Origin of the sequence: Methylovulum psychrotolerans (assembly GCF_002209385.1) — a bacterium.
Lineage (GTDB): Bacteria > Pseudomonadota > Gammaproteobacteria > Methylococcales > Methylomonadaceae > Methylovulum > Methylovulum psychrotolerans.
Map to the genome: position 1 here is coordinate 344,687 of NZ_CP022129.1, position 57,671 is coordinate 402,357.

General features: G+C 50.2%; 36 protein-coding genes (1 of these 36 cut by a window edge). 22 read left to right on the forward strand and 14 right to left on the reverse strand.

Annotated elements, in window-relative coordinates:
* The first annotated feature begins 33 nt into the window (after positions 1–33).
* From CEK71_RS01435 to CEK71_RS01445, 3 genes are all read left to right on the forward strand, one after another.
* The gene (locus tag CEK71_RS01435) at positions 34–1,695 is read left to right on the forward strand and encodes a hypothetical protein (RefSeq protein ID WP_088617714.1); all 1,662 of its coding nucleotides are present in this window, start codon (positions 34–36) and stop codon (positions 1,693–1,695) included.
* A gap of 733 nt (positions 1,696–2,428) precedes the next feature.
* The gene (locus CEK71_RS01440) at positions 2,429–2,656 is read left to right on the forward strand and encodes an AbrB/MazE/SpoVT family DNA-binding domain-containing protein (protein WP_088617715.1); all 228 of its coding nucleotides are present in this window, start codon (positions 2,429–2,431) and stop codon (positions 2,654–2,656) included.
* Between the two features lie 39 nt (positions 2,657–2,695).
* Positions 2,696–5,659 (forward strand): NACHT domain-containing protein, encoded by a 2,964-nt coding sequence (locus CEK71_RS01445; RefSeq protein ID WP_157678917.1) that lies wholly within the window; start codon positions 2,696–2,698, stop codon positions 5,657–5,659.
* A 117-nt stretch (positions 5,660–5,776) separates the two neighbouring features.
* Here the strand turns inward: CEK71_RS01445 and CEK71_RS01450 are convergent, their stop codons facing one another.
* The 4 genes from CEK71_RS01450 to CEK71_RS01465 form a co-directional block, all read right to left on the reverse strand.
* Positions 5,777–6,466 (reverse strand): phytanoyl-CoA dioxygenase family protein, encoded by a 690-nt coding sequence (locus CEK71_RS01450; RefSeq protein ID WP_088617717.1) that lies wholly within the window; start codon positions 6,464–6,466, stop codon positions 5,777–5,779.
* Entirely contained in the window at positions 6,466–7,002 is a 537-nt protein-coding gene (locus tag CEK71_RS01455) for a DinB family protein (RefSeq protein WP_088617718.1), read from the reverse strand. The genes CEK71_RS01450 and CEK71_RS01455 overlap by 1 nt, the downstream gene beginning before the upstream one ends.
* A 204-nt stretch (positions 7,003–7,206) precedes the next feature.
* Entirely contained in the window at positions 7,207–9,219 is a 2,013-nt protein-coding gene (locus CEK71_RS01460) for an Ig domain-containing protein (RefSeq protein WP_088617719.1), read from the reverse strand.
* A gap of 182 nt (positions 9,220–9,401) precedes the next feature.
* Complete coding sequence (locus tag CEK71_RS01465) at positions 9,402–12,083, reverse strand: bifunctional acetate--CoA ligase family protein/GNAT family N-acetyltransferase (protein WP_088617720.1); 2,682 nt, start codon at positions 12,081–12,083, stop codon at positions 9,402–9,404.
* A 610-nt stretch (positions 12,084–12,693) separates the two neighbouring features.
* Here CEK71_RS01465 and CEK71_RS01470 point away from each other — a divergent pair.
* From CEK71_RS01470 to CEK71_RS01500, 7 genes are all read left to right on the forward strand, one after another.
* Entirely contained in the window at positions 12,694–13,689 is a 996-nt protein-coding gene (locus tag CEK71_RS01470; protein ID WP_088617721.1) for a zinc-dependent alcohol dehydrogenase family protein, read from the forward strand.
* Positions 13,690–13,834: 145 nt separating this feature from the next.
* A complete protein-coding gene (locus tag CEK71_RS01475) occupies positions 13,835–17,227 on the forward strand; it encodes a bacteriohemerythrin (RefSeq protein ID WP_198328418.1) in 3,393 nt (1,130 codons plus the stop codon).
* A gap of 208 nt (positions 17,228–17,435) precedes the next feature.
* Positions 17,436–19,916, forward strand: coding sequence for a CHASE domain-containing protein (locus tag CEK71_RS01480; protein ID WP_198328420.1), 2,481 nt, complete (start codon positions 17,436–17,438; stop codon positions 19,914–19,916).
* A gap of 44 nt (positions 19,917–19,960) precedes the next feature.
* The gene (locus CEK71_RS01485) at positions 19,961–20,629 is read left to right on the forward strand and encodes a response regulator (protein ID WP_088617724.1); all 669 of its coding nucleotides are present in this window, start codon (positions 19,961–19,963) and stop codon (positions 20,627–20,629) included.
* Entirely contained in the window at positions 20,571–22,862 is a 2,292-nt protein-coding gene (locus CEK71_RS01490) for a sensor domain-containing protein (RefSeq protein WP_088617725.1), read from the forward strand. The genes CEK71_RS01485 and CEK71_RS01490 overlap by 59 nt, the downstream gene beginning before the upstream one ends.
* 340 nt (positions 22,863–23,202) lie before the next feature.
* Positions 23,203–24,828: a sulfatase family protein gene (locus CEK71_RS01495; protein ID WP_088617726.1), complete on the forward strand. Its 1,626-nt coding sequence runs from the start codon at positions 23,203–23,205 to the stop codon at positions 24,826–24,828.
* Positions 24,829–24,863: 35 nt separating this feature from the next.
* Positions 24,864–27,428: a response regulator gene (locus CEK71_RS01500; RefSeq protein ID WP_088617727.1), complete on the forward strand. Its 2,565-nt coding sequence runs from the start codon at positions 24,864–24,866 to the stop codon at positions 27,426–27,428.
* Between the two features lie 232 nt (positions 27,429–27,660).
* On the opposite strand, the gene CEK71_RS01505 is transcribed toward CEK71_RS01500, so the two are convergent.
* The gene (locus CEK71_RS01505) at positions 27,661–28,128 is read right to left on the reverse strand and encodes a BLUF domain-containing protein (RefSeq protein WP_157678919.1); all 468 of its coding nucleotides are present in this window, start codon (positions 28,126–28,128) and stop codon (positions 27,661–27,663) included.
* A 146-nt stretch (positions 28,129–28,274) separates the two neighbouring features.
* On the reverse strand, positions 28,275–31,079 hold the full coding sequence (gene ppc / locus CEK71_RS01510) for a phosphoenolpyruvate carboxylase (protein ID WP_088621460.1): 2,805 nt from the start codon (positions 31,077–31,079) through the stop codon (positions 28,275–28,277).
* Positions 31,080–31,269: 190 nt separating this feature from the next.
* Between ppc and nhaR the strand changes: the two genes are divergently transcribed.
* Positions 31,270–32,208: a transcriptional activator NhaR gene (nhaR, locus tag CEK71_RS01515; RefSeq protein WP_088617729.1), complete on the forward strand. Its 939-nt coding sequence runs from the start codon at positions 31,270–31,272 to the stop codon at positions 32,206–32,208.
* 1 nt (position 32,209) lies between these two features.
* On the opposite strand, the gene CEK71_RS01520 is transcribed toward nhaR, so the two are convergent.
* From CEK71_RS01520 to CEK71_RS01540, 5 genes are all read right to left on the reverse strand, one after another.
* On the reverse strand, positions 32,210–32,587 hold the full coding sequence (locus tag CEK71_RS01520; RefSeq protein ID WP_088617730.1) for a hypothetical protein: 378 nt from the start codon (positions 32,585–32,587) through the stop codon (positions 32,210–32,212).
* A 306-nt stretch (positions 32,588–32,893) separates the two neighbouring features.
* Entirely contained in the window at positions 32,894–36,478 is a 3,585-nt protein-coding gene (locus CEK71_RS01525) for a PAS domain-containing protein (protein WP_232463734.1), read from the reverse strand.
* Between the two features lie 98 nt (positions 36,479–36,576).
* Positions 36,577–38,847: a PAS domain S-box protein gene (locus CEK71_RS01530; RefSeq protein WP_088617731.1), complete on the reverse strand. Its 2,271-nt coding sequence runs from the start codon at positions 38,845–38,847 to the stop codon at positions 36,577–36,579.
* Positions 38,844–41,018 (reverse strand): PAS domain S-box protein, encoded by a 2,175-nt coding sequence (locus CEK71_RS01535; RefSeq protein WP_088617732.1) that lies wholly within the window; start codon positions 41,016–41,018, stop codon positions 38,844–38,846. Before CEK71_RS01535 ends, CEK71_RS01530 begins: the two co-directional genes overlap by 4 nt.
* Before the next feature lie 350 nt (positions 41,019–41,368).
* Positions 41,369–42,475 (reverse strand): HD-GYP domain-containing protein, encoded by a 1,107-nt coding sequence (locus CEK71_RS01540; RefSeq protein ID WP_088617733.1) that lies wholly within the window; start codon positions 42,473–42,475, stop codon positions 41,369–41,371.
* A gap of 768 nt (positions 42,476–43,243) precedes the next feature.
* On the opposite strand from CEK71_RS01540, the gene CEK71_RS01550 reads away from it, so the two are divergent.
* The 11 genes from CEK71_RS01550 (at position 43,244) to CEK71_RS01605 (ending at position 53,032) form a co-directional block, all read left to right on the forward strand.
* Entirely contained in the window at positions 43,244–43,837 is a 594-nt protein-coding gene (locus tag CEK71_RS01550; RefSeq protein ID WP_088617734.1) for a TerD family protein, read from the forward strand.
* 6 nt (positions 43,838–43,843) lie between these two features.
* The gene (locus CEK71_RS01555; RefSeq protein ID WP_088617735.1) at positions 43,844–44,866 is read left to right on the forward strand and encodes an ATP-grasp domain-containing protein; all 1,023 of its coding nucleotides are present in this window, start codon (positions 43,844–43,846) and stop codon (positions 44,864–44,866) included.
* Positions 44,867–44,991: 125 nt separating this feature from the next.
* Positions 44,992–46,179 carry an AAA family ATPase gene (locus CEK71_RS01560; protein ID WP_232463735.1) on the forward strand — a complete coding sequence of 396 codons (1,188 nt, stop codon included), beginning with the start codon at positions 44,992–44,994 and terminating at the stop codon, positions 46,177–46,179.
* A gap of 3 nt (positions 46,180–46,182) precedes the next feature.
* The gene (locus tag CEK71_RS01565; protein WP_088617737.1) at positions 46,183–46,839 is read left to right on the forward strand and encodes a DUF4276 family protein; all 657 of its coding nucleotides are present in this window, start codon (positions 46,183–46,185) and stop codon (positions 46,837–46,839) included.
* 9 nt (positions 46,840–46,848) lie between these two features.
* Positions 46,849–47,844, forward strand: a complete 996-nt coding sequence (locus CEK71_RS01570; RefSeq protein WP_088617738.1) for an AAA family ATPase — start codon at positions 46,849–46,851, stop codon at positions 47,842–47,844.
* A 63-nt stretch (positions 47,845–47,907) separates the two neighbouring features.
* Complete coding sequence (locus CEK71_RS01575) at positions 47,908–49,098, forward strand: phosphoribosyltransferase domain-containing protein (protein WP_088617739.1); 1,191 nt, start codon at positions 47,908–47,910, stop codon at positions 49,096–49,098.
* Positions 49,070–49,828: an HAD family hydrolase gene (locus CEK71_RS01580; RefSeq protein WP_088617740.1), complete on the forward strand. Its 759-nt coding sequence runs from the start codon at positions 49,070–49,072 to the stop codon at positions 49,826–49,828. The genes CEK71_RS01575 and CEK71_RS01580 overlap by 29 nt, the downstream gene beginning before the upstream one ends.
* A 38-nt stretch (positions 49,829–49,866) precedes the next feature.
* Positions 49,867–50,214 carry a hypothetical protein gene (locus CEK71_RS01585; RefSeq protein ID WP_088617741.1) on the forward strand — a complete coding sequence of 116 codons (348 nt, stop codon included), beginning with the start codon at positions 49,867–49,869 and terminating at the stop codon, positions 50,212–50,214.
* A 93-nt stretch (positions 50,215–50,307) separates the two neighbouring features.
* Positions 50,308–51,393 carry a cysteine protease StiP domain-containing protein gene (locus CEK71_RS01590; protein WP_088617742.1) on the forward strand — a complete coding sequence of 362 codons (1,086 nt, stop codon included), beginning with the start codon at positions 50,308–50,310 and terminating at the stop codon, positions 51,391–51,393.
* Positions 51,390–52,337 carry an HpcH/HpaI aldolase/citrate lyase family protein gene (locus CEK71_RS01595; protein ID WP_088617743.1) on the forward strand — a complete coding sequence of 316 codons (948 nt, stop codon included), beginning with the start codon at positions 51,390–51,392 and terminating at the stop codon, positions 52,335–52,337. The genes CEK71_RS01590 and CEK71_RS01595 overlap by 4 nt, the downstream gene beginning before the upstream one ends.
* Before the next feature lie 242 nt (positions 52,338–52,579).
* Positions 52,580–53,032 carry a tellurite resistance TerB family protein gene (locus tag CEK71_RS01605; protein ID WP_088617745.1) on the forward strand — a complete coding sequence of 151 codons (453 nt, stop codon included), beginning with the start codon at positions 52,580–52,582 and terminating at the stop codon, positions 53,030–53,032.
* A gap of 135 nt (positions 53,033–53,167) precedes the next feature.
* Here the strand turns inward: CEK71_RS01605 and CEK71_RS01610 are convergent, their stop codons facing one another.
* From CEK71_RS01610 to CEK71_RS01620, 3 genes are all read right to left on the reverse strand, one after another.
* The gene (locus tag CEK71_RS01610) at positions 53,168–53,989 is read right to left on the reverse strand and encodes a cupredoxin domain-containing protein (RefSeq protein WP_088617746.1); all 822 of its coding nucleotides are present in this window, start codon (positions 53,987–53,989) and stop codon (positions 53,168–53,170) included.
* A 146-nt stretch (positions 53,990–54,135) separates the two neighbouring features.
* Complete coding sequence (locus tag CEK71_RS01615) at positions 54,136–56,415, reverse strand: TIGR03032 family protein (protein WP_088617747.1); 2,280 nt, start codon at positions 56,413–56,415, stop codon at positions 54,136–54,138.
* 77 nt (positions 56,416–56,492) lie between these two features.
* On the reverse strand, positions 56,493–57,671 hold the 3' portion of the coding sequence (locus CEK71_RS01620; protein ID WP_088617748.1) for a right-handed parallel beta-helix repeat-containing protein. The gene runs 315 nt beyond the window's last position; the window shows 1,179 of its 1,494 coding nt (coding positions 316–1,494); its start codon lies off the right edge, out of view; it ends in the stop codon at positions 56,493–56,495.

Sequence of the window (57,671 nt, forward strand, 5' to 3'; positions counted from 1 at the left end):
TCCGCAGGCAATCCCATCATAAGGAAAGGCAATATGCTAGGTAAAACATCACGCATCACCGTAGGCTTGTGTCTGGCTTTAGCCGCCCACTCCCTTAACGCCGCCACTAATGTCGTGCTGGCCCGTTATACGTTTGACGATAGCCTGATCGAAACCGGCCCCGATACTTTTTTCGTCGTCGAAAAAGCGCGGGGCAGGGTTGCCCTCAGCAACCAATTCGCCTACAGCGGCGACCGTTCGGTACAACTGCAAGATTTCGCCAACGACCACGACTTTCCTGAGCTGCAAGGTGCTTTGCCCGTGCAAAAAAGCGGCAAGCTGCATTTTCATTTTGCCTTCATGATTGCCGACCCTAGCCAAGCTTTAAACATAGCCCTAGCCGGCCCGCAACATTTTGGCCTCAGACGTGATGGCATCAGTTTTTGGCTCCTGACAGAAAACGGTCACTTAGCGCATATCAGCGCCAACACCACCCAACCCCTCTTCACACCCCAGCCCTTTGTGTGGTATGTCACCGACATGATTTATGACATTCCGCGCGGGCGTTACAACTTGCGCATCACAGACGGCACTAAGGTGCTGACCGACTTGAAAGAGGTCGCCAATGCCGCCGATATACCCGGCTCGGCAGTCAGTAAATACTCCTTCATCGGCGACCTCTGGGAAGACGTTTCCAATGTCAATTACTTTATCGACGATGTTACCCTAATCTCCAGCGTTAGCGACACCCCGCCGCCGTTTGTCGCCCCAGGCCGCCGGAAATTGTTTATTGACCGCTGGCAAGAGCAGCAACGCCACCTACAGCGCAAACCCGCTTGCCTGCCCGTCGCCGCCCCCGAAGACTTCGGCCTGTCCTTAAGTTGGCTGAAAAGCAACCTCAGCACCGACGAGTTACGGACATTCAAACAAGTCTTATCCGGGCAACAGCCCCCTGTCACCTTACCCGCTTCGGTTGAAGCATGGCGTAGCGGTATCGGGGCATGGTATCAAGGCTGCCATGCCCTAGACGATGGCCAAGCCCAACAAGCGGCGGCGGCGTTTGCCACGGCGCGGCAACAATTACCCGGCGGGGTGTTGGTCGATTTGGCGCATATCCAAACCTTAGCCGCCCTGCGCCAGTGGAAGGACTTGGACGGCGAACTGGCCAAAGCATCAGGTTTATGGGGTGAGGATGTCAGATACAGCGTGGTGGTCGGGCAAATCGGTTTTCTGCGCGGCGACCTGCAAGTGTTTGACCAATGGTCTGGAGTGGATGCGGAAACCCTACCCGAAGCGGATTTTATCGCCTGGGCAAACGCTTATTTCGGTGCGCCGTTAAGCACCGAAAGGCTCGGTGTAATGCTAGCCGACCCGCGCCAAAGCCCGTGCCTGCAACGCTATGTCATCGCCGAACAATATTTTTTCAGCCTATTATGGCGTAACTTAAACGACCAAGCCCTAGCTTACGCGCAACGCCTAGCCACGCACCTTGCCGCCGTACCGAAAGCCCGCGCCTTATGGCTAGAGCGTAGCGGCGATGCCGCCTTTTTAGACGGACACAGAAAAGCCGCCGCCAACGCCTATCTGGCGGCAGTCGCTTTGGTCAGTTATAGCCCAGGGGCTTTAGGCAAACTATCGGACTTAGCGCACTTGTCCGGCGACGCCACACAGGAGCGCAACTACCGCGAAGCGGTTTATGGGTCTTTACGGCAGTAAACGGAGTGCGATGGTCTTTAGCCATTGCACGATGGCCTAACCGCGTGTACTAACGTTTAGCCTATCGTTTGCTTAACGCCGGATCCTATAATCCGTTCAATTCCATACAAGGAAGGTCTGGAGACAGACGAACACAATTAAGCTGTCTATTATCCCACGCTATCAACTAGCTAAAGCTGGCCTGATAAGCCGTCTTAATCGGTATATAAACCCAGTCACAGGTTTTCTCTTGTAATGGTTCATAATACCGTCAATCTTATTATGCACTTGATCGTGCATGTGGACTTTACGCGGCATGGCGACTCTCCTTAAGTGTATGGGGTTAGGCCGTGCAACGGTTACAGCCCGATACCCTTACCGGCCCCCACCCTGCTGATACTGCCTAAATGATGGATAAATAATACCACGTCAGCATAAGTTTAAGCTGTAACTTTTTCACTTGAGGTGTTGTGATATATTACCCAAGCCTCTGCACCTAAAAGGAGCAGTGTGCTTCAACAGAGTAACTCTGCCATTTCACCTACTCAACGGCGGGCTTGCAAATGGCGTGTTGGCAATAAATAGCCTTGACACTTTAGTGTTCTACTCTTATCGTAGAATAGTTTTCTGACAAAACGCCGCCACAGCCCGATTCAATAAAACACCGTTAACAAAATTATCATACTATGGGTTACCCTATCAACGGAATAAAGGCGTTAAACAGGCAGGTTTTTCGGTAATTTCTGGGGTCGATATGCAAACAGTCACCGTTTCTGAACAAGGTCAAGTTATTATCCATTTAGAGATAAAACGGCTGGGAATTAACCCGGGCAGCCAGCTTAATTTTATTCTGGAAGGTTCGGATTTAAGGATTGAAGTTATGCCCGATATTCAGCCAACCCATCCTGATGATGGCTACGGACTCCTTGTCTGCAAGCAACCGGGCGAAAGGCATTTGGCAGATTTTGATGCTGCATTTTAGTTAAGAATAAACTGTTATTTCTTGGAGAAATTAAGCGCAGTGACTGAAGAAGATATAAAAGTTAAATATGTTCTTCCTTGGCTAGAACAAGCGGGGATAGCACTACACGAGATACAGCTTGAACGTACGTTTTCTTTGAATATTGGCCGCCAGTCCGTTATTGTCGGTGTCGGGCAAACTAAAACAAGGAAGAGAGATACTATCTGCTGCCGTTTGGATATCCTTGTCAAGCGGAATGGCCGAAATCTTTTGATCTTCGAAACCAAAGCTGATGGCCTTCAACTGACCGATGATGACAGAGATCAAGCCATATCGTACGCCCGTCTTGTGCATCCCATAGCACCCTATACTGTTGTAACTAACGGTAGTGACTATCGGCTTTACGACTCTGTTACGAAGGCTCGGATTGATCCAAAGGACATTAATATCCGTGGATACGGCATAGTATTGCCAGATGAGGATATTTTAGATGCTCAATTGCTTTTCTTTGCCCTGAATCCTGACAACCTAGTTACTTTTTGCCGTTCGCAAGTTGCTGACGAATTACGGATTGTCAAAGGAGCGCTAATAGATGGAAGAAAGTATGTTCCTGAGCTGCATGTTCCGAGAAGCGCAATCCAGAAAGACGTTGAAGAATTCTTCTACCGTTCATCATTACCCGGACTACTTTTGATTGGACAATCCGGGTTTGGTAAAACATGCGAGATGTGTTGGCTTGCTGAGAGTCTTCTCGATGCTGGAAATCCAGTATTATTCTTTAACGGCAGTGCGCTTGAAGCCGGAATTACCGAAGCAATAGCAGAAGTATTTTCATGGACATTCAATGGCCCTGACCTGCCTATTCAAGTCGTACGGCACATCGCGAAACTGGCAGGAAGAAGTAAAACGCTGACAATCATTGTAGACGCTATTGATGAGTGGATATATACATACCGCGTAAACCATTTGAGTTCGCTATTGAGTGCCGCCGAAAACAATAACATCAAAATAATTGCCAGTTGTAAGACATCTGCGGTCGAGCAGTTTACTTCGGTACGAGGCAATCCCACAAAAATAGAAATATTGACAAAAAAAGCAGAAACTGGAGCGTTTTCAGATAGGGAGTTTTTTTCTGCTATTGATAAATATCGGCAGGCGTATCAATTTTCTGGTAATTTCGAGGACGCAGTGCTTAAAGAGGCAAGCAGCAATCCGTTCTTACTGAGAGTCTTCTTTGACGTTGCTCAGAACTCAAGCCTCAAGCATTTAACTTTCAGCTCAGCTGAATTTTTCGATGCCTACTTTCGAAGATCTATCAGCCGGACAGCAGATGAGCGGCAAGCGGAATATACCTTAAAAGCAATCGCCGGACTTCTGTATCAACGCAATACCGATCAAATATTAGAAGATGATATTCGAACCTCATTGGGCTTAAGAGTTAACGAGTCTATTATGGAGGAATTGTTTGAGTACGGTATCCTTTTGCGTAGCGAAACTGAGACTAGGACATCGGTAGTCAGTTTCTATTTTCAGCAACTTAGGGATTACATAGTTGCGTTTAAAGTGCAGCGGTTCAATGCAATGTCCCAACAGCAACTAGCGGACGAGTTCGAGCAAGTAACCGAACTGTGCGTTAAGGCAGATATTTTCACGCTCTACTATCGATTGGCTTCTTCTAAACACAAAATTGTTTTCGATAAATACGTTCGGGAAAACGCCACTCGCTATCTACACTTCTATACGTCTTTTGTTCAACAACATTTCCCAGCATTGCGAGAAGTATTCACCCCCCAGACAGAAGGTCGGATTGGGTTTATCGGTGAATTACTCCTGGTTAAACGATGCCTTGGAGGCTACGGTTTTCGATCGCTAGGAGAAACTGACAATGAAGTTCACTTTATGCCAGCACAGCAAGTGCTAGGAAAGTCAAACCTTGCTTATCTGGATGGAGCTGATCAGCTCCACTGGACAGGAAGTGCCTGCGGCTTTCGAGATGGGATAAACATAAAATCCGAAGTAATTAACTACGAACTGTTACCGCAGCTAGAACAGCTTATAAAAGAGGGGCTACTTAACGAATCGCATTGCCCAGAGATGCTTGTGGAATTTATTGTCGAGACTGTTTTACGAAACAAGGTAATCTTTAAGGAGTTACTTAGTGTTGACGGCCTCTCTATTCGATATCCTCTTAAGTACGATGAAGTCCTAAAAAAACTATTGCGCGAAAGGTTGATTAGGCACTACCGAGAAGAGCTAATTTCGACAAAGAAAAGAAGCGGTGAAATCAAGGAAATATGGGATGGTAGCATTGTTAGTTATTTCTCGAACTTAACAGCAGAGGAGGAGAAACAAATATTAGATGCAGCTGAGGACTCGCTAAATTCTGGTCATCTGCCAAAGTTTCACGCTCGCTATGGTGATCTTGATAAATTGGAAAGCTCGCTCGTAAGAGTGATAAATTCGCTTAATACAACCAATATCGAGATTAACAGCCCATTATTTGATGGGGAAAGCAAGGTAAAAACTGATGTGACTAGAGGTCATACAATCTCGGATGATGACGTTAAAAGCTATCTGGTGTGGCTGTATTCGGTTTTTCTTGAAAATTACAAAAGCATTATTGAAACAAATTTTCCTACACTAAAGCAGCACTTTCAAATATACTCAGAAATGCCTATCTCGATTCATTTAGTATTAGGCAGTACAGAAAAAAACCACTTTGGCCGCAACACTTTTACTCCGTTAGATAAATATTTTTCTGAATCTCAAAACAATATTAATGAAGTGAAAGTCGTTGATGACTTAGTGTGGAATACGGACGATTGTTGGCATTTTAGTTCGGGCGGAATAAAATTCCAAAATTTTCGAGTAACGCAGACATCCTTGGAGTTTTTGTTTTTTAGCCGTTCTGGCTTGATAAATGATGCCTTTAAAGAAATGACATTGAGAAAACTTGTATATGGGACAATCGCGAATGAATTTAAAGTTTTTAAAAAAGTATTATTAACCCAGTTTAAAGATTAAAATAACATATAGGCAATAACATACAGATTAGTAATCTGTATCAAACGCATCATTTTAAACGGTAATAATCGACTGTTATCCAATTATTTTTGCGTATGCCTCCCCAGGTCCATCAAATTAAATCCCCCACTCCGCCCAAACCAACGGCTCCGGCAACGGCGTAGCCGAGAACTCCAAATGAATAACCCGCCGCTGGCAGTCCGACACGGCTTTTTTCGAGGCATGTAAAAGCAGCGGCCTGAACAACATCACATCACCCGCTTGCACGGCGCATAACTGTTTGCCCCTAGCCTTTGCCACGCTCGCCGCCTGTTGGGCGGGCAAGCGGCCTAGGGTATGCGAGCCGGGGACGACCCATAACGCGCCATTGCTGTCGTCGGCGGCATCTAAATGGATTCTGACGGTGAGCAGGGTTTGTAAAATGGCGACGGGCGGTTGCATATAGGGGATTGTTTCTTTACAAGACCAGCCGCTAAAGCCAGCGACTTCGTGCTGTGCCTTTACGGCAATCGCCAAATCCTGATGCCAAGCGACTTGCCAATTAGTGGTGGGGCTTTTGTTGAAGAACACCGAGCGGATGATGGCGGCATCCGGCCCTAAGATAGGTTCGACCAGCTCCCGAATAGCCGGAGAGTTGGCTAATTGCCGCAAGAGCGGATATTTGTCTAATAGCCCGCGTATTCCGGGTACAGGTTTATGGTCGGGCGGTTGTGTCAGTAGCTGGCGCAGGGTGGCGATTTGTCCGCTGTCTAGCCTGTTCGGGACAATGGCAAAACCCTGTTCGGTTAACTGTTGTTGCAAGGCCATTACAGCGCGTTGGGTATTAACGCCACTAAGTCAGTAACCCCCACATCCACGCCCGCTTGGCATAATAAGGTGGTGGCTTGGCCCCGGTGATGGGTTTGGTGGTTGAAAAAGTGCATGATCAGGCTAAAAAAGTCTTTGTCTCCGGGTACGCCTTTGGTACTGACATAATGCAGGATATGCGTTAAGTCCGGTTCGGTGATGGCTTCTGCCCATTCGACAATCACTGTGTCCAACCATTGCCGATGCTCGTAGAGGCCTTGTAGATCGGTGAAGAGCTGTTGGTCTAGCGCGGTCGGGGTGGGCAAGCGGGCAACTGGCCCTAAGGCGGTGTACAGGGCAGGGTGTCCGGCGAAGCGTTTCAGCCACAGCGTATCGGCAACCAGCAAATGGTTTAAAGTGCCTATTATCGAACCGAAAAAGGCTTTTTTATCGGCGACCAGTTCCGTTTCCGGCAAGGTTAGTGCTGCTGTAAACACCTTAATGTTCATCCATGCGTTGTACTCGGCCATTAGGCGGATATGTTGGGTACATCCCATGCTGGTTTTCCTCAATAGGGTTGAAAATGAAGCGGCAAGGCGAGCCTGTTGATTTTGGAATTTACAGGGTTTGGGCTTGATGTTCAACTTTTTAATATCGGGTAGCTGAACTATTTATCCGAATGTTAAAAACGTGATGATCGGGCAAAAAAAAGCCCGGCAAGCTATGTCAATAGCTTGCCGGGCTTTTAAGGTCGAAGGGTGTTAATTGATGGTCAATTTAGTCGCTAACACCGTATTGCTGGCGGTGTCGAGTTTACCGCGCCAAACGGCTTTCATACCGACTTGGATTGCTGGGGCATTCAGCAGATAAGCGGTTTTGCTGTTCCAAATGATTTTCTTGGCGCCTACCATAATGTAATTGCTGCCAAAAGCACTGATTTTGGCGTGTCCGGCATCTGCCACACTGTAATTAGGCTTAGGCTTCACCACCATTGTTGTGGCATGGCAAGCGCCGATACCGTCCAGCGTACCCGAAAACGTCACCAGTTCTCCGGTCAGGAAAGTTGTCGTACCACCAGTAAAGGTTGTTCCGGCAGGGGTCGGCGTATACCAAACATGGTCTGAGGCCAGTAAACCGCTATTGATGACCAGAAACTTGCGTCCTATCGATTTGATGGGCGCATCGGTTTGGCTACAGGCAGGATTACCCACCGAAGAAATGGTTAAGGTGAGGGATTTGCTGTCTGTTTTGGCGGCTTGATCGGTCACGGTGTAAGTGGCGATATTGGCCCCTGCCGACCCTACGGCTGGCGTACCCGACAATAAACCGGAAGCCGAGAGCTGTAAGCCAGCAGGCAGCGCGGTCGCGGTCCAAGTATACGGCGGCAAACCGCCTGTTGCTGTTAACTGGCTGCTATAAGCAGCCCCTTCGGTAGCGGCGGGTAAAACGGTGGTGCTGATCACTGGCAGCAAAGCCAAGGGGTTAATAATGCTAATCGTATAGTTTTTGCTGATGACGGCATTATCGGCATCGGTGGCGTTAACGGTGAAGGTAAACACGCCTGCTTCGGTAGGCTTACCCGATAAGACCCCTGTACCCGAATCGATAGCTAAGCCTTGTGGCAAGGTGCCGCCGCTGACGGTCGTGACGTAAGGCGTATTACCGCCAGCCACCACAGTCCGTTTGGTATAGGCCACATTGATTTTGCCGTCTTCGATATGTTCGATCAAACCCAGCGGGGCGGCGACATCAAAGCCGACCATTTGCGCCCCGGTATAATCGCCGACCACCACATCGGTGCTACAGGTGTAGGTATAACTGTTGCCGCTGGCATCGGTAACATCTACTTTGCCTATGCCATGCAGGCCGTCTTTAGCGACCACGTCGCACATCGCTTCGCCCGTTTCGCCATCTAAAGATAAAGGCTCTCCGGCGTATTTATAAAACTCATAACGGCGGGTGATTTGTTCGTCGCCGTTATTCAATGGCTCGGCTGCACCGGGTAACTGTAATTTTGCTTTATTGAGGCCGTTAGTTTGCGCTTGCAGCAAATACCATTCGGTTTCCACTTGGGCGGGTTCGCCGTTCGTCCAATCCGCTTTGCCGTCGCCATTTTTATCGGCGCTGCTCAAATCATCCAAAGGCAGTTTGATGTTGCTATGCAGTTGGGTCTTAATCACTTTTACCCAAGACGGTACGCCAAATTCTTTAACGGGCGGTACAGGAGGGGCAGGGATGACCGCTACCACTTTTGCCGGTTGGGCGGCAACAGGCGGCTGATAAGTCCAAGACGGCGCCGACATCAGCACTTCTGGCCCTAAGACCAAATTGCCGGGGGCACTGGGGTTGTCAATCAGCCAATGGTATTTAATGATGCCTGGGGCAGAATAAGACACGCCGAAATGCTCACAGCCGATATTCACAGCCGGATTGGTGCACTGATGGCCTTGGGTGGGCGGGAATGGCCCGGCGGGCATGGCCGTATAGCTTAAATAATTGCCTGCCGCATCTTTTTTGCTTTCATAACGGACAAACGTTTTCGGGTGCGCCGGGTCGCTGTTATCTTCGGTAATGGTCGGATGGCCGTAATGGTTCCAATCGTAAGTGTATTGGATTTGGGTGCTGTGGACATCGTCGATTTCGATTTCAAAGCCGTGGGTATCTTCCCCGGTATCGTTAACCGCATCAAAATTGCTCAAGGAACCATAAGCCGTACTGGCTTGCGCCATAGGGCTTAAGGCATAAAGGCACAGTAGCGGCAGTAATTTTTTCATTAGGAGGCTTCCTATTTATGTTGTGGATATAACGCTCCTTAAAGCACAGCCTATGCCATTTTAATATTATTATTATAAACAATTAGTTATATTGTATTTATAGAACATAACCCTACAATTTTTGCAGGTATTGCGCAAAAATCGTAGGGGTTTTTCCGTAGTTTGCAGCCTAAGCGTTAAGCCTATAGCCGCAGATCTTTCTCGACCTGCACCACCGCGTCATTGCCCGCTATGGTCAGGATGCTAAAGCCCAATTTTTTCAGCAACGATAACATAGCGGTATTTTCAGCCAGGACTTCGGCGGCAAATAAGGTATTGCCTTGGCTTTTTGCGGTTTGCATCAGGCTGTTCATCAGCTTGGAGCCTATACCTAAGCATTGACAATCGTCGGCGACCACTAAGGCAAATTCCACCGAATGGCCGTCAGGGTTTCTGATATAGCGCCCCACACCTAACTCACGCGGCATACCTTCCGCTTCGGTGACGGCGACAAAAGCCATTTCCCGGTCATAGTCGATTTGGGTAAAACGCACAATCATATCGGGGGTCAGTTCTTGCGAGGCTTGCCGGAAGCGGAAGTATTTGGTTTTGGCCGACAAGCGGCTGACAAAATGCTTTTCCATCACCGCATCTTCGGGGCGAATCGGGCGGATGCTGATATTCAGGCCATTGGCTAACTGATAATGGCTGATCAGCTCATGCGGGTAAGGGTGTATCGCCATGTGCGCATAACGGCTCATTTGGTGCGCGACTTCGGCTTTAATCCGCGCATCGACGGCAACGGCCCCGTGGGCATCGACAATCAAGGGATTGATGTCCAGTTCCAAAATTTCCGGCAACTCGCTGACCATTGTTGAGACATTCAGCAACACTTCCACTAGGGCTTGGATATTGGCGGGCGGCAAGTTTCGGAACGCCTGCAAATACTTGGCGGCTTTGGTTTTTGCCAGCATTTGTCCGACCATGTAGGCGTTCAGCGGCGGCAGGGCGACGGCGCTGTCTTTTAAAATCTCCACCATCGTGCCGCCTAAGCCGACGCTGATGGCCGGTCCGAAGACCGGATCCCTGACCACGCCGATCATAATTTCCCGGCCACTGGGCGAGCGGAACATCGGCTCGACCGTCATGCCGACACTCGTTATTTCTGGATATTTTTCCCGGATGGCTGCGGTCATCTCACCAAAGTGTCCGGCCAGTTCTTGGGCGCTGGTGATATTCAGGCGTACCCCGCCAATATCGGACTTATGGCTAAATTCCGCCATATTGACTTTTAGCACCACCGGAAAGCCCATGGTTTCGGCGGCGATCATCGCCTCTTTGGCATTGCTGACGTTAATGGTCTGCGTCACCCGAATATGGAAAGCCGCCAAAATGGCTTTGGCTTCTTGGGCGGTCAGAACTTGGCGGCCTTCCGCCAACACCCGCTCGATAATCAGCCGCGCCCCCGCCACATCAGGAACCGCCAGATCATCGGTGGGCGAGGGGATTTGTTTTAACAGGATTTGGTTTTCGGTGTAATGCGCCAAAAACGCAAACGCATCCACCGCCACTTCCGGGGTGTTAAAGTGGGCGACATTACTGTTGGCAAACAGATTACGGCCCTCCTGTACCCGCGCCCCGCCTGTCCACGTCGCCAAAACGGGTTTGTTACTGGCTTTGGCACCAGCAATAATGCTCTGGGCGACTTGGGTCGGATGGGTCATGGCTTGCGGAGTCAGAATCACCAAAATGCCGTCGATATTGTCATCCGCCAAGCATATATCCAAGGCTTTTTGGTAGCGTTCCGAGGTGGCATCGCCCAATATATCAATCGGATTGGCATGGGACCAATGCGGCGGCAATACTTGGTCCAAGGCCTGAAGGCTGGCTGTGCTCAGTTCCGCCATTTTCACGCCGACATCTTCGGCGCGGTCGGTGCTCATCACGCCGGGCCCGCCAGCATTGGTGATAATCGCCAAGCGTTTGTCGTTAACGCTATAATTGTTTGCCAAAATCCGCGCCGCCGAAAATAATTCGGTGATGCTATAAGCGCGGACAACACCCGCTCTGGCAATCGCGGCATCAAAGACATTATCACCGCCAACCATCGCCCCGGTATGTGACATGGCCGCCTTACAGCCCGCTTCATGGCGGCCCGATTTGATTAAAATAACGGGTTTAAGACGCGCGGCGGCTTTTAGGCCGCTTAAGAAGCGGCGGGCATCGCGTATGCCTTCGACATACATCAAAATGCCTGTGGTGTGGGTGTCGGTCGCCAGATAATCCAAGACTTCGCCAAAATCAATGTCCGCCGCCCCGCCCATCGACACCACGGTGGAAAAGCCGATGTCTTGGGCTTTTGCCCAATCTAAAATGGCCGTACAGACCGCCCCCGATTGCGATAGTAAGGCCAATGTGCCGTCTTTAACGACCCCATCGCCAAAGGTGGCGTTCAATTGGCCGCTAGGGCGGATAACTCCTAAGCAATTCGGGCCGATAAGGCGTATCCCATAACGGTGGGCAATCGCCAGCACTTCTTGCTGCAAGCGTTTGCCTTCTTCGCCTAGCTCGCCGAACCCGGCGGTAATGATAATCACGGCCCCCACGCCCTTTTCGCCGCATTGCCGGACAATGCCGGGCACGCTGGCGGCTGGGGTGGCGATCACCACCAAATCGAGGTCTTCGGGGATTGACAACACATCCGCGTAGGCAGGTAAACCCAGCAAGGTGTCATGCTTATGGTTGACCGGATATAAACCGCCGCTAAAACCCGCTTCCTGCATATTGAGCAACAAGCGATAACCTACGCTGTCTTCGCGCTCAGACGCGCCGACAATAGCGACACTGTTGGGGGTGAAAAAACGGCTTAAATAATGCAAATCCATCGTGGCTCCAAAGTGTGGTAAGGATAGGCCTAAAAGGGTAGCATTTTTTAGGGTTATTGATGATGACTATTTTAAACTTTGTAAATTCAAACCAAAGGCGATGGTATCGTTTGTTGCTTTAGAGCATAAGCTATAGGTTTTTTGAAAAACCGCTAAAGAACGTTACGTCACAGGTTTTACACAATGTCCGGCTTTTTAAGTGGACTTAAAATTGAATGGGGTGTTGGTAATTTAGGCAACAATCCCGAACTATACTTCAAACGGTCAAGTTTTCGGTTTTTTTGGTAGGGTACGCTGTGCGTACCTTTAAAAACCCTCATAAAATCAGTGCAAAAGGTACGCACAGCGTACCCTACAGTAAATTGTAAAAGCCGAAAACTTGACCGTTCAGAGTATATCTCTACAGCAAAGCGGGGGGGCTTAGGATACCCTTAGAATGCTTCATGCCCATTTTTAGCTAGATTACAAAAGTATCCTTCTGACATTAATGATTTGCCAATCTTATCTGGTGGGCGTAAATTTCTTTAGCCGGAAGGTCAATGCCCCGATAGGTTTTAGTTAAGGGATATTATAAGTTTTTTTCCATATCACGTTAATTTAGGATATTTTAATGAAAGCCATAGTTATGACAGCAGTTGGTGACAGCGGCGTGTTGGCCTTGCAAGAGATTGCCGAGCCGCAAATAAGCCACGCTACCGATATTAAAGTACGTCTATATGCTGCCGGGGTTAACCCGGTCGATACCAAAATCCGCCGGAACGGCCTGTTATACCCTAACGCCCTATTGCCCGCCGTATTGGGTTTTGATGGGGCGGGCGAGGTGGTGGCGGTCGGCCCGAATGCCGACCAGTTTAAGGTGGGCGATAAAGTGTGGTTTTGTCATGGCGGTTTAGGGCGGGAGCAGGGCAATTACGCCGAATATACCGTACTTGACCAGCGTTGGGCTTGCCGGATGCCAGCGGACTTAAGTTATGTCGAGGCCGCCGCTGCCCCCTTGGTGCTGATCACGGCATTTGGGGCTTTGTTTGCGCGGGGTGGCTTGCAAGCCGGGCAAACGGTGTTGGTGCAAGCGGGGGCAGGCGGTGTCGGCCATGTAGCCGTGCAGTTAGCCAAGCTTGCTGGGGCGCGGGTCATTACGACGGTCAGTTCCGCTGAAAAGGCCGAATTTGTCAAATCTCTGGGTGCGGATGAAGCCATTATCTATAGCCAGACCGATGTCGCCGATGCCGTCAGCCAGTTGACCTCTCAGCAGGGTGCGGATTTGGTGTTCGATACCATTGGCGGCGATACGTTTAAGGCCAGTATTCCACTAACGGCTTATTATGGTCGCCTAGTCACTTTACTGGAGCCTAAAGCCGTTGATTTGGGCGAAGCGCGGGTGCGCAATTTATTGTTGGGTTTTGAGCTGATGTTAACGCCTATGCTGCGTGATTTGCCCGCCGCTCGCGACCGATATGTTGCGATACTTAAACAATGTGCGAAGTTTATTGATGCAGGGAAATTAAGTATCCATGTCAGCCACGTTTTGCCATTAGCGCAAGCCAGCACCGCGCATGATTTGCTTGAGGCAGGACATACCACTGGTAAGGTGGTGTTGTCTATTTAAACTTCATTTTTCGATTTCCGCGTATCACAGCATTTTTTTATACGGTGGTAGGGAGAAAAATGTGCGCAGTTTGCCAGCGTTGAGCCTTTCTGTCCATATCACCAAAAAATGCGATAGACAGGCTTTCAATTATAAGAGGATAAGCATGGATTCGATTGATATATTTCCGTGGAATGACAATTTTAAGACTGGGTTGCCTAACATTGACGAACAGCATAAGAAGTTAGTCCAGTTAATTAATAGGCTTGCCAGTCATGTGGCTTTCCAGTCCGATATTCCTGCATTGAATGCTATTTTTGATGAGTTGGCAAACTATGCCGTTTATCACTTTGACACAGAAGAAGCCATTTGGCACAGATATTTTCCTGAAGATGCTTTAGAGCTTGGTCACAAAGCGACCCACAGGCACTTTATAGAAACGATTTGCCAGCTAAAGGAAGATAAAGCTAACAAATCGCCAGAAAAAGTCATCAATGAGGTTTTGGTATTCCTGAGCCGCTGGTTGGTCGCGCATATTTTGGAGAATGACCGTTACCTTGCCATGATTGTTTTGGCTATGCAGGCAGGCATACCATTAGAAGTCGCCAAGCAGCAGGCTGATGGACAAATGCAAGGGACAACGGGGACGCTAATTGACATCATTCAGTCCATTTATGAAGGTCTCTCAACCAACACCTTGGCTTTGATGAGGGAGTTAATGGAGCGTCGGCGTGATCAGGAGTCATTGAGAAAACTTTCGCTGGCCGTAGAGCAAAGCCCCAGCTCTATTGTCATCACCGACCTTAATGCTAACATTGAATTTGTCAATGAAGCTTTTGTTAAAGCAACCGGGTATAGCCGCACCGAAGCACAAGGAAATAATCCAAATTTGCTGCAATCGGGTAAAACCCCGCCACAGACTTATCTGAATATGTGGGATACATTGCTGCGCGGGGAAGTTTGGCAAGGCGAATTTATCAATAAGCGTAAGGATGGCAGCGAATATATCGAATTGGCGTTGGTTTCCCCAGTTTGCCAAGCAGATGGGGTGGTCACACATTACCTGGCTATCAAAGAAGACATTACCGAGCGCAAGCGGCTTGAACGCCGTTTAGCGGAACAATTGGCGTTTACCCAGGCAGTGATTGACGCGGAAGTCGATGGCGTCGCCGTCTGCCATAGCATCGCTGAACCGCCTTATGTCCACTTTACGGTGTGGAATCCCAGTATGGAAAGCATCACCGGGTTTTCCCTGGAAGAAATTAACCGCTTAGGCTGGTATCAGACGGTGTATATCGATCCCGATACGCAACAGCGGGCGAAGCAGCGTATGGAGCGTATGCGCCAAGGTGAACACATTCAAGGCGAAGAATGGACGATTACCCATAAAGATGGCGGCCATCGGACAGTGCAAATCTTTACTACCCTGTGTGCCCAGGATGCTGACGGGGCGCATGTGCTAGCCGTTATGCACGACATTACTAAGCGCAAACGGGCTGAGGTAGCCCTGCGTGAATCGAACCAGTTACTCCATTCACTGCTTAATTCCATTGCCGAGGGGGCTTATGGGGTAGATACCCACGGCAACTGCACGTTCGTCAACCGGGCATTTTTACGGATTTTGGGATATGAAAATACCGATGAAATTATCGGCAAACATATCCATGAACTTATCCACCATTCTTATCCTGATGGCCGTCCTTACCCTGCCAGTGAATGCCGGATGTACGCCGCTTATAAGCGTAACCAAGAAATACATGTTGAACAAGAAGTTTTTTGGCGCAAGGACGGCACTGCCGTACCCGTCGAATACTGGTCGCAACCGATTATTACCGACGGCGTGATGATCGGCGCAATTGCTACGTTTGTTGACATTAGCGAACGGAAAAAAGCCGAAGAAGCCAGCCAGTTAGCCGCACAATATGCCCGCAGCCTGATTGAGGCCAGCCTTGACCCTTTAGTGACTATCAATGGCGAGGGTAAAATCACCGATGTCAACACGGCCACGGAGCAGGTGACGGGTGTGCCCCGTGATAGCCTGATCGGCAGTGATTTTGCCGACTATTTCACCGACCCTGAACAGGCCCGCCGGGGCTATCAGCAGGTTTTTTCACAGGGGGCCGTGACCGATTACCCGTTGGCCATCCGCCATACCTCCGGCAAAGTCACCGATGTGCTTTATAATGCCACGGTATACCATGACGGTAATGGTAAGGTGTTGGGGGTGTTTGCCGCCGCCCGTGACATTACCGAACGTAAGCAGATTGAAGCTAAGCTTATCAGCAGTGAATACCGCCTGCGTACCATTATTGACAATGAGCCGGAATGCATCAAAATTATTGATGCACGAGGTTTGATCGTCATGATGAATCCGGCGGGGCTGGCTATGTTGGAGGCCGAGCACTTGGATCAGGTGCTTGGCAAAACGGTGCTGAGTGCCATTGCCCCCAAATACCGTAAAGCTTATACCGAACTGCACGAGCAGGTCTTGGCAGGTCATACCGCTCAAATGCAATATGAAATCACGGGCTTTAAAGGCGGCTGCCGATGGTTGGAGACCCATGCCGTGCCCATGAAAGAGAGCGATGGCTCTGTGGTGCATTTAGCGGTTACCCGTGACATTACCGAACGTAAGCGGGCTGAACAACAACTGCGAATCGCCGCCACTGTCTTTGAGTCACAAGAAGGCATGATGGTGACGGATGCCGATCAGGTCATTCTTAGGGTTAATAAGGCCTTTACTGACATTACCGGCTACACTGCCGAAGAAGCGGTCGGCAAAACCCCCCGTATCCTCCAAGCGGATAGGCAAGACCATAGTGTATATACCAGCATGTGGGCAAAAATTAATGCCACGGGGGCTTGGGAAGGTGAAATTTGGAGCCGCCGCAAAAATGGCGAAACTTATCCTGAATACCTTACCATCACGGCAGTTAAAGACCAAGACGGTATGGTCAGCCATTATGTGGGTACGTTGACTGACATCACCTTAAAAAAAGCCGCCGCCGAGGAAATTGAAAAGTTAGCTTTTTATGATCCGCTCACTGGCTTGCCTAATCGGCGGCTGTTGTATGACCGGATAAAATCGGCCTTGGCCGCCAGCCACCGTAATAACCGTAAAGGGGCGTTACTCTTTATTGATTTGGACAATTTCAAAACGCTGAATGATACTCTGGGTCATGACATGGGGGATTTGCTGTTGCAACAAGTGGCCGGGCGTTTGAGTGCTTGTGTCCGTGAAAATGATACGGTGGCGCGGCTAGGGGGGGATGAATTTGTGGTGATGCTGCAAGATTTGGACGACGAGGGTGATGCGGCAGTACAACAAACGGCCGCTGTCGGCCATAAGATACTCCTTACGCTTAACCAACCTTTCCGGTTGACAGAGTATGATTACAGCAGCACGCCCAGTATTGGCGCGACGGTTTTCAACGCTTATGGGCAAAGCGTAGAAGAATTGTTAAAAAATGCCGACATCGCCATGTATAACGCCAAAACCTCAGGCCGCAATACGTTGCGTTTCTTTGACCCGCAAATGCAGGCGATAGTTCACAATTAATGCCTTTATGGTAAAGTAACTGGGGATACGGCTTTCGGCCCCACAGATTATCTGGCAGACCTGTCATAAGCCGGAGCAAAGCGGCGCGAGGCTAACTTGGTAGGTTTTGAAACATTAGGGGGAGTCTTTTGAGCGTCAAAGGGTATCCCGTGATGCTATTTTCAGCACTTCATGGAATGCGGCATCTCTTTATGAAATGGTATATGAAATGACTATTTTTTCCAGGAATTACTTTTCTGGCTTAACTGGTTCTTGGTTGCTTCCCGCATTTGTGTCAGGGGCAGTGCTGTTGGTTGGTTTGGGCATTAGCGGCGGATTATGCTGGCAAGCAAAACAACAAGATGCCGATAGTCTGCGGGCGGCATTCGAGTCGGCAGCGGATATGGCCATAGATAATATCAATGACCGTTTTAATGTTTATGCCGTCGTCATGCACGGTGTCCGCGGTTTTTTCAATAGCAGCGTGGCCATTTCATTTAACGAATTCCACACTTACGTGCAAGCGTTGCATTTGTACGAAAAAGCGGGTGTACAAGCCATAGGTTTAGTCATGCTGGTGAGCAATGCCGAAAAGGCCCGGCATATTCAGGCCATGCGTCAGCAGAAGTCAGCGGATTACCAAATCAAACCGGACGGACAGCGCGATTACTACGCGCCAATCATTTATATAGAACCGTTTGCCGGCGATAATCTTAAAGCGTTCGGGTTTGATCCGTTAACCGTACCCGCCGCCCTTAGCGCTATGGAGCAAGCCCGTGATGCCGATAATATTCGTATCACTTCCCGAATTGCTTTGATACAAGATACCGATAAGCCTTATGTCTATTCTTTCGTCATGTATCTGCCGCTGTATAAAAAAGGGGCGGAATTTGCCACGTTGGCGCAACGGCGGGCGGCTATTATCGGCTGGGTGGATGTGCCATTCCGCATCAACGATCTGATGGCGGGGATCCGCCGCCAATTACCTACAGACATTAGTCTGGAAATTTATGATGGCATTACCCTATCCGAGCAAACGCGCTTGTTCCAATCGGGTATAGGTCTTGAGGAGAAAAGCCGGGGAGCGGATAATTTACAGACTAGCCGTTCGATAGTGGTGGGCGGACGGCAATGGGTCGTGCGGATGACGGCGGCCCCGGCTTTTGAAAATCGAGCCATATACCGCTATCGGCCTGAATTAGTGTTTGCTACCAGTGTCACTTTGACGTTGCTGCTGACTTTACTGACTTGGCAATTGGCCAGGAGCCGACAAACTGCCGAAATCCATTTCCGGCAGTTGTTCAGGCAAGCAGGTGAGGGCATACTTATCTTAAATGATGACCACCTGATTTTAGATGCCAACAACACGGCTTTGACTCTGTTGGGGTATAGCCGCGCCGAGCTTTTATCGTTGCATTTACCGGCTATTTTGGCGACGGTTGAAAACGTCAGCCTACCCGCATTAGCTAGTATGGCGGAGAGCGGTGCGGTGTCCTTAGAGCAATGGCGGTATAGGTGTAAAAACGGTACGGAATTTCCGTCCGAGGTCAGCGTCCGCCGCTTAGACGGGCAGCGGTACTTCGCCATTTTGCGTGACCGTACCGAACGCCAGAAAGCCGAGCAGCGTATCCTAAGGTTGACGCAACTTTATCAGGCCTTAAGCGAAACTAATCAAGCCATCGTGCGTATGGATAACGCCAGAGAATTGTTTCCACTGGTCTGCCGCTGTGCGGTGGCTTTTGGTGGCATGAAAATGGCTTGGATTGGCCAGCTTAACGAAGCGGATTTAGTGATCGTACCTGTCGCTGCCTATGGTGTCGGCCAAGAATATCTTGACGGTCTGGTCATTTCCGCATCTGCCGATGTTGCGGAAGGCTTAGGGCCTACAGGGACAGCATTGCGGGAAAATCGTCCGGTGATTATTAATGATTATCTTAATAACCCTATGACCATCCATTGGCATGAACGTGCCAAGCACTTTGCCTGGGGGGCGGCGGGGACTTTTCCTATCCGGCGCAATGGTAAGCCTTTTGCTGTGCTCACGGTTTATCATAATCAAATTAACGCTTTTGACACGGAAGCCATAGAGCTTCTTAAGGAAATGGCCTGCGATATTACTTTTGCTTTGGATAATTTTGACCGGGATGTCCAGCGTCAGGCCGCCCAGAAAGCCTTGGCCGAGAATGAGGCAAAATTGTCGCTGATTATGGAAAATGTCAGCGCCTATATTTATTTAAAGGATAAGGAAGGGCGGTATCTATATGTGAACCGCCCGTGCCTTGAGTTGTGGGGGTTAACGATGGCGGACGTGATCGGTGTTACGGATGAGGTATTGTTTGATCACCAACTGGCAGCAAAAATACGCGCTGATGACCGGCATTTGTTTATGACGGGCGAGATTCTCCGGGGCGAAGAAACTGGAACGGCAACCAAAACAGGTAAGACAGCGACTTATTGGGCCGTTAAAATGCCTTTACGTCATACTGATGGCAGTATCTATGCTTTGTGCGGCATTTCGACCGACATCACCGAACGTAAGCAAATAGAAGCGCAACTCCAGCAGCAGCTCAAGGAGTTACGCCAATGGTTTGACATCACCTTGGGCCGCGAAGAGCGGGTGATGCAACTGAAAACGGAAATCAATAAATTGCTGGGGCGTTTGGGTGAGCCGCCCCGCTACGCCGACCCCGCCTCCGACTTGGAAGCTTAACATTATGTCCGATACCGTTATGGGCTTTATCTGTCTGATCCACAATGCCTATTGCCAGTAGCACCCCGCTACGCGTTTTGCTTGTCGAAGACTCGGTTAGCGATGCCGAACTGGTGGTTCGGCAACTGCATAAAGGCGGGTTTGAGGTCGGCTACGAGCGTGTCGAAAACGCCGGTCAACTGCATACCGCTTTGGTAAAGCAAAAGTGGGATATTGTCCTGTCAGACTTTAATTTGCCGGCAATAGACGCGGCTGTTGCCATGGCCATTGTCCGTGAATATGACCAGAATATGCCTTTTATTGTGGTCTCAGACAATATCGGTGACGATGTTGCCGTGACGTTGATGCGGGCCGGTGCCAGTGATTATTTACTGAAAAATAACCTTCAGCGGCTGGCTGCGGCAGTGCAACGTGAAGTGGACAATGCCCGTGTCCGTAATGCCCGCCATGACAGTGATGTCAGGTTTCAGCAATTGTTTAATCTGACTCCTGTACCGCTTGCCTTTATTAATCAAGAAGGGGACGTTTTCGATTTGAATGCCCGTTTCCAGCAGACGTTCGGCTATTGCCCTAGCGATTTGCCCACCATAAAAGAATGGTGGCAACTCGCCTATCCAGAGCCTAATTATCGGCGGCAGGTGGTGGATACTTGGAATGCCGCCTACAGAACAGCATACCGACATTCCCGCCCACGAATATTGTGTGAGCTGTAAAAGTGGTGATGTACGCATTATGCTGATTTCCGGCATTATTATTGGCGATAGCTTGCTGGTGACGTTTTTTGACATCACCGAGAGGAAAAATACTGAAACTGAGCTTAAACGCCATATCAAAGAGGCGGAGCGTGTCCGAGCCGCCTTATTAGGGGTGCTTGAAGACCAGCGTGAGGCACAGGCCGCGTTGCGTGAAAATGAAGCCCGCTACCGCTTATTGTTTGCCGAGAATCCTGTGCCGATGTGGGTTTATGACATCAATACCCTCGCTTTCATTGCCGTTAACGATGCGGCAGTTGCGCATTATGGCTATAGTTGCGAAGAATTTTATACGATGGGCATAGCCGACCTCAGCCCGCCGGACGGACAAGAAACCGCCCAGCAGAAATCCGTCCAAGCCGATTGCTATGGCCTATCCGGTATTTGGCAGCAGCGCCGGAAAGACGGCAGTTTACTCTGGGCCGAGATGACCGGGCATAATCTGGCGTTTGAAGGCCGGGCGGCGAGGATTGTCTTAGCCCATGATGTGACGCAACGCCTGGAGGCAGAACATCAGCTACGTCTTAGTGCGCAAGTTTTTGAATCCAGCCGGGAGGGCATTCTCATCACCAATGCCGATAATAAAATTGTTTCGGTTAATAAGGCCTATACGGATATTACTGGTTATACGCCAGCAGAGGTGCTGGGCAAACCGCCCAGTATCGTCTCGTCTGGAAAACAGGACAAAAAGTTTTATGCGGCGATGTGGCGCAGTATTATCGCTGACGGGTGCTGGCAAGGCGAGGTCGTCAACCGCCGTAAGAACGGCGAACTGTATCCGCAATGGCTTTCTGTCAGTGTCATCAGGAACAAAAATGGCCAGATCATTCAATATATCGGCATTTTAAGCGACCTTTCCGAACACCATTCCGCCCAAGAGCGCATCCAATTTCTCAGTAATTTCGACGTGTTGACCCAACTGCCTAACCGGGCGCTATTGCAAGACCGTGCCCAATTGGCTCTGGCCAGCGCCAAGCGGATTAATGCTTCTGTCGCCTTGATGTATCTGGATCTTGACCGCTTTAAGACGATTAATGAATCGCTAGGCCCCAGCATCGGCGACCAATTGCTTAAGGACTTGTCGGTGCGCTTAGATACCCAATTGGATTCTGATTATACGCTCTGCCGTCAGGGTGGCGATGAATTTATCCTCTTGCTGCCCAACACCGATGCCGAAGATGCCGCCCATATTGCCAGAAAAATACTCGACATCGTTGCCCAGGAGTTTGTTGTTGGTGGGCATAGGTTGACCTTGACGGTCAGCATCGGCATTGCCCAATTCCCCGAAGACGGCGACACTTTTGAGCAATTGGCGCAATCTGCGGATGCCGCGCTATTTCGTGCCAAGCAAAATGGCCGTAACAATTTTCAATTTTTTACCCGGCAAATGCACGAGCAGGCCCAAGAGACGCTCCAGATCGAGAACGAGTTACGCTGCGCCTTGGAGCAGAACGAATTGCTGCTATATTACCAACCCCAAGTGGATGCAAAAACGGGTAAAATAGTCGGGGCAGAAGCGCTGATACGTTGGCAGCATCCCCAGAAGGGTATGGTGCCGCCGGGGTGCTTTATCCCCATTGCGGAGGAAAGCGGCCTGATTATTGACATTGGCGATTGGGTGTTGCAGACCGCTATCCAGCAAACCGCCGCTTGGCAAGCTGCCGGGCTTGGCATTGTTCCGATCGCGGTCAACCTTTCGGTTGTGCAATTCCGCCAAGATACGCTGTACCAGAAAGTGGTTCAGGCGTTGCGTTTATCCAAATTAGACCCTACACTGCTTGAATTGGAACTGACCGAGGGTATAGCGATGGAAAATACCGAACGTACCATCGGCGTACTGAACCAGCTCCATGCTTTGGGGGTCGCTCTGTCCATTGATGATTTTGGCACCGGCTATTCTTCCTTAAGTTACCTTAAGCGTTTCAAGATCAACAAGCTAAAAATCGACCAGTCTTTTGTCCGTGACCTCGGACGCAACCCTGAAGATGCCGCGATTGTCACCGCTATCATTGGCATGGCAAAAAGCCTAGGCTTTAAAACCATTGCCGAAGGGGTGGAAACACAAGAACAACTGGATTTTTTACGCGGACAACAGTGTGATGAAATCCAAGGCTATTTTTTTAGCAAGCCCATCCCCGCCGAACAGTTTGCAGCGTTACTCCGAGGCAACAGAGTTCTGGGCATTGCTAACTGACTTTTTTCAAGTAGAAAGCAATTTACTATTTTAATTAAATAATCCGTTGCCAAGCTTTTTTCCTCGCTTTCCTTGTTGCGGTATTAAGATTATTTGCGTTTACCTTCCTTTAAATTTGCGTAATAGCGCCTTGGTATGTTGACCGGGTTTAAGTAAATAAGCAGTAATTGTGTATAGGCTGTTGCTATATCAGCAGCCATACTTGGGAGTGTATTTTATTTTTCAATAAATTCATGTGGTTAATGTGTGGCACATAAATTGACTATTAACTTTCAGACAGTGGCATAACACTTATTTGTGATGTGCCGTGGTTTCATTTGAAGGTTTAATAGAGGTTTATATGAAAATGGCTATCCGTCAACGGCTCCTGTCCGTCCTATTGTTATTTTTACCCCTGATTGCTTGGGCGGACAACCGCCTTAATATTGTCGTGATTGTCGGGGATGATTGGGGCGGGCCTTATGCCAGCGCTTACACGGGCATTTACGGGCGGGCCTTACCTAGCGACACCGTCAAAACGCCTAATATTGACCGTATTGCGCGTAATGGCGTATTGTTTAAAAACGCCTATGTCAATGCCCCCTCCTGTACGCCTTCACGCAGTTCCATTTTTTCCGGCCGCTATTTTTTTAATACGGGCGGTGGGGCATTCTTATATGGGACTTGGGACCCGACCATTCCAAGTTTCCCGCTATTGCTGCATGATGCCGGCTACCATATCGGCAAAACTTATAAGACTTGGGCACCCGGCGTACCAATAGATGCCCCGTTTGGTGGCGTAAAAACGTATCAATACCAGCAGTCCGGCACCTCTGCTAACCGCTTTAGCAGCACTGTGACCGCTTTAATGGCTAAAGGTATGACTTTTGACCAAGCTAAACAAACGCTGTTGGATGAGGTTAACGGCAATTTTAGCGCCTTCATCAAAGCCCGCAAACCCGGCCAGCCGTTTTTATATTGGTTTGGCCCCACCAACACCCACCGTTCTTGGGTTAAAGGTTCAGGCAAAGCTTTATGGGGCATAGACCCTGACAATCTGAAAAATAAATTACGCGCTTTTTTGCCGAATGTCCCGGAAATACGCGAGGACATGGCCGATTATTTGGGCGAAATACAGGCTTTAGATGCTTATGTCGGTGTTTTGCTGAAAAAATTGGAAGATATTGGCGAATTGGACAAAACGTTGATTGTCGTCACTGGTGACAACGGCCCTGGCGGTTTTCCGCATGGCAAATGGAATTTATATGATTTTGGTGTTGCCACACCTTTAGCCATTTGGTTGCCCAATAGCAAAGCGGGGCGGGTAGTTGACGATTTTACGACCTTGATGGATTTGGCGCCGACCTTTCTTGACGTAGCAGGCTTGCCGACCCCAGCGGGCATGAACGGTAAGAGCTTGTTGCCCGTGCTAACATCGCCTAACAGCGGCCAAGTTGACCCCCAACGCAATTTTGTAATTACGGGTGAAGAACGCCATGTCGGTATGGCGACAGAACAAAGCTTGCCTTATCCGGCCCGTGCCTTACGCACCGCCAATTATCTGTATATCCGTAACTTTGCCCCTGAGCGTTGGCCTATGGGATGTCCGCTTATTTCACCCGCACCCACGCCAACCCCATGGGTATTTGTGGATATGGATCCCAGTCCGACCAAAGACTGGATCATTAATAACCGTAACGTACCGGCAGGCGCCCACTTTTATACTTGGGGTTTTGCCAAGCGGCCTATGGAAGAGTTGTTCGACTTAAGCAAAGATCCTGGACAAATCACCAATGTCGCCAATAATCCGGCTTATGCGACGGTAAAAGCGCAATTGGCCGGGCAACTGTTGGCTCAGTTAAAAAATGCCGGGGACCCACGGGTGGTGGGGGATGGCAAGACGTTTGACGAACCGCCTTTTACCAGCCTTGCAAGCGTTGCCTGCCATGATAGCTTGCCCTTAGGCTGGCTTGCTAATGGCCAGTAATTTTCTTTATCACCCCATCCATTTTGGAAAGGATTATGCCCCTAGAAAAAATTTTACTTTGCGATGAATCACCCGCCGATTTGGCTTATGTGGCACAGGTTTTAGGGGGGGCCGACTGTCTCTTGTTAACCGCGTATACGGGTGAAGAAGCCATCCGTATTGCTAAAGCAGAGCAGCCGGACATCATTTTTATGGAGAGTGCCATGCCAGGTCTCGATGGTTATGCCAGTTACCGGAGCTTAGGCGAAGATTTGGCGACCCGGCATATCCCGATTATTTTTATCAATTCTAAACAGCAAAAGGCTGCCCGCATTTATCAGGAGAGCTTAAGCGCTTCCCAGCGGCTGCGGCTGTTGGAGTGGCCGCAATACGAACCTGCCCAACAGCTCTTTCAGGACGCTTTTTTTGCGCCTTCCGGTTTGGCAGCATTAGCTGAACAGGCCAATAGCCCAGTGCTTGTTCTGGCTGCTTTGGAAGCAGTCTATTATTATTTCAGCAACCAGTATGGGCGCTTGTCCGACTTGCACTTAACAGCACCCTCAGAACTGTGGATGCTGGCACAAACGGCTTCCATCGCCTTATTACAAGAACCGAAAAAAATTCATCCCACAGTCCTGCCGACTCTCTTATCGGGTATACCTTGTGATTTGCAACCTTTACTTGCTGCTTGCAAAGACCCACAATTAGGAAGCCGGTTGGTAAACGAGGCCTTTGATGGGGCGGTCAGCTTGCCCAGCCCCTTTTCACCAAACCGGGCTTATTGCCAAGAAAGTTATGAAGTCGCCCCGGACCTTAATTGCCTACGCTTTACTGATGGCAAACAGGTATTTTTTCTGGTGCAATTGCTATCTACAGCCGACGCGCTGTATTTTCCGGTGGATAATGTCTTTTTGGTGCTTGCCCATATTAACGAGTCACATGTCAAACGTTTGCAAGAAAAATTGATGAAAGATTTCGCCAAGAATGTCGCTTATGCCACCTCAAGCAATACGTTTGCGGGTGTTATTGCCTCCCATAGCCGACCTTCGCATTTTTATTATGATGTCTGGCCGGCACTGTTTGAGTTAGCGAAGGAAGCGCCGGTATTAGAGAACTTGCCGACTATTATTATGCGTAAGGATCATGACTTTAATGATCCCAGCCTGTTGTTTTCCTACGATAAATATCAAGTGCTCGATTCAGCAGAAATCGGGCAGATTGCTTGCGGCGAAAATAAATGGTTTACCCATATCGGGCGGCATCAGCATTTGAGCAGCCGCTTTGCTTATGAGCTTGCCGACCATTATTTGCTCGATACCGTACTGCAAGCGCCTGATGACAAAGCCTTAGCGAAAACCGCCAGACTTACCGGGTGTTACCCTATTGTTTGGCTGGGCGTAGAAGGCCAAAAGCGTTGCTGGCTGGAACAAGTGGAAGGCTATGCTTATATCCTTAACCAACTTAGCCTTACTTACCCGAATTTAGGGGTAATTTTCGACGGCTGGACTATGCCGTTTACCCCCTCCGAGGCCTCGCTCAGCGAAGCCGAAAAAGACCATCAAGTCGTGCAGAATATCCTCAAACAATTGACGTTTGAGCCGCGTTATGTGTCGGTGGTCGGCGAAACCAGTAATACCAAGCTAGTAGTCGGGCATAAAGCCGACTTTTTCATCAGTAATTTTGCCACCGGGTCTTTGCATATTTCCAGGTTGCTGGCGAAACCGGGGTTTGGCCATTTAAGCCGGACTTTCTCGGAAGTCGCGCTCCGCTATGCCATGCATATCCACCCTAATCCCCATGTTTACCTGTTACCGCAAGGTTATATTAGCGATCTGGCCGACCATGCCGATATCCGTCATGATTATTTAAGCTATTCAATTGATAAAAAAAGCTTTTATCAATTTATTGCCGAACGTTTGCCAACGCTATTGGCGACTGGCCAACAGCCTGCCATCCGGTATTTTATCGAGCCTTCTTATAGTGTCACTTATGATTTACGGCTGCATGTCAAAATGGCGACGCAAGGCAATGTTTTCCCGGTCGGTGCAGGTGAAGATAAGGTGTTGGAATTGCGCCAATATCCCGTGGACTATTTGCAACGGCAATTGATTTATGGGACTTTTCCGTTTGGCAGCGCCGAAAAGGCAGGGTTGCCGGGGGATTACCTGATCTGGTTACGCGCCCCTTTGCCTAGGGTGTGTTATCACGCCAGAGAATTGACGTTAATGGCCGCGCACCAAGGCCAAACCTTAACCATCAGCGATGTTTTTAAAGTCGGCCATAAGGTGTTGGATAATTATTTTACCCGTATGCTATCTGGCGGCTTTGCCGTAGCATTTGGGCAATGTACCGAAGAGTTGTTGGCTATTGCTATCGGTAACCTACAAAACCACTTCATTTATATCGGCATTAATGAGAAGCCTACTGAATCTTATGATCTTTTATGTCAAGTGATGGACTGGGACAGGACGCTATTCGCCACCCTGACTCCCATCCGCTACGAGCTAAACAGCAGTGATTTTTCCGATGAAGAACTGCATTTGGCAAAAACCATGAACAGCTTTGATTTACGCCTGTACGAAGCGGCTTTAGAATGGTTTAACAATAAACTGGGGCATTAGGTTGTTGGTTTGGCGCTTGCCCACTTCTTGCGGGCAAGATGCCCGCAAGAAGCGCCGTATTTTTAGTGATGGACGACGGTAGCGTCACTAAAAAAACAAGTATACTTCAAACGGTCAAGTTTTCGGTTTTAGGATTAACCGTTCGGCCTGAGATTCGAAGGCTGGACGGTTAATCCGCCCATGGTTCGACGACCAGCGGAAGTCCCTGTGGGACGGGCTCACCACGAACGGATTAACCGAAAACTTGATCGTTCAGAGAATATTCAATGCTTATCGGTTGCCGAAACTGTTCTAAAACAAATTCCACATAATCCTCGACTTCTTTTGCGACCTCCGCAGAGGTAGGTGTCGGTTGGTGAGCAAAAAACGCCGCAAAACCTTCAATGTCTTGTAGTCTCATCTCATTCGGCGATGCAAAGCCCATGGCCCACTGGCTAAATCTGCGCTCGCTAATCGGGGCGGTGTAGAGTTTAAGAATATGGGAATGCCTACTGTCTTTGCTGATGCGTTCGAACAGCGCTTCAATAGCCTGATAATCCCCTTCCAAAACTTGAATAAAGAAATAATCCCGATACAACAGCAACCCGGTGATGCCACAAGCACTGTTAAAGGTTCTCGCCTCGTGCAAAATGTCCAGCAAATCATCTTCTGACATGTCATTTTTGGTGCTGCTTATATAAACAAGGTTGGCTAATTCCATAAATATCCCATTGTAAAAAGTTAAATTCATCCGTGTTGACGGAGCAGGGCCAGCGCATAAAAACACCATAAGGAAAAAACTGCTTTTCCCCAAATCAGTTATTAAGGCGGAGGCCAAGCCCGTCACAAACGATGTTCCCTATGCCCTTAACCTGTGTTACGCATCCCCGCCGCGATGGCGTTAATCGTCCGCAATAACGGTTTTAGCCACGGATTTTCCTCACCTTCCGCTAGTGTTTCGCTACGCACCGCTTTCAGCAAACTGGCTTGGATATAGTTCAGCGGCCCCAGATAATTGTTACGGTGATATAAAGATACCGCCAATTCCGGGTTATCCGCTAACAGCCGATCCGTATTGGCGATTTCCAGTATCCACTCCACACAGCGGTGGTATTCGCTTTCAATCATGCCGTGTATCCATTTGCCCACTTGTTCATCGACGCATAAGGCCGCATATTCCTTAGAAATATTCATGTCCGATTTGCTTAAGGCCATTTGCGCGTTACTGAGCAAATTACGGAAAAATGGCCAGTGCTGGTATAACTCGCGTAAGGCTTGCAGGCGTTCGGGTTTGCCTGCACACCAGCTTTCCAGACTGGAGCCTATGCCGTACCACGCCGGAAAGGTCTGCCGTGACTGCGCCCAAGAGAACACCCAAGCGATGGCGCGGACTGAGTTTTTTGAACGGTCTTGTTTTTTGCGGTGCGAAGGCCGTGAGCCAATATTCAGCAAGCCTAATTCCGATACTGGGGTGGCCTCGTAAAAATAGTCCAAAAAGCCCGGCGTTTGTTCGGTCAGCAACCGGTAACGGCGTTCGCCAATGTCCGCCAATTCCGTCATCAGGGCCAAATCTTCGGGTCGGTCTTCCGGCACCGGACGCACTAGGCTTAAACTGGCTTTCAGCAAACCGGTTATGCCCATAGTGAGTTCGTACATGGCGGTTTCCATATTGTTATAGCGGTAAAACAGCACTTCCCCCTGCTCGGTAAACTTGATTTGGCCGCGTACGGTAGCGGGCGGCTGCGCCAAAATCGCTTGATGGGTAGGGCCGCCGCCACGTCCGACTGTACCGCCCCGGCCATGGAACAGCCGGCACGGTATGCCTTCGGCATCGGCGATTGCCATTACCTGTTGTTGGGCACGGTATAGGCCCCATGCCGAAGCTAAAATACCGCCGTCTTTGCAGGAGTCGGAATAGCCGAGCATGATTTCTTGGCGCTGTCCCGACGCTTGCAATAAGGCGCGGTAGACAGGTTGGGCAAACAAGGTGCGCAACACGCTGTCGATGTGGCTCAAATCGTTGATAGTCTCAAACAAGGGGCTAACGCCGATATGGCAAAACCATCGTCCGCTGATACGCCCGCTTAAGCCGCCTTGCGCCGCTAACAACAGCACTTCCATAATATGGCTGGCGGCATGGGTCATGGAAATGACATATTTGCTGAAACAGTCGTTGCCGATTTCGCGGCGCATGTCCGCCATGACTCCGAACAAGGCTAAGGTTTCGGTAGTGGCGGCGGATAAATGCGTCGCGTCGTAGACCAAACCGCCGGGTATACCGATAGCTTCCGCCAGCACCGCCAGGCGTTGGTTTTCGTCCATAGCCTCATAGTCCAAGCCTAAAGCCGCCTTGAGGATTTCCGCCACCGCCGCACTGTGGCGGGTCGATTCTTGGCGCACGTCCAATTGCATCAGATGGAAACCGAACGTACCGACCAGACGGATTAAGTCTTGCAATTCCAAATCGGCAATGGCCCCATCGCCATGGTTTACCAACGACTGTTGGATGATTTGTAAGTCGGCCTGAAATTGGCTGGCTCCCAGATAAGCGGTATTGCCGAGTTGGCCGCTGTAACCATCGATGCGTTGCTCAATTTGCGCTAAACGTTGTTCGAGGCGATATTTCATTAAAGCCAGTTTTTGCCGGTAAGGTTCTTGCGGATAATTACGCTCCAATCTTACCGACACGCTGCCTAGCAATTGGCGGTCACTGTCTAAGCTGGCAAAAAACGCCGGGCTAGGTTCGCATAAGCCATAAGAAAAAGCCAATTGGTCACGCAGCAGGTCGAGGCGGCGGATATATTCTTGGATAATTGTCCGTGCTTGCAGACGCAAGGCCAGGGCGGTGGTTTCCGGCTTGACGTTGGGGTTGCCGTCCCGGTCGCCGCCTATCCAAGAGCCAAAGCTCAAAAAGTTAGGGATTTGTATATCACGCACCGCTTCGGCTCCGTACACATCGTGTAGGGCGCGTTGGAAGTTGCGGTACATCCGTGCAGTGGCTTCAAACAAGGACAGCGGGAAATAAAACAGCCCGGCCTCAATCTCGTCGATTACGCCCATGCTACGGGTACGCACTTCGTCGGTTTTCCATAATAATTGGATTTGGCTGTGCAAACGTTCTAAAGCCTGTTCACGGAAATAGCCCTTAAGCCGCTGCTCTTCAAGCAATTCATGACTAAGAAAGACTTTCCGCAAGGTACTGCGGACGCTACGCCGTTTGGCTTCAGTAGGATGGGCGGTCATAACCGGCAGATATTGCAGGTCGTTGAGAATAGTCTGCACATCGCTGGCCGTCACCCCGGCTTGTTGCCAGTTTTGTAAGGTGTCGTGGAAAGAGCCGGGCCAAAACAGTTTGTTGCTTTCGATTTCGCGGCGGCGTTGGCGCAAATTGGTCGCTTCTTCGGCAATGTTAAGTAAGCTGAAATACAAGCTGAAAGCACGGATCACCTCAGTGAGGGTATCGGCTGGTAAGTCCTGCAATATCGCTTGCAATTGCTGACGTTTGGCAGGGCTGCCATCCCGTTGTAAGGCAGAAAATTGCCGCTGCAATTGTTCCACAGTCACCATAATTTGTGGGTTTGCTTGGCTTTTAAGTACCTTGGTCAGCACCGCTTTTAAAGATTTGATGCTCGCCTGCAAGGCTTTATCATCGTAGTTAGGGGGCGTGGACATAGAAAATACCTCAATAAGGTTAAAAAAAGTCGGCATTTAAGGAAAGGGCATATTACAAACCGCCAGCATAAGCCATTTTTGCGGTCTTATTAGGCTAACTCGGTTAAGTAATACAATAAGCCATACCAAAAAAATAGTAAAATAGAATAAAACAATTTTTACTATAGGTTTTTACGATACTAAAGGCATCATGGAACGCATTAATTATCAGCATTTATATTATTTTTGGCATGTCGCTAAATTGGGCACTATCAGCAAAGCGTGCGAAGCCTTACATCTGGCGCAGCCGACAATCAGTGGGCAGTTGGCGGTTTTTGAACAATCGGTAGGCACGCAAATATTGCGTAAAGAAGGGCGTAAGCTGGTCTTAACCGATACGGGGCGGACTATTTTTAATTATGCCGAGGAGATTTTTACGTTAGGGCGTGAACTGACGCAAACCCTTAAAGGCCGTGACACTGGGCGCGGCTTGCGTTTTAATTTGGGCATTACCGATGCGTTGCCTAAGCTGATAGCCTACCGTTTGCTCGAACCATTATTGCGGCAGCCGGAAACGGTGCAAATCCATTGTTATGAGGATAAAACTGACCGTCTACTGGCCGAAATCGCCCTGCATAGCATTGATATGGTCTTGGCTGACAGGCCAGCCACCCCTGCCAGTGGGGCACGGGTGTTTAACCATTTTCTTGGTGAATGCGGCGTAGGGATTTTTGCCACTCCAGCCTTGGCGGCACAGTATCGGCAGAATTTTCCGCGCTGCCTTAATGGCGCGCCGTTTTTGTTGCCGACGGCCAATACCGCTTTACGGCGGTCTTTAAACCAATGGTTTGATAGCCAAGAATTAAGCCCGTCCATCCAGGCGGAAGTAGAGAATAGCGCCTTGCTGAAAACCTTTGGTGCAGCAGGGGTTGGGGTGTTTTTTTCGCCTTTGGCGGTGGCTAAGGAAATCGAAAGCCAATACGGGGTGCAGATGATCGGCCCTGCTGAAGGGGTTTATGAACGTTTCTACGCAATCACCGCCCAACGCAAACTCCAACACCCATCCGTCGCCGCCATTTTGGCAAATGCCCAACAGAGGGTGTTTGAAATATTGGCGATAAGTGTAGATGATGTCGGTAGCGGTGGTTAGTTCATGAAGCTAACAGCCAAGCCATGGCACTGTCGCGGCAGTCAAAGACTTGTACGTTGATACCCCGGTTGTAACAAGTGGTTGCCCAAAATTGGATGGTATCGGTTGAGGCGATTTGTGCTGGCAGCAGAATAGCCTCTTTTAGTGTTGTCATTAGGCTGCATTGGGCCAATTCGTCGGCGAGAAAATACAAGTCAGCGACCGAATGGCCGCCAATTGTCAGTTCCGTGCAATCGGCCAGCACCAAGTTGAGGTTATGTTCAATAGCCAGTGCCAATGACTGGGTAAACGCGGCGACTAATTCTGAACGGTTTACTAGACCCAAGTAGCTTATTTCAATAAGGGGAATGTCGGCATCGATGTGGGTATTCCAAGGCATATTGCAATAGTTTTAGTGGTTTTGTCGTGGTTATGGGATTTTTTAGTAAAAAATAGGGGACTTTGTATTTTTATGGTTGCCCTACATCTATATAGAGGGCGAAGCCAGTTAAGCGACATAGACTTGCCACCAACTAAAGCCTGTTCTTATTGATACGTTTATGACCCGCTTCGGAAGCATATAATATGATGAAAATGATGAAAAGCCTATTTTTAAATTTACTAAATTTTGTAACTACTCAACTCCCCCTTATAAAAATTAATCATTTATAAACAATTTGTTAAAATTTACCCCCCGCCTCTTCCATCAGCAACTTTCACGCAGTATCTCCAATGCCCGTTCGTAGTCAAACAATTCAATCTGGCGGCTGAATTCCGTATAACGTACACCTAACTTAGCGCGGAGCAAATCGGCTGAGGCGTGTGCCAAGCGGGTGGCTTCGGCATTGTCTTCGGCGAGCAGTGCCGCCAATTCGTTGACAATACCTTGCAGACGTTCGGGATTGGCGGAGTCTGACGGGACGGGGGTGGCTATTGTCTGCGGTAGGACTTGGAGATGGGCGATCAGTTGCGCCAATTCTTGCCCGCATTGCTGTGCCAAATCGGTGCATTCGGTGATTGGCGAAGGCTCACGCAAAGCTCTATCCAAGCGTTCCGCCAAATCGGCAACCCGATAAGCCCCCAACGTGGCCGCCGCGCCTTTTAGGGCGTGGCTTACGCTTTGGGCACTCTGGATATTGCCGTTGGCAAGGAATTCTTGCACCTGCTGTAGATCAGTAGCATGAAAATCGGCGAAAAGCTGCAAAACCCGTAAATATTTATCAGGGTCTTCTTTAAACACGGCCAGACTAGGGGTTGGCATTAAGCCGGGTATAGCTATCAGCAATTGGGGTAGGTTGTGGGGCGACGAGATTTCAGGTAAGGGTAGTCTTGTGGGTTTACTGTGCTGGGTATTGGGTAGCCAACGTAATAAGGCTTCATACAGCACACTAGGCACCACAGGTTTGGCGACAAAATCATTCATGCCGACCGCTAGGCAATCAAGGCGGTCTTCGTCAAACGCATTGGCGGTCATCGCTAGGATCGGCAACTTGGCACCATCTGGCAGGGCGCGGATGGCGGCGGTAGCCGCCATGCCATCCATTTCCGGCATTTGTATATCCATCAATATAATATCGTAATCTTGACTACGAACTTTCGCTACGGCTATTTTACCATTTTCAGCCATATCCACAGCCAGACCAACACCATGTAACAATTCTAACGCCACTTCACGGTTAACCGGATTATCTTCGACCAGCAAGACCCGTGCTCCGCTATAATGCTGCCGTATCAGGCTACCCGCCTGTGCCGGTAAAGGTTTGGGGGTAGCTGGTGTAACGCCATAACCGCGTTGCAGACAAACGCTTAGCCAAAAAATGCTGCCTTCACCCGGGACACTGCTAGCTCCGGCCTCACCGCCCATCATTTGGGCGAGATGGCGGGTAATGGTTAATCCTAAACCTGTGCCACCATGCTTGCGGGTAGTTGACACGTCGCCTTGGGTGAAGGCTTCAAATAATTGCGCCAATTGTGTTTTGGAAATGCCGATGCCGGAATCTTTAACCTCAAAACGTACCTGTAAGCCCTGCTCGGTTTCGGCCAATAAACGGGCGCGTAATTGGATACCGCCCTGTTCGGTAAATTTAACGGCATTACTGGTGTAATTGAGCAAAGCTTGACCTAAGCGGGTCGGGTCGCCGCGCAGCCACGGCGGCACATCACCAATATCAATGCTGATGCTTAAGCCTTTGGCTTGGGCTTGCTCGGCCATTAGGGAATGGACGTGGTTCAGCACGGCAATTAAGGAGAAATTGGTGTGTTCCAATTCTAAGCGTCCGGCTTCAATTTTTGACAAATCCAACACATCATTGATAATCGACAATAAATGCTGAGCGGCAATATCAATTTTATCCAGCCGTTTGCTTTGTTCGCTGGTCGGGTTATTTTGCCGTAACAGATAGGTCAGGCCAATGATGGCATTCATGGGGGTGCGGATTTCATGGCTCATATTGGCTAAAAAGGTGCTTTTAGCCTGATTGGATATTTCCGCCTGTTCTTTCGCCTGACGCAGTTTTATTTCCAACTCTTTGCGTAGGGTCAAGTCAGTATGGGTGCCAACCGCCCGCGCCGGTTCGCCGTTAGCATAGCGCATAACCAATTTGCCCCGACTGAGTATCCATTTGTAACCGGCATCTTTAGTCCGCATCCGAAATTCGATTTCGTAAGCCCCCTTAGTGACCAGTAAGGCTTGGACTTGGCTGACCGCACGCTCCTTATCATCAGGATGCAGCAGGTTAACCCACAGGCTGGTGGCATTGTATTCCAGTTCGTCCGGCTGATAACCGAGCATGTGAAAATAAGCGGGGCTACAATAACAGCTGCCCGTCAGGATATTCCAATCCCAGATCCCGTCGTTGCTGGCATCTAAGGCTAAGGCAAAGCGTTCTTCACTGAGTTGGAGCCGTTGTATAACATTGTCCAGTTCGGCAGTGCGGGTCGCCACCAGCTCTTCCAAATGGTAACGGTGGCGGCCTAATTCGGCGGCCAGTTGCTTTTTCTCGGTAATGTCTTCTTTGACGGCTACATAATGGCTGATGCGCCCGTCCGGTTGGCGGATGGGCGAGATTCTGGCAAATTCGATATAGTCACTACCGTCTTTGCGGCGGTTATGAAATTCCCCTTGCCAAGTTTCCCCGGCGTTCAAGGTTTGCCAAATGTCCGGGGTGTTGCCAAGCGAGGTTTGTTCGGATCCCAAAAGGCGTGGATCTTGTCCCAGCAATTCTTCATGGCTATAACCGGAATTTTTGCTGAGGGCTTTGTTAATATAGTCGATTTTGTTATCTAAATTAACAATAACGATGCTCTCAGGGCTTTGTTCTACGGCTTGTGCCAGTTTACGCAACTGCTCTTCAGCCGCTTTACGCGGGGTAATGTCCAAATTAATGCCTGATAGGCGGATAGGCTTGCCGTTGGCATCATATTGGGCGCGGCCTTTACTGACCAGCCAGCAAAGCTCCCCAGAAGGTTTGATGAAACGGTATTCCACTTCAAAGTCCTCGCCGCGTTCGACATGGTCTTGCCATTGGGCATGGATTAGCGGTAAGTCGTCAGGATGCACCCGCACCATCCATTCTTGGTTAGTCCGTAACGTGCCGGGTTCCACACCGTACAGGCGTTCGCATTCGGCCGACCAATAATAGCGGTTGGTCGGCAAATCCCATTCCCAAATCCCAACGTGCGCGCCATCTTGTGCCATCAGCAAACGTTGCTCGCTTTCGCGTAAGGCGGTGTTAGCCGCTTCGGCGCGGGTACGCGCGGCAAGGGCATCCTCCATCAAGTTAAGTGCCGCTAATCTGGCCCGCTGTTGGGCTTCACTATGGCTTTGCTGGCTTTGCAGCAATTGTGCTTCGGCGGCTTGGCGGGCGCGGCGTTCTTGGCAATCATGTAAGGCGCGGCGGATGGCGGGCAGTAAGCGGGTCAGGTTGTCTTTAAGGATAAAGTCCCTGATGCCTTGGTGTAGCAATTCAACGGCTTTTTCTTCACCGATACTGCCTGACACTAAAATGACGGGTAGTTCGTAAGTCAGCGAGAGCAAGCGTTGCAGGGTGGCTGCAAAGTCCATACCGGGGATTTTATAGTCTGACAACACCAGATCCCATACACTTTGCAAAGCGTTTTCCAATTCGTTATTGTTACTGACCCGTCGGCACTCCATTTTCAGGCCTTGCTGGTTTAAATACCGTTGTAATAAGGTAAAATCGGCCAGATTATCTTCAATAATCAGCAATTTTAAAGGTGTGGGCATCGCTTCACCTAAGGCGGTTTGATGTTCTGATAAGACAGTTTTCATGGTAATACGTCAAATAAGGTCTATTGAGTTCGGCCTGTCCAGCTACATTGTCAGGCATTGCCTTTGGGCGATTACCCCCCGTCCGCAACCGCATCGGCTTAGCCATTATTTTCTGTTCCATTTAAGGGCGGCGGCCTATTGTCAGAGCCAACATTTAAGCTAAACCGGAACACCGCCCCTTTGCCGGGCTCGCCTTGGCCATCAATTACCCCGCCGTGCCGATCGATAATGCGTTGTACTGTCGCCAAACCAATGCCGAGACCGGCAAATTCCTCTTCGCTATGCAGGCGTTGAAAAGGTTGGAACAAGTGCTGGGCATTGGCCATATCAAAACCTGCGCCATTATCGGCGACACAAACATAGATCCTGCCATCTTGGTTTTGGCTATAGACGCGGATGTTGGCAGCCGCTGTGTAGGCGGTATATTTCCAGGCATTGCCTAAAAGGTTACGCATCACGGCTTCAAGCATCCGCGCATCCGCGCGTACCTGTAACCCCGCTTCTATGCTTATGGAGACCTGCCGTTCGGGATCATTATGCTGTAGTTCCGCCAATACCTGCTCAGCGACCGCGCTGATATAGACCGTGTCTTGGTGTAGTTCCCGGCGTATGCAGCGCGATAAATTCAGTAAGCCGTCAATCAGGCCGGACATTTTTTGGCTTGCCAAGCGGATGTGTTGCAGATAATCCTTAGCGGTGTCAGGGAGTTGCCGTGCATAATCATCCAGCAATGCCTCGCTAAAGCCACTCATCGCACGCAGGGGAGCCCGCAAATCATGGGAGACCGCATAGACAAAGCTATCGAGTTCACGGTTAGCGGTGGTCAATGCCGCCGTCCGCTCCAGTACCCGCCGTTCCAAATCGGCATTCAGTTGTTGTAGTTGTGCTTCGGCCTGTTTACGGTTGCTGATGTTTTCTACTAAGGCGATATACCATTGTGAGTCGCCGTTCGCTTTACGCACTAAGGCAATGCTTTTACGCACCCAGATGGCTTCGCCATCTTTACGGCGATAGCGGTTTTCGACAACAAAATCGCTGATTTGGCCAGCTAACATCCGCTCAAGCAACGCCATATTCGCTTTTACGTCATCGGGATGGATAATTTCGCTAAATTTCAGTGTCCGCAGTTCGTCTAAAGTATAGCCTGTAATAGTGCAGTAGGCAGGGTTGGCATCCATAAAGCCGCCTTCAATCGTGGTCATTGAAAAACCAATGGCGGCATTGGCAAAGGCGTTACGGAATTTTTCTTCACTTTCCCGCAGCCATTCTTCGGCTTGTTTGCGTTGGGTAATGTCTTGTATCGTGCCGTGCAGTTTGCTGATGCTGCCATCAGCCGCGCGTATTGCCACGCCTCTGGCAATAACCCAACACGGGTTGCCGTCAGGGCGCAGCACTTGGGCATCACATTCGTAAGGGATGCCGCTGACCAAGCACTTTTCTATGCAAACCGCTAAGCGGCCCCAGCTTTCCGGGGTAAAAAAACGGCGGATTTGCGGATAAGCCACAGCGGGCAACAGCGGGTCAAGCCCATAAATGCGCGAAACTTCCTCTGACCAATAGTGGCTGTTGGTGGTTAGATCCCACTGCCAATTACCGATTTTGCTTAAATGTTGGGCTTCGCGTAAAGTGACCTCACTGGCTTTAAGTTTAGCTTCCGAAGCCTTCAGGATGGTGATGTCCCTCAGACTGCACACAATACCGCAGATTAGCCCATTTTGGCGGAATGGTTGGTATTCGACATCAAACATCCGACGTTGGCCATCAGGGCAGATTGGCTCGGTAACAAAACGTTGGGGTTCGCCCGCTAAGGCACGTTCCAGATAAGGCTTGATGAAGGTGTAAATCTCCGTACCGACAACCTCGGCGAGCCGCCGTTGCTGTAATGCCTCCGGGCTGGAGCCAAACAGCCGCGCATAAGCCGGATTAACCACATAATAGCGCAAATCGGTATCGACAAAGGCCAACATATCGCCGGACGTGGCGACAATCTGGGCATAGCGTTGCAATTGCATTTCGCTGTCATGGCGTATTTGTTGTAAAGAGGCCGCCAATTGTTGTTGGCTACGCCGCAAGCGTTCATGGGTGTAGCTAACCATGTAACCGATGAGCAAAAACAAAACCGTGGAGACGGTTGCCGAATTGAGGGGAGGGCTGAAATTTTGTGGGTAAATAAAGCCATACCAGCCCAAGGCGGCACTGATTGCGGTACTTAGCAAGCCGCCCCAAAAGCCGCCGAGCCTGGCACTGAGGCACACCGTTGGTATGAACAGTAGCCACACATAGGGATTTAGCCAAGGCCATAGCAGCCATTGTACCGCCAAGGTCAAAAAAGGTAACAGGATAGCCCATAATAATAGGGGGGGCTTCATTTGCGGTAAGGCTCTTGGAATTCTGGCAGAGCCAAAAAGGCCAGCGGATAGGGTGGGTCTTGGCCGAGTTGGCTGGCAAAGGCGTTCACCTGTTGCTTTAAGGCGATCATATCCAGCTCGCGCCCCACCATCGCATCATTAAAGCGTTGCAGTTCGGTATTGCGTTCCAACAATTCTTGGGTTTTTTGTTGTAAGGAAGCCTCGGCGGCCTTACGTTCAGTAATATCGCGCGATAAGACCACAAACTGTTGCGGCTGTCCGCCGTGTCCCGATTTGCGGGCTACCGACAGTTCGAAGCAATGCTCGGCATCCATTAGGGGCAAGGTAATGGTACGTCCGTAATCAAAACCTGTTTGGGCTGCCGACGCTAAAGCTTGTAGGACAGTTTGTGCCGCTTCGGGAGGCAGGACATCGTTAACCGTTCGCCCCAGCAAATGCGAGGGGGGGGCTATTAAGAGCTTTTCTTGGGTGGCTTTGACTTTTATATAGCGTCCTGTTTCATCAATTTCGAAAAGCAAATCAGGAATAGCTTGCAGGGTAGACGATAAATCGTCGGTTAGTTGATTTAAGGCTGCTTCGGCCTGTTTTCGTTCGGAGATGTCGGTATGGGTAATGACCACGCCCTGCCTAGCGTCGCCTAGCGGTGTCACCGTCACCGAGAACCAATGCTGCTCTGGGTTTGAGCCGAACGGGCATTCGAAATGGCAATAGTTTATATGGCCATCTAGCACCGCTTGGATGCCACCCAGTATTTTAGGGGTGCATTCTTGATAATAAGCCGTGCCTTGATGGCATGCCGCTAAATAGTCGTCGCCAATTTGGCCGTATTTAATGGGTTTTTCAGGTAACAGGCGACTGGTTTCGGCAAATTGTAACCAAGGTCTATTGGCGGCGACAATAATACCTTGCAGGTCAAGCACGGCAATTTGCGCGTTGACAGAATCTAAAATGGCGCGTTTGAAAGCCTCGTTTTGGCGTAGCGCCAATTCGGCTTGTTTACGTTCGGTAATGACATCAAATATCACCACAAAGTGTTCCCTTTGCGGGCTGTAAACTGAAAGCGAAAACCATATTTTCAAAGTCTCGACATAGCTCTCAAAGCATTCAGGGGGAGCGCCTAAAGCCACCCGATTAAACGCGGTCAGCAGTTCAGGAGAGGTTTTATGTAGTGTAGGAATGACTTCGCTGACTTTTCGCCCTAAGACATTGCTGAGTCCGGTCAGGTGTGTAAAGGCTTTGTTGACATTGAGATACATAAAATCGCAGGGGTGGCCATTGTCGTACACCATACGGCAATAGGCGTAACCGTTCAGCATATTATCGAACAAGGAGCGATAATTGTGTTCGCTGGCAAATAAGGCCAATTCGGCTTGTTTGCGGGCTTGTATATCTTCGATAACGCAGACAAAATAATTGCCCAAACCGTTAGGGTGTCGGGCCAGCACAACGGTGAGGTTAACCCATAGTAAGCGTTGGCTTGGACGGATATAACGCTTTTCGATGGTATAGGTTTGGATATCCCCGGCCAAGAGCTGTGCCATGTTCTGCTGATCGCTTGCCAAATCATCAGGATGGGTAATGTCTTGAAAAGTCTGCCCCAACAGTTCTTCGGCGCTATAGCCTAGGATGTCGCAAAGTTTAGGGTTAACTTTTAACCAATGCCCGTCCAAGGCCACTAAGGCCATGCCTACGCCAGCCTCTTCAAAAGCCGATATTAAAAAAGCTTGGCTTTGTTGCAATTCCTGCCGGACAGCGTCCAATTGTTGCCATTTTCTCAATTCCTGCCGTCTTATATGGTGCAGGGAGCCGCTAAGCAAACTGACCAATATTCCGTTGATCAGGAGCATTCCCCATTGCAAAATATCGTAGCTGGCTGCTATGGCCAAGCTGTCGGCAGGTGGGATCAGCAAAGCGGTACAGAGGCCTGCCGTCAGCGTGGCCAGCAAGCCTGATCCTAAGCCGCCCAGTAAGGCACTGATAATGATGGGCAGCATAAATAAGATCAACAAAGGCCGTTGGCCGAAGGAGACGGCGATATGCTCACGCAGGAAGCAGGTGGCAAGAGTGAGTGCCACCGCCATGCCATACTGCGCAACGCGTAGCCAGAGCGTGGGTTGGGTGTTCATATCTGGGGTCAGAATGGGCAATAACTCTTTGCCGAGTAACGTCATAATGCGCCTTTTACTGCTGGATTATCTATAGTGTTCCAGGCTTTCTTCTTGTCTTTAAGTGAATATCTGGTGTCCGTGCTTTTTATAAAACTATCTCACTGGAGCGGTAGGTTTTGATGAAAGCGTGACCATTGCGATAGTAGTGTATGTTTTTAATTTAAATGATCAATAGCATTGTAGAATGCAGGCTGTCCAATTGGCATGTACGAGTTAACGGCTTTGCCAATGACTTTACAAGTAAATGCAGGGGTGGGTTAACGTCGGCAGGTGGCCGGAAAGATAATTAAAAATATAAATTAATAGGTTATATGGGGTTTATCCATTTTTACTATTTTACCCTTAGGCTTGCCCTACTCTGTCGCCTCTGCGGGCGGGTCTTTATAACGCTCGGCAATGCCGCAAAAAATTTCGAAATGCGTTAAGAAAGTATCCACTATATCGGGGTCAAAATGTTGCCCGCGTCCGTCGGTAATAATGGCCCTAACTTTGTCGTAAGGCATCGGCTCTTTATAAACCCGCCGGGAAATCAGAGCATCGAAAACATCGGCTAAGGCCATGATACGCGCAGACAGCGGAATAGCATCGCCGCTCAGGCCATCGGGATAGCCGCTGCCGTTCCATTTTTCGTGATGGTGATGGGCAATTTCTTTTGCCAAACGAAGAAACTCCACGGTTTGCTCGGTATCCTGTTCCGCCTTTTCGATAGCATCGCTGCCCATTTTGGCATGGGTTTTCATGATCTCCCATTCTTCGGGGCTGAATGCGCCCGGTTTGCGCAAAATGGCATCGGGAATGCCGACTTTGCCTATATCGTGTAATGGCGCAGAACGTGCCAGCAGCTTGATATACCTCTCGCTTAAAGTGGTAGTGAAGCGAGGATGGGCGCGTAACAGAAGTCCTAGTTGGTGAACGTAGCCTTGGGTGCGTAGGATGTGGTTGCCCGTTTCGGGGTCACGGATTTCCGCCAGATGCGCTAAGGCGCGGATGCTTACTTCTTGGATAAGTTCATTTTCTGCCATACGCTTGGCAATCTCCGCTTCCAGATAGGTGTTTTGGTCGCGTAGCCAATCACGGGCCTGTTTCAGTTCCAATTGGATACGGACACGGGCCAGCAGTATCGGCGGTTTAATGGGTTTGCTCAGGTAATCGACGGCTCCCATGTCTAAGCCATACAGTTCGGCCTCAGAACTGTCCATGGCGGTGACAAAGATAACCGGAATATCCGCTGTGTCAGGATTGGCACGCAGTTTGGCAAAGACCTGATAGCCATCCATGCCGGGCATCATGACATCCAGCAGGATTAAGTTGGGATATGGCTCAGTACCTGCGATATGCAGGGCTTTTTCGCCTGATTTGGCAACCCGTACACGATAGATAGGTTGCAACAGCTCGCTGAGAACCGTGAGGTTCTCAGGGGCATCGTCCACAATCAATATCGTTTGTTCTACTGCTGCCATTGTGACGCGTTCCTACAATGAGGGCTTATGATTCTTTGTCAACCCCTTCTGGCTGAAAACCGATAGTTTTAAAGGCATTCTGCCGCGAAGTGCAAGCAATATGCAGATGAATCCATTTTATCGTTTTCAGGCCGGAATAGGCTTTAGCAAAGTTTATCTGCACAATTTAGCATGGAAGCTTGCCAGCGTCCAACCTATCGGATAGGGTAGAAAATTATAATAGATTTAGGCTATCATCATTGGGGTACAGCCGACATACGTGTAAAAATAGGACATAGCAGCTATCCTAAGCCGCATTGCAGAGGCCATGCAAAATTCAATTGCAACCGGCTATCTTTCCATCCCGTCGACGATATTAATTTTTACGAGAAGCGCTTCGTTTTTCAGCGATGTGGGAAAAAAACTTCCGTCTACCCACCCCCGCAATCTCACAAACCTCGGCAGCGGTTTTGTCTGAGTTTTCGTATAAGATTCTGGCATTTTCCAATTTTTCCGGGTCAGTTTTAGGTCTTCCGCCCGTTTTGCCCCGCGCTTTAGCCGACGCCTTGCTTGGAACGAAAGCACCGTAACCCGCCCAGACAAAAGACATCGGCAAGGGGGTTGCTGAACTTCCATAAAAGGAAGAAAAAACATTGTTTCTGAACAGAATTTCCTTAACTTAATGGCAGTGAGGGCTGGGGTGGGGTTTAACACGCTGAGGTGCAATGGAATGCCCACTTAATTTCATGCACGTTCCTTACAATAATTATTCACTATTGAGCAAATAAAATGGCTATCAGTTTACAAAAAGGACAAAAAATCTCTTTGTCCAAAGAATCCGGCGGGGCCTTAAGCAAAGTGGTTATGGGCCTGGGTTGGGATGCGAAAAAATCCGGCGGTGGGATGTTGAAAGGCCTGTTTGGCGGCGGCAACAGCGAGTCTATTGACTTGGATGCCTCGTGCGTCATGTTTGATGACAATAACAAAGCCGTGGATACGGTGTATTTCGGTCATCTGAAAAGCAAAGACGGTAGTATCGTCCATACCGGCGACAACCGGACCGGTGCGGGTGACGGCGACGACGAGCAAATTATCGTTGAGCTGGATAAAGTACCTGCCCATGTCAAATCTTTGGTTTTTACGGTTAATTCCTTTACTGGACAAACGTTTAATGCGGTCGAAAATGCCTATTGCCGTATAGTCGATAGTGCCAGCAAAACTGAAATCGCCCGTTATACGCTGAGCTCCCAAGGTTCGCATACCGCGCAAATCATGGCAAAACTCTATCGCCACAATGGCGAATGGAAAATGCACGCTATCGGCGAAAATGGCACCGGACGTACCATTGAAAACTTGCTGCCACAAATTGTCGTCCATCTTTAAACGCCGATGCGCATTTGGTTTAATAAAACATTCTCTACGATTAGTGCGGTTTTTAATAATCTGCACTTGGCCTATAGGCCAAGTGCAGTAACGATTATCTGCACCCACACCCACACCACCGCGTCAGCTTTTTTAGCGGCTGACGAGAGCTATCTGGAGCCTAGCGCTCTGGTCGGACAAGACTATCTGGATTGGTGCTTGGAGTTTTGCCAACACCACCGCATTGATTTGTTTTGGCCCGGCAAAGAGGCGGCTTTTATCAGCCTGCATCAGGCGCAGTTTCATGCCCTGGGCATTCAAGTGCTGTCGGTGGCGGATTATGACACTTTGAGCTTATTGGATAACAAAGCGGCCTTTTATGCCGCGTTAGACCCCGATGTCGCCCAGACAATGGAGTTTATCGCCGTCGATAATCTGTACGCTTTCGACCATGCGGTCGCCGAATTGTCAAGACGGCATGACAGCTTGTGCGTTAAGCCTTCGGTGTCGGTATTTGGCTTAGGGTTTCGGGTTCTCGACACCCGCCGCGACAGTATCACCCATTTGCTAAAAGGCGTGGAATACGAAATCCCGTTGCAAGAATTGCGGCAAGGCATGATGAATACCCGCTCGTTCGATACCATGCTGGTCATGGAGCATTTGGACGGCCATGAGTGGAGCGTCGATTGCGCCGGACGGCACGGCAAATTGCTGTGTGCGGTACAACGCCGGAAATCGCTGTTATTAGGCCACGGTCAGGAAATTGACAATAACGCTGAAATTGCCGGCATGGTGGAGCGTTTGACTGCCCATTACTATTTGAACGGCTTGTTTAATATCCAGTTTAAAAACGGCAAAGACGGCCCGCGGTTGCTAGAAATTAACCCCCGCCCATCGGGTGGTTTCGGTATGGCCTGTTTGGCTGGCACCAACCTTGCCAAGCTGGCTTTACAGGCGTTTAAGGGCGAGAAGGTTAGCCCGCCTGAGATACATTATGGCTTGAAGATTGCCGAGGTTAACACGCCTGTGGTGTTGCGGGATAAGGTGTGATGGGGCGGCGGTAGCTTATGGCTAGGATTGAGGGGATTTGGATATTGAATTTTAAGTCCTTAAAAAATGTAATTCTAGGTAAGTTGCCCGGCATAACTGGAAAGAAATGTGAGCCGTTAACCCCCATGACAGTTGTGATTGGTAAAAATGGTGTCGGTAAGAGTACGCTGTTTGATGTGTTTGGTTTCTTGGCGGATGCCCTTAAATTTGGCGTAGAGGAAGCCTGTGATTTGCGTGGTCGGGGGGGATTTGAAAAAATCCGCTCTCAAGGGCAAACAGACTCTATCGGTTTTTCAATTGCTTATAGGGAGGATGAAAATACGCCTGTCTTAAACTATGTAATAGTTATTGGTATTGAAAGTTTTGGCAGACCTGTCGTAAGAGGAGAGGTTCTTTTTCAAACCCCCAGCGAAGATATATTTGAAAATTCTACGGCTTTTTTAATGCTGGCAAATGGGAAAGGTATCGTATGCAAAGGGGACGGCAAGGAAATTAATGGCTTTGGTTTCTCTGAAACGGTTAATATTTACTTTACTGGCGGTGATTTTGATCGGCTAATTAATGCAAATGCTTTAGACGCAGAAAAAGTGACTCTGGCAGATAACAGAAAACTCGGCATAGCCACCCTAGGCGCATTAAAAGAACACCCCAGAATCGCCGCCTTCCGGCAATTTATAGAAAGTTGGTATCTCAGTTACTTTACCCCCGATGCGGCAAGAACCTTGCCCCTGTCAGGCATACAGCAGCACCTTAACAGCAAAGGCGATAACCTCGCGAACGTGGTGCAGTTTATGGAGCGGGAGCATCGGGATAAATTCCAAAGCATCTTAAACCGTATTGCCGAAAAAATTCCCGGCATAGACACAATCGACACCGAAAAGACCTCTGACGGGCGTTTGTTGTTGCGCTTTAATGATAAAGGCTTTACCGACCCGTTCTATGCCCCGCAAATGTCCGACGGCACGTTAAAAGTCTTTGCTTATTTGCTGCTCTTAGAAGACCCCGACCCCGCGCCGTTTATTTGTATTGAAGAGCCGGAAAACGGTTTGTACCATAAATTATTGGAAACCTTAGCCGCCGAATTCCGCAGCCACGCCACAGGCCGTAAAGGCGGCTCGCAATTGTTTATCACGACCCACCAGCCGTATTTTGTCGATGCGTTAGAGCCGGAAGAAGTGTGGATTTTAGAAAAAGGGGCGGATGGTTTTGCCACTATCCGCCGCGCCAGTGATGACGCTTTGGTTAAAAGCATGGTAGCCGAGGGCTTGCCTTTAGGAGGGCTGTGGTATAGCGATTATCTGGACGCAAGCTAAGCCATGCACTTTGAGATACTCGTCGAGGATCAATCAGGCAAAGCGGCCTTGGATATTTTAATCCCGAAAATTATCGGCGACGGACATACATTTAAAGTCATAGCCTATAAAGGGATAGGGCGAATTCCTAAAAATATGAAATCGAGTACGGATGCCAGTAAACGTATTTTATTGGAGAATCTGCCAAAATCATTAGCGGGTTATGGTCGGCAATGGCAAAACTATCCGGCTGTGGTGATTGTGGTTTGTGATTTGGACGACAAATGCTTAAAAAGCTTCCGTCAAGAATTGCTGGCACTGTTACAGGCGTGTAACTCGCCACCGGAAACCCGTTTTTGTATTGCCGTGGAAGAAGGCGAAGCGTGGTTTTTAGGTGACCGCACCGCGTTGAAAACAGCTTACCCGAAAGCCAAGGAAGCGGTGTTGAAAAGTTATACCCATGATGCCATTTGCGGCACTTGGGAAAAACTCGCCGATGCCGTTTATCCGGGTGGTTCTAAAGCTTTAAAAGAGAAGGGCTGGCAAGCGGTAGGGGCGGCAAAATCCCAGTGGGCCAAGGAAATTAGCCCACACATGGACATCAATAACAACGCCTCGCCCAGTTTTAATTATTTGCTGGGTAAGCTTAAGGAATTGGCTGATAGTCAAATTAACACATAAGGAGAGGCTATGTCCGGCGTTAGTTCGCTAACCATAATGGGTTATAAATCCATCCGTGAATTACGCGATTTTCCGCTCAATAACCTGAACGTGCTGATTGGCGCAAATGGTGCGGGGAAAAGCAACTTTATCGGTTTTTTTAGGCTGTTGGCGGAGATAGTCGGGCAGAATTTGCAGGTTTATGTACAAAAACAAGGCGGGCCGGATGCTTTGCTGCATTTTGGCCGTAATGTTACCAATGAGTTGTCGGCTGAAATTAATTATGCCGGAAATGCTTATCGCTTTGGGCTGATACCTACTAATGACAATCGGCTGATTTTTCTTGCTGAATACGCTAGTGTTTACGGATCATTGAAAAATAATTATTATAAAGGTGGACATGATGAATCAGCCCTGAAAACCACGCTTAACCCTTATGGCCAACAGGCCGCCGCTTCGATAAGTAACTGGCGCGTCTATCATTTCCATGACACGGGCGATAACGCAAAAGTTAAGCAACGCCACGCGGTTAATGATACCTTACGCTTAAAAAGTGATGCCGCGAATCTGGCGGCGTATTTGCGGATGCTGTATAACGGTTATCCTAGCCATTATCAGCGCATTGTTGATACCATCCGCTTGGTCGCGCCGTTCTTCGGTGATTTTGTCCAGCGTCCGGGTACACCCGATTATATCGAGTTGGAATGGACGCAAAAAGGCCAGCAGGACACGCCGTTTAAGGCGCATGTCTTATCAGACGGCACTTTGCGTTTTATCTGTTTGGCAACTTTGTTGTTGCAGCCTGAGGAATTGTTACCCGATACCATTCTGATTGACGAACCGGAACTGGGCTTGCATCCTTATGCCATTAGCATCTTGGCGGATATATTTAAACAAGTCGCGGAAACGAAGCAGCTGATTGTCTCCACGCAATCGGTCGAGCTGGTCAATGAATTGTCACCCGAAGATGTTATCGTTGTCGATCAAGAAAACGATGCCTCCGTATTTAAACGCTTCTCATCTTAAACACTGGCTAAACCAACTGCGTGGTTTGGCCCAAGCATAAACGCTGTAAACTAACGAGACCCCATGCCCAAAAAACTCTCCATCCAACTCGCCACCGGCACCCTCCATCTTGACTTAAGCCCTGGGCGTATTCCGCTCAAACGCCTGTTGGGTTTTGCCGCTCGGGTCAGCAGTAAGCGGAAATTTTTATTGGTCAGCAAGGTGCTGGGTAAGCATTATCCGGTGTCGCCGCGTTTGATGTATTGGTCGTATCGGGCCTTGGCGCGGTTGGTTTTGGCTAGCGGTGTGGGTACGGGGTCGGTATGGATAGGTATGGCGGAAACAGCGACGGGGCTGGGTTATGGGGTGTTTGCCGCCGCCAGTGACGAGGGGGTGCAGGGGGCGTTATTTCTGCAAACTACCCGTTATGTGCTGGAAGGCCACGATTATTTGGCGTTTGAAGAAGCGCATAGTCATGCTACTGACTTTTTTCTGTATTATCCTGAGCAGCCTGAGCATCGGCAACAGTTCTTGCAAGCGCGGACGCTGGTGCTGATTGATGACGAAATCAGTACGGGTAAGACTTTTTTGCGGCTGATTAAGGCCTATCAAACCGTCAACCCGTTACTGGAAAAAGTCTTTATTGTCAGTCTGGTCAACTTTGCCCATCCTGATGACCGCGCGGCATTGGAAAATGAGGCGGGCGTGGCAGTGGTATGGGTGTGTTTCCGCGAGGGCGTGTTACGTTTTGATGACAGCTATAATGCCGCCTTGGATGATGTCACCATCAATGTCTCCGGTGACGGGGCGTGTAAAAAACATTTGTTAGCATGGCCTGGGCGCTTAGGTATGGATGCGCCTTTGCGGTGGCAAGCGGATACCTTACATCGCTTATTGCCGTTGCTGGCGGCGGAAGACCCGCGTCCTTTGTTGGTGTTAGGCACGGGTGAGTGCAACGCGCCCGCGCTGATGTTGGGGCGGGCCTTGGAATTGGCGGGGTTTGCGGTTAAAGTACAGAGTACCACCCGTTCGCCTATCCATCAGGGCAACGATATTGCCGCCGTCTGCCAATTTACCGATAATTATGCCGACGGTATTCCCAATTTTCTTTACAATCTCGATTTGGCACAGTACCGCCAAGTGATTTTGTGCCATGAAACCCCCTTGTGTGCGGCGTTGTTGGGGCGTTTGCACGCTTGGCAAGCGATCAGTGCGCGTTTTGAACTTAGCCCGACCAACGGACACGATGCAACGTTACATTTTTCTCGACCTTGACGACACCCTGTTCCAAACCTTACGCAAATGCGCCAATGGCGCTGATGATCCGGCTTTACAAGTGCGGGCGCGGTTAGCCAACGGTAAGGCCAATTCTTTCGCTACCGCTAAGCAACAATGGCTGTGGGATTGGTTGAGCCAAGGTTTCCGTGTCGTGCCAGTGACGGCGCGGGAAATGGCTTCGTTCACCCGAGTGGAATTGCCGTTTGTGGAGGAAGTGGTCATTAACCACGGGGCAGTGATCTTGGATAAGCAGCGCCAAGCCGATCCGGTGTGGATGGCGCAGATGCAGCAAGCCTTAGCCTTGCACCATGCGCCATTCGTCAGCTTGTGGGCGGAGATTGAAGCCTATTGTCGGCAGGATGAGGGCTATAAAGCCCGGCTGGTAGTGGATTTTGGTGTGACCTGGTATGGCTATGTCAAACACCGTGCGGGTACGGAAGACATTTTGCAACACCTGCTCGATACCTTAATCAAACCGCATCCGGCGGTTTTGGACGGCAGTTTGTATTGGCATATTAACGGCAATAATCTGGCCTTGTTGCCCCGCTGCATTAATAAGGAAAGTGCGGTGGCGTATTTGCTGGCGCGTTACCAAAACCAATATGGCGAGTTGCTGACCTTCGCCGCAGGCGATAGCCGCACCGATGCGCCGTTTCTTGCCTTATGCGATTACGCGCTAATTCCTAAGCAAACGCAATTGGGGGCGATATTGGCGGCGGTGTCATAATAATCACCCTTAAATTAGCTTACATTTAGGAGATGACCATGTCTGAAACGGTTCTGCTGTTCCGCCCAACCGGCCCCGAAGAAATAGCCTTGGTCGCCGCCAGTGATTATCGGGCTTGGCCGCCAAGATTGCTGGAACAGCCGATTTTTTATCCTGTCACTAACGAAGCCTACGCTATCGAAATTGCTAGCGATTGGAATGTCCAAGCGAGCGGTTACGGTTGCGTCACACGCTTTGCCGTGAAGAAGGCTTTTATGGATAAGTACCCTATCCAAAAAGTAGGCGGCGCACAGCATACAGAGTGGTGGATTCCCGCCGAGGACTTGCCTGAACTTAACCAAAATATTGTCGGAAAAATTGCCGTGATCCACGAGTTTAAGGCATAGCAAGCTCCGCGATAGGTTTAGGCGTGTTGTACACCACCCGCACTTGCCAATATCTTTGAATATCAAATAAACCCATTACCGCCACTGGAAGCCATGACCCCATTCACAGGAAGTTACCCTGCCGACGATGTGCAGTTTTTACTCAAACCGATGGCTATTAGCGATACCCCGGTCGCTGTTAAAGAGGCCTTGATCCAATCCGGCCAGAAACATTATTCCCAAATGCTTTCGCATGAATCGGTGCCGTCTGAGTCTTACCTACAGTTATTCCATCAGGCCTTAGCCGCGAATAAACAGCGGGTGGCGGCGGATATTATCCGCTTGAGTGCGGGGATTGTCGCGACCCGTCCGCACGGTGTCACCTTGGTGTCGTTGGCGCGGGCAGGCACGCCGATTGGCGTGTTGCTCAAGCGGGTGTTACAGCATTATTATGGTATCGGTGCGGCGCATTACAGCATTTCCATTATCCGGGATGTCGGCATCGACCAAAACGCCTTACGCCATATCCTGCAACACCATGCCCCAGAAACTATCGTCTTTGTTGACGGCTGGACGGGCAAAGGCGTAATAGCGCGGCAATTGGCCGCCAGCTTGGCCGCGTTTGCCGTCTCGGATGGGGTTAATATCCCCGCCGAATTGTATGTGCTGGCGGATTTGTCCGGCAGTGCGGCGGTGGCGGCTTCGGCGGAAGACTACCTCATCCCTTCGTGCATCTTAAACGCCACCGTGTCCGGCTTAGTCAGCCGCTCGGTATACGACCCGCATACTGCCGGGCTTGGCGACTTCCATGGCTGCTTGTACTACCAAGAATTTGCGCCGCACGACTTATCAGGGTATTTTATTGACACGATTCTGGACAGTGTCGGTGAGCAATGGCCTAGCGCTATCACACCGTTCAGCCCACCCCCCCAGCTTGTTGGGCAAGCCGTTGCCCAAGCTCTACTGAAAGCTTTGGCGGAACGTTATCAGGTCAGCCAAGCCAATTATATTAAACCGGGCATCGGTGAAGCGACGCGGGTGTTGTTACGCCGCGAAGCCAGATTATTATTGTTACAGGATAATAGTGCCGAAGCCACCCTGCATTTGCGGTGGTTGGCGCAAGCCCGCGCCATTCCGGTCGTGGTCTGTAACGATTTGCCTTACCGTGCCGTGGCCCTAATCAAAGAGATAGCCTTATGACTTTTTTACATCCCTCGCTTCCTGAACCCTTTTCGCCGTGGATGTTGGGTGCGCCGCTGTATATGCCGGCCCATCGGCGGGATTTGGTGGACATCGCCAACGGTGAGAAGCTTAAATTTCTCCGCTCAATGATTTTTTGTACTGAAGACGCGGTTTCGGATCAAGACATTAGCAGTAGTTTGCAGCATTTAGGCGCGTGCTTGCCAGATTTTGCCGATAATGCCGGACGCTACCGCTTTATTCGGGTACGCAATCCCGACGTGTTGGCGCGGCTGTTAGAACTGCCTGCCATAGATAAAATCGACGGCTTTGTATTGCCTAAATTCTCCGAAGAGGTGTTTGATGCGTATTTTCAGCATTTGCACGGCACACCGTTTAAAGTGATGCCGACCTTAGAGACTCGCGCCGTGTTTGATAGCCAAGCCATGCTACGCTTGCGCGAGCGGCTGGTGCAGCCGGATGTGTTCCCGCGCATTTTAATGTTGCGTATCGGCGGCAATGATTTGATGAACGTGTTAGGCTTGCGCAGGCCGCGCGGCCTGACCTTGTATGATACGCCGATGAGTTATGTGATCGCCCAATTGGTGACGGTCTTTAAACCTTACCAGTTTGCCCTGTCCGCCCCCGTGTTTGATTATCTTAACGATACTGCCACCTTGCAAAAGGAAATTGTGCTGGATTTGGCACATGGCCTGACAGGTAAAACCGCTATCCATCCCGACCAGATCGCTGCGATTGAAGCCGCTTATGCCGTGGATAGGGATGATTATGAAATGGCCTTAAGCCTAAGTGATGACGATGCCCCGGCGGTATTTCGGATGCACAATGCCATGTGCGAAGTCGCGACCCATCAGCAATGGGCAAAAACTATACTGAACCGACAGAGCTGTTACGGGGTCACAGCTTCTAATAGGCTAGACGACTATGCGGATATGTCCAGTTAATTGGGCTTACGTTAGCCAAGCCACAATATTATAGCTAACGCATGATTGTAAAGCCGTTCGCCTGTCGCCAGACCCCCCTTGTGGGGGAGCTTGTCGAAGGGCTATGGTGGTTCGACGACCAACGGAAGTCCCTGTGGGACAAGCTCACCACGAACGACATCATTTTATTGTGCTTTAGCTATATTACAAGGGCAACTGCCCTGACTTTTCCAGCCATTATTATATAAATACAGGAGCTAATTATGAGTTTTGACAGTTTTTTAAGCCAAATAAAATCTAAGGCGAGCGAGCTAAAGACCGATGTCTTAAAATTTAAAAATAAAGATTTCCTCAATGCCGCCATGGCGGGTTCCGCCTTGATTGCTATGGCGGACGGTAGCGTCAGTGCGGAAGAAAAACAAAAAATGCTCAAATTCATCGAAGGTAATGAGGCTTTATCGGTATTTTCCACTAGCGATGTGATTAAGGCCTTTAGCGATTTTATCGGCCAATTGGAGTTTGATAAGGACATTGGCGAAGCCAAGGCCTACCAAGCGTTAGGCAAGATGAAAAACAACGTCGAAGCGGCCCGCTTACTGATCCGCATGATTATCGCCATCGCGGCGGCGGACGGCAGCTTTGATGTCACCGAGAAAAAAGTCGCCCAGAAGATTGCTCAGGAATTGGGCTTGAATCCGGCCGATTTTGAGTTGTAAGCCGAATCAAGCGGTGTGCCGCTAGAGGTGGGGTTAACCGCAGCTGCATAAAAAACCCGCCAAGCAGTTCGGCTTGGCGGGTTTTTGTGTTTAGGATGGACTTAAATATCGGCCAACCGCTGAGTTTGCCGTTACTTATTGTCCGGCGTTGGAGCAGAATGTCGTTGGGGTGGTGGCGGCGGGGATGCTTTGTAAATACGCATAAACCGATTCTAAGTCGGTGTCGCTCATTTGGCCGACGATAGGCCACGGCATGACTTGTAACAATACGCCCGCTGGGTCGTCGGGCGAGTGGCCGGTGCGTAGGGTGCTTTTGAATTGTGCTAAGGTCATCCCGGCGGGTTTGCCGGTGCTGTCGGGGGTTAGGTTACGCGAAACAAACGGCCCGAACGCCACCCCGCCTGCCAGATAGCCGGTTGGGTTGAATTGTTTGCTTTTGCCTTGGAAGGGGTTGTGTCCGGCTTTGTAAGTCGGGCAACTGTGGCAGTCGGCGCAACTGCCTTGGGTATTGACGATGTAGCTGCCGGTATAGACTTGGGTGGCGGATTTTCCGGCCAAGTTCAGGGTAATGGGCAATACCGCCGCCGCGCCGCCTGTGACGATTTTTTGGCCGATGAGGGCACGGGTTGCGTCAGGCGTGCGGACGACGATAGTGCCTTTCATAGTCGGATGGATAGCACAATGGTAGGTATAGGTGCCGGCGGTTTTAAAGACCCGTGCAAATGAGGCCCCACCTGCAAGGTTGCCTGACCATAAGCTGGTTTTGTCTTCAGTGGAGGTGTGGGTAAAGCTGTCTTTATTGACCCATTTGACGGTATCGCCTTGGTCAACCGTTATGGGGGTCGGGTTAAAAGCAAAATTTTGGATGTTGACGGTAACGACGCTGTTGTCGGCTAAGGCGGGCAGGCTGGCCAACATTAGCACAAAGCTTAGGATAGGGCGGGTGATGCGGTTCATAATTCCTCCGACAGTACAGTCTATTTAGTTGTTTTAGATTTTTTGTTTGTCCAAGGCCTTTACGCAGGTATAGGCCGATTTAAGTGCATGATGGCAACCTCCTGGGGCTAAGGTGATGGTATAAAGCAGTTTCACGGTAAAGGCTATTAAGCTATCTTGGCCAGTAGGTTTGTCCTGACACGGGCCAGCAATTCTTCCCAAGCATCTGCCTCGGTTTGCCGGAACAGCGTCATGCTTGGATACCACAAGCTCTCTTCGCCCGCTATGCCCCACCGCCAATCGGCTTGTTTATCGACTAATAGCCAAGTCGGTTTGCCTAATGCCCCCGCCAAATGCGCCACTGAGGTGTCGACGCTGATGACCAGATCCAATTGCGCCAATAAGGCGGCGGTACGCGCATAATCGGTCAATTCGGCTTCTAGGTTGCTGACCGCGTAGTCTGCCAAGAGCTGGGCATCAGTGCTGGTCACTGGCGTTTGTAGGCTATAAAACGCCACGGAGGGTACGGTAAATAGCGGTAACCAGTGTGGCAGCGGGCAAGAGCGGTGGCGGTCGTTTTTGTGGCTGGGGCTACCCGCCCAACAAACGCCGACCTTGAGTGCTGAAGCGGGCGGCAGGCTGGCCACTGTAATGTATTCGGGAATAGGCAGATAAGGTTCATTCATGGCCAAATTTTTTTCGTCTAACCCTAGGGTATGCGGTAGGCTGAGTAAAGGGCAGAGAATGTCGAAGCTGTCGAGCGCGACCATACCGGGTAGCCGTGCTTCGCTAACCCCTGGAATATGCGCCAGCAATGGGCGCAAGGCTTCGGGGCAGGCTAAGATTAATTTTTGGCAACGTTGTGCCGCCAAAGATAAGAAACGGGCAAATTGTAGGGCATCGCCCGCACCTTGTTCGGTATGCACCAGCAAGGTTTTGGTACGGATGTCTTCGCCTTGCCAACGCGGTTGCGGGCAGGCAAACGGCGTGAAGGCCGGGGTTTGCCAACGCCATTCGTAGGCGGCCCAGCCGTCGCGGAACCGTCCCAGTTTGAGCAGAATCATGGCGCGGTTCATTTGCGCGACGGCATATTGCTGGTCGGCGGCGAGGGCGAGGCCGAACTGGTCTAGGGCTTGCTCCCATTGTGCTAGGGCGGCATAACACAGGCCCAGGCTATTATGGGCTTCGGCATGGAGGGGTTGCCGCGCCAGTAAGGCCTGTAATTCGCTGATGGCTTCTTGCCAACGTTCCATATCGGTTAAGGCCACGCCCAAATGGAAGCGGGCGGGCAGATGGTCGGGGGCTTGTTGAAGTAAAGCCCGATAGTCGGCGACTGCCGCTTCCCATTGGCCTTGGTGGTGTTTGTAGGTGGCAGCTTCAAAGGCGACGGCGAGCGGTTCGGGGGCGGCGACTTCGGCCAAGGCGGCATCGGGCAGCGAGTAGGAATTACGCAGTAAGGGGTCGTCCATATCCAATAACACCGGAAAGCGGTGCGGCACGACTTGTACAGCAAACACTTCTTGTACCGAGCCGGTAAACACCACGCAAGCGACAGTTTGCCCATTGTCAATATCCACCACCCAGACCCCGCAGTGCCGTTCACCTGGTTGCGCCGTTAGCGGCAAGCCGGAAAATACCGCCGTCTCGCGGACTTGTGATAGGCCGATAAACGCATAACGGCCCACAAAATCCAAGCCACGGGTAAAACCGGGGACATGGGCTATGACGGTGCGGGTTCCGGTGCGCGGGTTAACGGTACACAATTGCCCCGCGCCTGATTCCAGATACCATAATTTATCCTGATACCAGCGCGGCGAATGCGGCATGGACAGTCCGGTGCAGATAATGCGCCCGTCGCTCACATCCATTAACAGGCCGCCAGAGGCTTTGTTCGCCCGCCAGCCAGCGGCGGTGTCGGTTTTACCTAAGGCGGTGACAAAGGCGGGGGCACCGTTTTTAAAAGCTAAGCCGTTCAGGTGGCAGCGGTCGGTAAGGTCGTAGGCCCTGACGAACGGTGGCCGCCAACGCGGTACGACGCTATAAGCGGGGTCTAGGGTGCATAAGCAGGACATGCGGGTGTTAACTAACCATAATTCGCCGTCTTCGGTGTACGCCAGTTCGTGGATGTCAATATCGCCCGTGATGTGGACCGTGCGCGGCAGATAACAGGCATCGTGCGGGGCAGGGTCGGTGAGTTTGGCGGCGACGGCGGGCAGATTGGCGTATTCCCTGAGCTGGTAGCCTGTGCCTACAGCCAATTTCTCCCGATGCGCCGCCATGCCCATGGGCTTTTCCAGGCCGCAGAAATGGGTGTTCAGCACGTCATCTTGGGTGCGCAGGATAATCAGTTGTCCGGCCTGATAAGTGGACACTAACACCGATACGCCCAAAAAATTCAGTAAGGCGGGGAAGGAAGGGGTGTGTTGGCTGGCGAAGGGGATGCTCATAATGCGTGGCGGGTACGGTTAGGGTAGGTTTGGGGCGAGTTGCCCTAGCGGTCAGATTCCGCTAGGGCAGCGGTGTGTTACGGACAAGCCCAGTCTGTGCGCAAGCTGTCAATCTGGCCTTTTAAGGCCGCCACTTGGCTACCCGTCACATAATCATTCGCATCTGGGCTGTTATCGGTATCTAAGCGGCTTAGGGCTTTTGTCAATTGTTGGCAGGCTTGGGTATCTAACAGGGCGGCCTTATTGTCACCCGCCGTCAACAGTTGGTTGCGTAAGGCTTGGGTTTTTGGCACCGCCAGTTGCCCGATGCCGATAATGCTGTGGTTAGCGGTTTGTGCGTCGAAAAAATGCACTAATGGCGCAATGGCGGCGGCAGGGGTTTTGATCTGCTCAAACGCGCCGATGTCGCAAACGCCGCCAGTAGGCTGGGGGCGGCTGACATAGCGTTGGTCAATTGCTACGCAGAGCGCATTGGCGATGTTGATGGCCGGGCTACCCGTGTGTATAGCATGGGTAAGGGTGGGGCCACCGTTGTCCAAGAGCGGCGCGAGTTTGGCCGGGCCGCTGAGAGTGGCGTTACAAGTGCCGTCAGCGATCAGATTTTGGCCTTGGAACACCGTTGTGCCGCCATAGCGGGTATTGGTATAACAATCGCCGCCGTTTTGGCTGTTGGCAATCAGGGTGTTAGTTAACGTCAGTGTGCCGGTATTTTGAATGCCGGCGACATTGCCGTAGCCGGTGCTGTTGTGGGCGATAGTGCTGTGGTTTAAGGCCAGTACCGCGTCGCCGCCGTTGCTGATGCCGCCGACACCCCAAGCCCCTAGGCTACGGTTGTGGGAGACAGTGCTGTTGGTCAAGACCATTACTCCACCATTGCCAATCCCACCAATCCCACCGCTACTGGCTTCGTTATGGTCGATGGTACTGTTGTTGATGGTGGCGGTCGCGCCAGGAAAATTCATAATGCCGGCACCGTGGCTGGCTTGGTTGCCTGTGACGGTGCTGTTGTTAAGGGTCAGGCTACTTTGGTACATGGTGGCGATGGCACTGCCGATGGCACCAGTCCCTACACTGCTGTTATTGGTGAGGGTGCTGTCGTTTAAGCTCAATGTGCCGCCGTTATTCAGAGCGCCGCCATATTGGTAGGCGGTACTAAGGTGTCCGCCTCTAATGGTCAGGTTGTTGATGGTCAAATTGCCGCCGTTGATCCGTATTAGCCGGAAGTCCGCCGTACCCGCCGCGTTATTGCGCCGTAA

Bases quoted from the DNA above. Each gene is read 5' to 3' on its own strand.
- CEK71_RS01585 (WP_088617741.1), top strand. From the start codon at position 49,867: ATGTCTGAAACGGTTCTGCTGTTCCGCCCAACCGGCCCCGAAGAAATA.
- CEK71_RS01495 (WP_088617726.1), top strand. From the start codon at position 23,203: ATGAAAATGGCTATCCGTCAACGGCTCCTGTCCGTCCTATTGTTATTT.
- CEK71_RS01595 (WP_088617743.1), top strand. From the start codon at position 51,390: ATGACTTTTTTACATCCCTCGCTTCCTGAACCCTTTTCGCCGTGGATG.
- CEK71_RS01525 (WP_232463734.1), bottom strand. From the start codon at position 36,478: ATGAAAACTGTCTTATCAGAACATCAAACCGCCTTAGGTGAAGCGATG.
- ppc (WP_088621460.1), bottom strand. From the start codon at position 31,079: ATGTCCACGCCCCCTAACTACGATGATAAAGCCTTGCAGGCGAGCATC.
- CEK71_RS01455 (WP_088617718.1), bottom strand. From the start codon at position 7,002: ATGGGATGTACCCAACATATCCGCCTAATGGCCGAGTACAACGCATGG.
- CEK71_RS01465 (WP_088617720.1), bottom strand. From the start codon at position 12,083: ATGGATTTGCATTATTTAAGCCGTTTTTTCACCCCCAACAGTGTCGCT.
- nhaR (WP_088617729.1), top strand. From the start codon at position 31,270: ATGGAACGCATTAATTATCAGCATTTATATTATTTTTGGCATGTCGCT.
- CEK71_RS01485 (WP_088617724.1), top strand. From the start codon at position 19,961: ATGCCTATTGCCAGTAGCACCCCGCTACGCGTTTTGCTTGTCGAAGAC.
- CEK71_RS01440 (WP_088617715.1), top strand. From the start codon at position 2,429: ATGCAAACAGTCACCGTTTCTGAACAAGGTCAAGTTATTATCCATTTA.
- CEK71_RS01610 (WP_088617746.1), bottom strand. From the start codon at position 53,989: ATGAACCGCATCACCCGCCCTATCCTAAGCTTTGTGCTAATGTTGGCC.
- CEK71_RS01470 (WP_088617721.1), top strand. From the start codon at position 12,694: ATGAAAGCCATAGTTATGACAGCAGTTGGTGACAGCGGCGTGTTGGCC.
- CEK71_RS01580 (WP_088617740.1), top strand. From the start codon at position 49,070: ATGCAACGTTACATTTTTCTCGACCTTGACGACACCCTGTTCCAAACC.
- CEK71_RS01540 (WP_088617733.1), bottom strand. From the start codon at position 42,475: ATGGCAGCAGTAGAACAAACGATATTGATTGTGGACGATGCCCCTGAG.
- CEK71_RS01475 (WP_198328418.1), top strand. From the start codon at position 13,835: ATGGATTCGATTGATATATTTCCGTGGAATGACAATTTTAAGACTGGG.
- CEK71_RS01535 (WP_088617732.1), bottom strand. From the start codon at position 41,018: ATGACGTTACTCGGCAAAGAGTTATTGCCCATTCTGACCCCAGATATG.
- CEK71_RS01605 (WP_088617745.1), top strand. From the start codon at position 52,580: ATGAGTTTTGACAGTTTTTTAAGCCAAATAAAATCTAAGGCGAGCGAG.
- CEK71_RS01550 (WP_088617734.1), top strand. From the start codon at position 43,244: ATGGCTATCAGTTTACAAAAAGGACAAAAAATCTCTTTGTCCAAAGAA.
- CEK71_RS01450 (WP_088617717.1), bottom strand. From the start codon at position 6,466: ATGGCCTTGCAACAACAGTTAACCGAACAGGGTTTTGCCATTGTCCCG.
- CEK71_RS01590 (WP_088617742.1), top strand. From the start codon at position 50,308: ATGACCCCATTCACAGGAAGTTACCCTGCCGACGATGTGCAGTTTTTA.
- CEK71_RS01560 (WP_232463735.1), top strand. From the start codon at position 44,992: ATGACAGTTGTGATTGGTAAAAATGGTGTCGGTAAGAGTACGCTGTTT.
- CEK71_RS01575 (WP_088617739.1), top strand. From the start codon at position 47,908: ATGCCCAAAAAACTCTCCATCCAACTCGCCACCGGCACCCTCCATCTT.
- CEK71_RS01570 (WP_088617738.1), top strand. From the start codon at position 46,849: ATGTCCGGCGTTAGTTCGCTAACCATAATGGGTTATAAATCCATCCGT.
- CEK71_RS01615 (WP_088617747.1), bottom strand. From the start codon at position 56,415: ATGAGCATCCCCTTCGCCAGCCAACACACCCCTTCCTTCCCCGCCTTA.
- CEK71_RS01435 (WP_088617714.1), top strand. From the start codon at position 34: ATGCTAGGTAAAACATCACGCATCACCGTAGGCTTGTGTCTGGCTTTA.
- CEK71_RS01555 (WP_088617735.1), top strand. From the start codon at position 43,844: ATGCGCATTTGGTTTAATAAAACATTCTCTACGATTAGTGCGGTTTTT.
- CEK71_RS01490 (WP_088617725.1), top strand. From the start codon at position 20,571: ATGCCGCCTACAGAACAGCATACCGACATTCCCGCCCACGAATATTGT.
- CEK71_RS01530 (WP_088617731.1), bottom strand. From the start codon at position 38,847: ATGAAGCCCCCCCTATTATTATGGGCTATCCTGTTACCTTTTTTGACC.
- CEK71_RS01480 (WP_198328420.1), top strand. From the start codon at position 17,436: ATGACTATTTTTTCCAGGAATTACTTTTCTGGCTTAACTGGTTCTTGG.
- CEK71_RS01565 (WP_088617737.1), top strand. From the start codon at position 46,183: ATGCACTTTGAGATACTCGTCGAGGATCAATCAGGCAAAGCGGCCTTG.
- CEK71_RS01505 (WP_157678919.1), bottom strand. From the start codon at position 28,128: ATGGAATTAGCCAACCTTGTTTATATAAGCAGCACCAAAAATGACATG.
- CEK71_RS01460 (WP_088617719.1), bottom strand. From the start codon at position 9,219: ATGAAAAAATTACTGCCGCTACTGTGCCTTTATGCCTTAAGCCCTATG.
- CEK71_RS01520 (WP_088617730.1), bottom strand. From the start codon at position 32,587: ATGCCTTGGAATACCCACATCGATGCCGACATTCCCCTTATTGAAATA.
- CEK71_RS01500 (WP_088617727.1), top strand. From the start codon at position 24,864: ATGCCCCTAGAAAAAATTTTACTTTGCGATGAATCACCCGCCGATTTG.